Origin of the sequence: Paraglaciecola sp. 25GB23A (genome assembly GCF_040012495.1) — a bacterium.
Lineage (GTDB): Bacteria > Pseudomonadota > Gammaproteobacteria > Enterobacterales > Alteromonadaceae > Paraglaciecola.
On the sequence record NZ_JBDYKM010000025.1, the window covers coordinates 1 to 56406 of the forward strand.

General features: G+C 40.7%; 59 protein-coding genes. 30 read left to right on the forward strand and 29 right to left on the reverse strand.

All coding sequences use genetic code 11. The annotated features are described in order from the left end of the window. Positions 1-664: 664 nt before the first annotated feature. Complete coding sequence (locus ABKW31_RS19625; RefSeq protein ID WP_348618292.1) at positions 665-913, forward strand: DUF3297 family protein; 249 nt, start codon at positions 665-667, stop codon at positions 911-913. 97 nt (positions 914-1010) lie between these two features. On the opposite strand, the gene tpx is transcribed toward ABKW31_RS19625, so the two are convergent. Next, entirely contained in the window at positions 1011-1505 is a 495-nt protein-coding gene (gene tpx / locus ABKW31_RS19630) for a thiol peroxidase (protein ID WP_348618293.1), read from the reverse strand. Between the two features lie 146 nt (positions 1506-1651). Here tpx and ABKW31_RS19635 point away from each other — a divergent pair, with 146 nt between their 5' ends. Next, positions 1652-2182, forward strand: a complete 531-nt coding sequence (locus ABKW31_RS19635; RefSeq protein WP_348618294.1) for a hypothetical protein — start codon at positions 1652-1654, stop codon at positions 2180-2182. Here ABKW31_RS19635 and folA read toward each other — a convergent pair. The 4 genes from folA to rplU all read right to left on the reverse strand — a co-directional run bounded on the left by folA (position 2139) and on the right by rplU (position 4564). Then, entirely contained in the window at positions 2139-2651 is a 513-nt protein-coding gene (gene folA / locus ABKW31_RS19640) for a type 3 dihydrofolate reductase (protein WP_348618295.1), read from the reverse strand. The genes ABKW31_RS19635 and folA overlap by 44 nt on opposite strands. 34 nt (positions 2652-2685) lie before the next feature. Continuing rightward, a complete protein-coding gene (gene cgtA / locus ABKW31_RS19645) occupies positions 2686-3864 on the reverse strand; it encodes an Obg family GTPase CgtA (RefSeq protein ID WP_348618296.1) in 1179 nt (392 codons plus the stop codon). Positions 3865-3979: 115 nt separating this feature from the next. After that, positions 3980-4237 (reverse strand): 50S ribosomal protein L27, encoded by a 258-nt coding sequence (rpmA, locus tag ABKW31_RS19650; protein WP_348618297.1) that lies wholly within the window; start codon positions 4235-4237, stop codon positions 3980-3982. A 15-nt stretch (positions 4238-4252) separates the two neighbouring features. Next, entirely contained in the window at positions 4253-4564 is a 312-nt protein-coding gene (rplU, locus tag ABKW31_RS19655; protein ID WP_068372429.1) for a 50S ribosomal protein L21, read from the reverse strand. Positions 4565-4807: 243 nt separating this feature from the next. Here rplU and ispB point away from each other — a divergent pair, with 243 nt between their 5' ends. Beyond that, a complete protein-coding gene (ispB, locus tag ABKW31_RS19660) occupies positions 4808-5779 on the forward strand; it encodes an octaprenyl diphosphate synthase (protein WP_348618298.1) in 972 nt (323 codons plus the stop codon). A gap of 56 nt (positions 5780-5835) precedes the next feature. Here ispB and ABKW31_RS19665 read toward each other — a convergent pair whose 3' ends face one another. The 3 genes from ABKW31_RS19665 to ABKW31_RS19675 are packed head-to-tail and all read right to left on the reverse strand — an operon-like array spanning position 5836 to position 7856. After that, complete coding sequence (locus tag ABKW31_RS19665) at positions 5836-6786, reverse strand: hypothetical protein (RefSeq protein ID WP_348618299.1); 951 nt, start codon at positions 6784-6786, stop codon at positions 5836-5838. A gap of 19 nt (positions 6787-6805) precedes the next feature. Beyond that, a complete protein-coding gene (locus ABKW31_RS19670) occupies positions 6806-7297 on the reverse strand; it encodes a hypothetical protein (RefSeq protein ID WP_348618300.1) in 492 nt (163 codons plus the stop codon). Next, the gene (locus tag ABKW31_RS19675) at positions 7284-7856 is read right to left on the reverse strand and encodes an RNA polymerase sigma factor (protein ID WP_348618346.1); all 573 of its coding nucleotides are present in this window, start codon (positions 7854-7856) and stop codon (positions 7284-7286) included. The genes ABKW31_RS19670 and ABKW31_RS19675 overlap by 14 nt, the downstream gene beginning before the upstream one ends. Before the next feature lie 106 nt (positions 7857-7962). Between ABKW31_RS19675 and ABKW31_RS19680 the strand changes: the two genes are divergently transcribed. Next, positions 7963-8592 (forward strand): MOSC domain-containing protein, encoded by a 630-nt coding sequence (locus tag ABKW31_RS19680; protein WP_348618301.1) that lies wholly within the window; start codon positions 7963-7965, stop codon positions 8590-8592. Positions 8593-8661: 69 nt separating this feature from the next. Here ABKW31_RS19680 and rplI read toward each other — a convergent pair whose 3' ends face one another. From rplI to ABKW31_RS19700, 4 genes are all read right to left on the reverse strand, one after another. Next, entirely contained in the window at positions 8662-9114 is a 453-nt protein-coding gene (gene rplI, locus ABKW31_RS19685; protein ID WP_348618302.1) for a 50S ribosomal protein L9, read from the reverse strand. A gap of 17 nt (positions 9115-9131) precedes the next feature. Further along, positions 9132-9359, reverse strand: a complete 228-nt coding sequence (gene rpsR / locus ABKW31_RS19690) for a 30S ribosomal protein S18 (RefSeq protein ID WP_348618303.1) — start codon at positions 9357-9359, stop codon at positions 9132-9134. An 11-nt stretch (positions 9360-9370) separates the two neighbouring features. Further along, positions 9371-9766, reverse strand: a complete 396-nt coding sequence (gene rpsF / locus ABKW31_RS19695; protein ID WP_348618347.1) for a 30S ribosomal protein S6 — start codon at positions 9764-9766, stop codon at positions 9371-9373. Between the two features lie 242 nt (positions 9767-10008). Next, positions 10009-10896, reverse strand: coding sequence for a MipA/OmpV family protein (locus tag ABKW31_RS19700; protein ID WP_348618304.1), 888 nt, complete (start codon positions 10894-10896; stop codon positions 10009-10011). Positions 10897-11206: 310 nt separating this feature from the next. Between ABKW31_RS19700 and ABKW31_RS19705 the strand changes: the two genes are divergently transcribed. The 4 genes from ABKW31_RS19705 (at position 11207) to ABKW31_RS19720 (ending at position 15317) form a co-directional block, all read left to right on the forward strand. Then, the gene (locus tag ABKW31_RS19705; protein ID WP_340680979.1) at positions 11207-11500 is read left to right on the forward strand and encodes a co-chaperone GroES; all 294 of its coding nucleotides are present in this window, start codon (positions 11207-11209) and stop codon (positions 11498-11500) included. 40 nt (positions 11501-11540) lie between these two features. After that, positions 11541-13190 (forward strand): chaperonin GroEL, encoded by a 1650-nt coding sequence (groL, locus tag ABKW31_RS19710; RefSeq protein WP_348618305.1) that lies wholly within the window; start codon positions 11541-11543, stop codon positions 13188-13190. A gap of 494 nt (positions 13191-13684) precedes the next feature. Continuing rightward, positions 13685-14572 (forward strand): hypothetical protein, encoded by an 888-nt coding sequence (locus ABKW31_RS19715; protein ID WP_348618306.1) that lies wholly within the window; start codon positions 13685-13687, stop codon positions 14570-14572. A gap of 181 nt (positions 14573-14753) precedes the next feature. After that, positions 14754-15317, forward strand: a complete 564-nt coding sequence (locus tag ABKW31_RS19720) for a recombinase family protein (RefSeq protein WP_348618307.1) — start codon at positions 14754-14756, stop codon at positions 15315-15317. A 223-nt stretch (positions 15318-15540) separates the two neighbouring features. On the opposite strand, the gene ABKW31_RS19725 is transcribed toward ABKW31_RS19720, so the two are convergent. The 3 genes from ABKW31_RS19725 to ABKW31_RS19735 form a co-directional block, all read right to left on the reverse strand. Then, positions 15541-16134 (reverse strand): hypothetical protein, encoded by a 594-nt coding sequence (locus ABKW31_RS19725; protein WP_348618308.1) that lies wholly within the window; start codon positions 16132-16134, stop codon positions 15541-15543. Positions 16135-16398: 264 nt separating this feature from the next. Further along, on the reverse strand, positions 16399-17067 hold the full coding sequence (locus ABKW31_RS19730) for a hypothetical protein (RefSeq protein WP_348618309.1): 669 nt from the start codon (positions 17065-17067) through the stop codon (positions 16399-16401). An 83-nt stretch (positions 17068-17150) separates the two neighbouring features. Further along, the gene (locus ABKW31_RS19735; RefSeq protein WP_348618310.1) at positions 17151-18449 is read right to left on the reverse strand and encodes a tyrosine-type recombinase/integrase; all 1299 of its coding nucleotides are present in this window, start codon (positions 18447-18449) and stop codon (positions 17151-17153) included. Between the two features lie 564 nt (positions 18450-19013). On the opposite strand from ABKW31_RS19735, the gene ABKW31_RS19740 reads away from it, so the two are divergent. The 4 genes from ABKW31_RS19740 (at position 19014) to ABKW31_RS19755 (ending at position 23209) form a co-directional block, all read left to right on the forward strand. Further along, complete coding sequence (locus tag ABKW31_RS19740; RefSeq protein WP_348618311.1) at positions 19014-19490, forward strand: LEA type 2 family protein; 477 nt, start codon at positions 19014-19016, stop codon at positions 19488-19490. A gap of 296 nt (positions 19491-19786) precedes the next feature. After that, positions 19787-20224, forward strand: coding sequence for a cytochrome b562 (locus ABKW31_RS19745; protein WP_348618312.1), 438 nt, complete (start codon positions 19787-19789; stop codon positions 20222-20224). Positions 20225-20566: 342 nt separating this feature from the next. Next, positions 20567-20818, forward strand: a complete 252-nt coding sequence (locus ABKW31_RS19750; protein ID WP_348618313.1) for a hypothetical protein — start codon at positions 20567-20569, stop codon at positions 20816-20818. Between the two features lie 270 nt (positions 20819-21088). After that, positions 21089-23209, forward strand: a complete 2121-nt coding sequence (locus ABKW31_RS19755) for a tetratricopeptide repeat protein (RefSeq protein ID WP_348618314.1) — start codon at positions 21089-21091, stop codon at positions 23207-23209. A 175-nt stretch (positions 23210-23384) separates the two neighbouring features. Here ABKW31_RS19755 and ABKW31_RS19760 read toward each other — a convergent pair whose 3' ends face one another. Next, entirely contained in the window at positions 23385-24488 is a 1104-nt protein-coding gene (locus ABKW31_RS19760; protein WP_348618315.1) for a hypothetical protein, read from the reverse strand. 388 nt (positions 24489-24876) lie between these two features. Between ABKW31_RS19760 and ABKW31_RS19765 the strand changes: the two genes are divergently transcribed. The 3 genes from ABKW31_RS19765 to ABKW31_RS19775 all read left to right on the forward strand — a co-directional run bounded on the left by ABKW31_RS19765 (position 24877) and on the right by ABKW31_RS19775 (position 27796). After that, the gene (locus ABKW31_RS19765) at positions 24877-25527 is read left to right on the forward strand and encodes a hypothetical protein (protein ID WP_348618316.1); all 651 of its coding nucleotides are present in this window, start codon (positions 24877-24879) and stop codon (positions 25525-25527) included. A gap of 316 nt (positions 25528-25843) precedes the next feature. Next, positions 25844-27127, forward strand: coding sequence for a pectin acetylesterase-family hydrolase (locus ABKW31_RS19770; RefSeq protein ID WP_348618317.1), 1284 nt, complete (start codon positions 25844-25846; stop codon positions 27125-27127). A 183-nt stretch (positions 27128-27310) separates the two neighbouring features. After that, positions 27311-27796 carry a cupin domain-containing protein gene (locus ABKW31_RS19775; RefSeq protein WP_348618318.1) on the forward strand — a complete coding sequence of 162 codons (486 nt, stop codon included), beginning with the start codon at positions 27311-27313 and terminating at the stop codon, positions 27794-27796. Positions 27797-27956: 160 nt separating this feature from the next. Here the strand turns inward: ABKW31_RS19775 and ABKW31_RS19780 are convergent, their stop codons facing one another. Together ABKW31_RS19780 and ABKW31_RS19785 are read right to left on the reverse strand one after the other, a co-directional pair. Beyond that, complete coding sequence (locus tag ABKW31_RS19780; RefSeq protein WP_348618319.1) at positions 27957-28733, reverse strand: transporter substrate-binding domain-containing protein; 777 nt, start codon at positions 28731-28733, stop codon at positions 27957-27959. A gap of 281 nt (positions 28734-29014) precedes the next feature. Then, on the reverse strand, positions 29015-29797 hold the full coding sequence (locus ABKW31_RS19785) for a RhlG family 3-oxoacyl-ACP reductase (RefSeq protein ID WP_348618320.1): 783 nt from the start codon (positions 29795-29797) through the stop codon (positions 29015-29017). Between the two features lie 234 nt (positions 29798-30031). On the opposite strand from ABKW31_RS19785, the gene ABKW31_RS19790 reads away from it, so the two are divergent. After that, the gene (locus tag ABKW31_RS19790) at positions 30032-30865 is read left to right on the forward strand and encodes a transporter substrate-binding domain-containing protein (RefSeq protein WP_348618321.1); all 834 of its coding nucleotides are present in this window, start codon (positions 30032-30034) and stop codon (positions 30863-30865) included. 58 nt (positions 30866-30923) lie between these two features. Here the strand turns inward: ABKW31_RS19790 and ABKW31_RS19795 are convergent, their stop codons facing one another. The 5 genes from ABKW31_RS19795 to ABKW31_RS19815 form a co-directional block, all read right to left on the reverse strand. Beyond that, positions 30924-31958: an SO_0444 family Cu/Zn efflux transporter gene (locus ABKW31_RS19795; RefSeq protein WP_348618322.1), complete on the reverse strand. Its 1035-nt coding sequence runs from the start codon at positions 31956-31958 to the stop codon at positions 30924-30926. A gap of 1 nt (position 31959) precedes the next feature. Next, on the reverse strand, positions 31960-32361 hold the full coding sequence (locus ABKW31_RS19800) for a MerR family transcriptional regulator (RefSeq protein ID WP_348618323.1): 402 nt from the start codon (positions 32359-32361) through the stop codon (positions 31960-31962). A 183-nt stretch (positions 32362-32544) separates the two neighbouring features. Then, a complete protein-coding gene (locus ABKW31_RS19805; RefSeq protein ID WP_348618324.1) occupies positions 32545-32940 on the reverse strand; it encodes a DUF3718 domain-containing protein in 396 nt (131 codons plus the stop codon). Between the two features lie 206 nt (positions 32941-33146). Further along, on the reverse strand, positions 33147-33317 hold the full coding sequence (locus ABKW31_RS19810) for a hypothetical protein (RefSeq protein ID WP_348618325.1): 171 nt from the start codon (positions 33315-33317) through the stop codon (positions 33147-33149). A 168-nt stretch (positions 33318-33485) separates the two neighbouring features. After that, entirely contained in the window at positions 33486-34235 is a 750-nt protein-coding gene (locus ABKW31_RS19815) for a phosphatase (RefSeq protein WP_348618326.1), read from the reverse strand. Between the two features lie 184 nt (positions 34236-34419). On the opposite strand from ABKW31_RS19815, the gene ABKW31_RS19820 reads away from it, so the two are divergent. The 6 genes from ABKW31_RS19820 to ABKW31_RS19845 all read left to right on the forward strand — a co-directional run bounded on the left by ABKW31_RS19820 (position 34420) and on the right by ABKW31_RS19845 (position 38026). Next, positions 34420-34905 carry a helix-turn-helix domain-containing protein gene (locus ABKW31_RS19820; protein ID WP_348618327.1) on the forward strand — a complete coding sequence of 162 codons (486 nt, stop codon included), beginning with the start codon at positions 34420-34422 and terminating at the stop codon, positions 34903-34905. Then, positions 34892-35383 carry a GNAT family N-acetyltransferase gene (locus ABKW31_RS19825; RefSeq protein ID WP_348618328.1) on the forward strand — a complete coding sequence of 164 codons (492 nt, stop codon included), beginning with the start codon at positions 34892-34894 and terminating at the stop codon, positions 35381-35383. The genes ABKW31_RS19820 and ABKW31_RS19825 overlap by 14 nt, the downstream gene beginning before the upstream one ends. Before the next feature lie 216 nt (positions 35384-35599). Further along, the gene (locus ABKW31_RS19830) at positions 35600-36697 is read left to right on the forward strand and encodes an extracellular solute-binding protein (protein ID WP_348618329.1); all 1098 of its coding nucleotides are present in this window, start codon (positions 35600-35602) and stop codon (positions 36695-36697) included. A gap of 88 nt (positions 36698-36785) precedes the next feature. Further along, positions 36786-37223 (forward strand): nucleoside deaminase, encoded by a 438-nt coding sequence (locus ABKW31_RS19835; protein ID WP_348618330.1) that lies wholly within the window; start codon positions 36786-36788, stop codon positions 37221-37223. 109 nt (positions 37224-37332) lie between these two features. After that, positions 37333-37803, forward strand: a complete 471-nt coding sequence (locus tag ABKW31_RS19840; protein WP_348618331.1) for a hypothetical protein — start codon at positions 37333-37335, stop codon at positions 37801-37803. Between the two features lies 1 nt (position 37804). Beyond that, the gene (locus ABKW31_RS19845) at positions 37805-38026 is read left to right on the forward strand and encodes a helix-turn-helix transcriptional regulator (protein WP_348618332.1); all 222 of its coding nucleotides are present in this window, start codon (positions 37805-37807) and stop codon (positions 38024-38026) included. A 137-nt stretch (positions 38027-38163) separates the two neighbouring features. Here the strand turns inward: ABKW31_RS19845 and ABKW31_RS19850 are convergent, their stop codons facing one another. Genes ABKW31_RS19850 through rimK form a run of 4 tightly spaced genes read right to left on the reverse strand, consistent with a single transcriptional unit; the run spans position 38164 to position 42160 of the window. Continuing rightward, a complete protein-coding gene (locus ABKW31_RS19850) occupies positions 38164-39726 on the reverse strand; it encodes a bifunctional GNAT family N-acetyltransferase/carbon-nitrogen hydrolase family protein (protein ID WP_348618333.1) in 1563 nt (520 codons plus the stop codon). 22 nt (positions 39727-39748) lie between these two features. Continuing rightward, a complete protein-coding gene (locus tag ABKW31_RS19855; RefSeq protein WP_348618334.1) occupies positions 39749-40201 on the reverse strand; it encodes a RimK/LysX family protein in 453 nt (150 codons plus the stop codon). A gap of 18 nt (positions 40202-40219) precedes the next feature. Further along, positions 40220-41254, reverse strand: a complete 1035-nt coding sequence (locus ABKW31_RS19860; protein WP_348618335.1) for a succinylglutamate desuccinylase/aspartoacylase family protein — start codon at positions 41252-41254, stop codon at positions 40220-40222. Next, positions 41255-42160 carry a 30S ribosomal protein S6--L-glutamate ligase gene (gene rimK, locus ABKW31_RS19865; protein WP_348618336.1) on the reverse strand — a complete coding sequence of 302 codons (906 nt, stop codon included), beginning with the start codon at positions 42158-42160 and terminating at the stop codon, positions 41255-41257. Between the two features lie 123 nt (positions 42161-42283). On the opposite strand from rimK, the gene ABKW31_RS19870 reads away from it, so the two are divergent. Together ABKW31_RS19870 and speA are read left to right on the forward strand one after the other, a co-directional pair. Continuing rightward, complete coding sequence (locus ABKW31_RS19870; RefSeq protein ID WP_348618337.1) at positions 42284-43624, forward strand: magnesium transporter; 1341 nt, start codon at positions 42284-42286, stop codon at positions 43622-43624. Positions 43625-43738: 114 nt separating this feature from the next. After that, positions 43739-45664, forward strand: a complete 1926-nt coding sequence (speA, locus tag ABKW31_RS19875; protein WP_348618338.1) for a biosynthetic arginine decarboxylase — start codon at positions 43739-43741, stop codon at positions 45662-45664. A 40-nt stretch (positions 45665-45704) separates the two neighbouring features. Here the strand turns inward: speA and ABKW31_RS19880 are convergent, their stop codons facing one another. Then, complete coding sequence (locus tag ABKW31_RS19880; protein ID WP_348618348.1) at positions 45705-46808, reverse strand: serine hydrolase domain-containing protein; 1104 nt, start codon at positions 46806-46808, stop codon at positions 45705-45707. Between the two features lie 318 nt (positions 46809-47126). Between ABKW31_RS19880 and ABKW31_RS19885 the strand changes: the two genes are divergently transcribed. The 3 genes from ABKW31_RS19885 to ABKW31_RS19895 are packed head-to-tail and all read left to right on the forward strand — an operon-like array spanning position 47127 to position 49847. Further along, positions 47127-48476, forward strand: a complete 1350-nt coding sequence (locus ABKW31_RS19885) for an Ada metal-binding domain-containing protein (RefSeq protein WP_348618339.1) — start codon at positions 47127-47129, stop codon at positions 48474-48476. Further along, positions 48473-48973, forward strand: a complete 501-nt coding sequence (locus tag ABKW31_RS19890; protein WP_348618340.1) for a methylated-DNA--[protein]-cysteine S-methyltransferase — start codon at positions 48473-48475, stop codon at positions 48971-48973. Before ABKW31_RS19885 ends, ABKW31_RS19890 begins: the two co-directional genes overlap by 4 nt. After that, positions 48963-49847 (forward strand): DMT family transporter, encoded by an 885-nt coding sequence (locus tag ABKW31_RS19895; RefSeq protein ID WP_348618341.1) that lies wholly within the window; start codon positions 48963-48965, stop codon positions 49845-49847. The genes ABKW31_RS19890 and ABKW31_RS19895 overlap by 11 nt, the downstream gene beginning before the upstream one ends. 1 nt (position 49848) lies before the next feature. On the opposite strand, the gene ABKW31_RS19900 is transcribed toward ABKW31_RS19895, so the two are convergent. After that, on the reverse strand, positions 49849-51267 hold the full coding sequence (locus ABKW31_RS19900; RefSeq protein WP_348618342.1) for a sensor domain-containing diguanylate cyclase: 1419 nt from the start codon (positions 51265-51267) through the stop codon (positions 49849-49851). Positions 51268-51667: 400 nt separating this feature from the next. On the opposite strand from ABKW31_RS19900, the gene glmU reads away from it, so the two are divergent. From glmU to glmS, 3 genes are all read left to right on the forward strand, one after another. Next, on the forward strand, positions 51668-53026 hold the full coding sequence (glmU, locus tag ABKW31_RS19905) for a bifunctional UDP-N-acetylglucosamine diphosphorylase/glucosamine-1-phosphate N-acetyltransferase GlmU (RefSeq protein ID WP_348618343.1): 1359 nt from the start codon (positions 51668-51670) through the stop codon (positions 53024-53026). Between the two features lie 120 nt (positions 53027-53146). Beyond that, positions 53147-53914, forward strand: a complete 768-nt coding sequence (locus ABKW31_RS19910; RefSeq protein ID WP_348618344.1) for a DeoR family transcriptional regulator — start codon at positions 53147-53149, stop codon at positions 53912-53914. 13 nt (positions 53915-53927) lie between these two features. Then, complete coding sequence (gene glmS, locus ABKW31_RS19915; protein ID WP_348618345.1) at positions 53928-55760, forward strand: glutamine--fructose-6-phosphate transaminase (isomerizing); 1833 nt, start codon at positions 53928-53930, stop codon at positions 55758-55760. Positions 55761-56406 lie beyond the last annotated feature (646 nt).

Here is a 56406-nt window from a genome sequence, read left to right on the forward strand (position 1 = left end):
GGTAGCGAGCAGATGCTGCAACAATACAAAAATAATACCCACCATCAACGCATACGAGGCATGAGTCAGGCTAAAGCTTTATTTTTATTAAAACGCGCCTAAGCTCAACAACATCCTACCAAAACACACAGCAACACACAGTTGTTCAATAAGGCTGCCCGACGTTTGAGGTTAAGCGCCACATCTAGCCTTATTTGCAATTTTTAATAGTAAAGCCACCTTTGTTTACGCATAAACAAGCTATTTCAGCTGATCATTCTCATTTTTGGGAAATTTGTATAGCCTTTTAATTATATTGAGCGGTTGCCGCCTCTTTATTTCTCTCCTAACATGGCTGTCTTAATATCTACTAATATGGCTGTCTCAATGTTTATCGCATTACTGCTATTTTAGTCGTTGATATCAGTCGCTTCGTGCATTTGAAAAAGAGTCACTTGGAATTCGTGTCTCAGCACTCGATTCTTTGCCGTTGTTGTAAGTGCCACATGCCTATGAAGCCATTAAGCCATATCGAATATTCGATTAGTTTGAGGTCGTGGAGTCTTTAATGAAATTTCCAAACTTCAAAAGCCTCTAAACAATACATATAAACCCAATACAGTTATTGAGCGCTAATTCTATATTGTCTACAATAGCGGACTTTTATTTAATTCAGGTCATCAACATGAACGATACTACATTACCACCCGCTTTACCGGACAGACTCTCCAGTAATCCCCGTAGCCCTCATCATGTGGAAGAGATTTTCGAGCATAACATTGGTATTTTGTTGAACGGCAAAGAGCGCACTAATGTTGAGGAATATTGCATCAGTGAAGGTTGGGTTAAAATACCCTCTCCAAAAGCATTAGACCGCAGAGGACAACCGCTTCTCATTACTCTAAAAGGAAAGGTTGAAGCGTTTTACAGCTAAGATATTACCCCCTGCAGAGATTTAAGTTATAAATAATCCAGTCATTAAAAAAGCCTCTTAAGAGGCTTTTTTAATGACTGGATAAATCTTTACCTATTTATAAAACAGCCATAGCCGCTGCATAATTTGGCTCTTCTGTAGTTTCAGCGACTTGTTCAGTATAAATAACATCTCCCGACTCATCGATAACCACTACACTGCGTGACAACAAACCAGCCAATGGGCCATTTGTAAACGCAACACCATAACTTTTACCAAAATCACTTCTAAAACTAGAACCTATTGCAACATTATCTATACCCTCAGCACCACAAAAACGTGCAGCGGCAAAAGGCAAATCAGCAGACACACACAATACTTTAGTATTATTTAGTTCACTGGCACTTTTGTTAAAGGTACGAACTGATGTTGCGCAAACAGCAGTATCAACTGAAGGAAATATATTGAGTATCACTCTGGAGCCTGAATAATCTGCTAAGCTGACTTGGGAAAGATCTGTTTTTACTAATGTAAACATTGGCGCTTTGCTGCCAACAGCGGGTAAAGTACCCGCTGTTTCAAATGCGTTGCCTTTTAATGTAACTGTAGCCATTTTAATCTCCTTGATGTAATTCATTAGACAGTATGTCGATAGAAATAGTGGATAAAATCAGACAATTGCAGATGAACAGGCCGAGCTGTAAAACTGCGATGTTAACTGTAGTATGGGCATAAGAAGATAAATCAAGGTGTTTGCCAATGATGACTGCTAAAGTAAGGCTAATTGTTTCAGCTCTTATTTCATTTGTATTTTATTTTTGCTGGTCCTATTGGGCTAACCAAATGGTGTCAACGGACCAAGCTTTAGTGTTGCGATCGGCCATGGTGCAAGGCAGCCTCAGCGCTACCATCACTGTTGTATTTACTTTAGTATTAGAAAAATCAGTCGCTAGGTTCGCGGGAATAAAGATATCACTGCTATTTGTGGTACCGATAATTTGCTCTGTACACTCTAAAAGCAGAGAAAACATTGCCATTTTTAAGGCCTTCAATTCTGCATTAAATACCTCAGCAAAATTTCTCAGCGGTAATGCAATTCCAGGTACCTTACTAGCACCGCTTTTACCTATATTTTGTCAGGCCACTATTGCCATTGTGATAAACCTGCTGAATCAGACCCCAAATCTATGGTTGACGGTAGCACCCAGTATAATAATGACCGCAATTTACGGCTACATGTATACGTTTACCCTGTTGACCCAACAGCAGAAGCGATCTTCTCTAGAGTGATGAATTGGTAATCATGCGCATTTTTTTCATCTGCTAACAGTAATTGCTCAGCACTTTGTTGCCAGTGGTATGTACTTAGATAGTCTGGAAAATAAGTATCTCCACTCACTTCTAGTTCAATTTGAGTGAGATAAAGTCGATGACATAAAGGTAGAAAAGTATCGTAGATAGTACCACCACCAATAATCATTACTTCTTCGGCACCCGACACAGCCGCTAACGCAGATTCTGCGCTAGAAACCACTATCGCGTCTGCAAGTTGCAACTGCGTATCGCGAGAAATAACAATATTGGTTCTGCCCGGCAAGGCTTTCCCGATTGAATCGTAAGTCTTACGCCCCATAATGATGGGCTTGCCGATTGTAATGGCTTTAAAATGTTTTAAATCAGCGGGAAGATGCCATGGCATCTTATTACCCGCTCCTATGACACGATGTTTAGCCATCGCTGCAATCATTGAAATTATCATAGTCACTCTTTCACTAGGCTATTGAGTCAGCGCTCTATTTTTTGTAGATAACTTCCACATCATAGTCATCTTCATCAAAATCGTCGTCATCATCTAGGTCATCTTGCAGGTCATCAAAATCAGAATAAGGTTTATTCAAGGTATCTTGATGATAAGTATCCCACTTAAAGCCTACATCTTCAGTTAAGTCTTCTACTTCATCAGGTGGCAATGAGCTAATAAAATCCATCACTTTGTGACAAAGTTTTAAAGTACCATTCTTTTGAATACCCGATATTTGATAGTATTCGCCTTCCCATTCTAAGGCTTTAAGGATTTTCTCAACAAGTTCTTTAACTTCATCTTCTAACAATAAGTCGATTTTATTAAACACCAACCAACGGGGTTTTGCAGCAAGTTTAGGGTTGTAGTTCTCTAATTCGGCGACAATCGCTTTGGCATTATAAATGGGATCAGAGCCATCGGCAGGCAATAAATCGATCATATGTAATAGCACACGACAACGCTCTAGATGTTTAAGAAACTGAATCCCAAGACCCGCACCGTCTGCTGCGCCTTCAATCAAGCCAGGAATATCGGCAATGACAAAACTACGCATAGCATCTAGTCTTACTACACCTAAGTTTGGTACTAAGGTAGTAAAGGGATAATCTGCCACCTTTGGTTTAGCCGCAGAAACACTGCGAATAAGGGTAGATTTACCTGCATTGGGCATGCCCAATAATCCAACATCAGCCAATAACAATAGTTCTAATTTAAGCTGTCGGATCTCACCGGGAGTACCATTAGATTTTTGTCTGGGTGCACGGTTAGTACTGGTTTTGAAACGTGCATTACCCAAGCCATGATAGCCACCTTGTGCCACTTTCATGCGCTGTAAATTTTGCGTAAGGTCACCAAGTACCTCGCCAGTTTCAAGATCACTTGCTCGTGTGCCTACCGGAACATGAAGTTCAAGATCAACACCACCACGACCAGTACAGTTGGCACTAGCTCCGTTTTTTCCACGCTCGGCACGATGAAAACGTTCAAAACGGTAGTCAATAAGAGTATTTAAGTTTTCATCTGCCACTAAATAGACACTGCCGCCATCGCCACCGTCGCCTCCATCTGGACCACCATCGGGTACATATTTTTCACGACGGAATCCGACAACACCGTTACCGCCGTCACCAGCTTCTACACGAATAATCGCTTCATCAACAAATTTCATTACTTACTCAATACTCAATTAATGACCAAAGGTGAAACCAGTATAGATAACTTATCTGATTCCAACAAAAAGCCCCGCTACAGCGGGGCCTTTCTATACCGTTGGCGGTTGTTACTTATTCAGCAACAATGCTTACGAATTTGCGGTTGTTAGGACCTTTAACTTCAAATTGCACTTTGCCTGACGACAATGCGAATAAAGTATGATCTTTACCAATACCCATGTTACTTCCAGCATGGAACTTAGTTCCACGTTGACGAACAATGATATTACCGGCTAAAACTGACTCACCACCGAAACGCTTAACACCAAGACGTTTACTTTCCGAGTCACGGCCGTTGTTTGTACTACCACCAGCTTTTTTATGTGCCATCTCTGCGAACTCCTATTAAGCGCTAATGCCAGTGATTTTCACTTCCGTGAACCACTGACGGTGCCCCATTTGTTTACGTGAATGTTTACGACGACGGAACTTAACGATATTTACTTTATCGCCACGACCATGAGTTACAACTTCAGCAGTAACCTTGCCACCATCAACAAAAGGCATACCAATTTTAACATCGTCACCATTGCTCACCATCAAAATATCACCGAATTCTACTGACTCACCAGGAGCCACTTCGATTTTTTCAAGGCGAACGGTTTGGCCTTCAGCCACACGGTGTTGTTTACCACCACTTTGGAAAACCGCGTACATATTAAACTCCGCTCTGCGTTCATAACGCTATATTCAAAAACAGGGCGCGAATTGTACGTGATGAGGTATTTTCAAGCAAGCCCCTATTGCAATTAATTTGGTTAAATATGCGTCATTTTTTTAGATGGGCGAACTTATTGATTTATAGCGCTAAACTGGTGCTGGATACTCAGGCTAATTTCTGTAAAATCCCCCGTCAATTATACTGAAAATTTGTATTTAAGTGAGCATTGTATCTTGGGTATGGAATTAGAAGAAATACGACAATTAGCCCATTCGGACATGTTGGCCGTTAATGAATTGATTCAACAACAGGTTAATTCTGATGTTTCCCTCATCAATCAGTTGGGTTTTTATATTGTTAACAGTGGCGGTAAACGACTACGTCCGTTATTAACCGTGTTAGCTGCGCGTGCCGTTAATATTCAAAATGATCAACATCACACATTAGCCGCCATTATTGAGTTTATCCATACTGCCACCTTGTTACATGACGATGTGGTTGATGAATCGACTATGCGTCGCGGTCGAGAGACGGCTAATGCCGTGTTTGGTAATCAAGCCAGTGTGCTGGTTGGTGATTTTTTATATACCCGCTCATTTCAGATGATGGTTAGTCTAAAACGCATGCGCGTGATGGAAATTTTGTCTGATGCCACAAATGTGATTGCCGAAGGAGAGGTCTTGCAATTGATGAATTGCAATGAACCAGGCACCACTGAAGCGCAATACATGCAGGTAATCTACAGCAAAACTGCACGATTATTTGAAGCGGCCACTTTACTAGCCGCTGTTCTTACAGATCAGAATGAAATAATCGAAAAGGCAATGCAAGATTATGGTAAGTATCTTGGCACCGCTTTTCAGTTAGTCGATGACATACTTGATTATGCAGCCGACAGTGAAGACATGGGCAAGAACGTGGGCGATGATTTAGCAGAAGGCAAACCAACTTTACCACTGCTATATGCCATGTGGCATGGCAACGAAAGTCAAAGTGCTATGATAAAAGAAGCTATCGAAACCGGCAATGGTATGGATAAGTTTGAGCTTATAATGCAAGCCATGCAGCAAACAGGCGCATTAGACTATACTAAACAGCAGGCATTAGATGCAGCAGATAAGGCGATTACAGCGCTTGAGGCCCTGCCTGAGTCACCTTATAAACAGGCCCTGATAGGTTTAGCGCATATTTCGGTTGAGAGAGCTGCATAGGGTTATAGCTCGTTCCTTGTTTTTTTGAAATATTGAACAAACAAGGGACCTTTAGTCTATTTTGTATCTAGTTTGACTCTGCCACTAACGGTTGAAACATTCACACTTGCCTTACCATCATTGATACTGAACTCCAACCAACGGTTCGGACCGTACTTGTCTTTTTTCACTTCATCATCAGACAACTTATTACTAATATTTCCACCCGCGTGAGCCTGGATATCAAAACGAGCAGAGATATCTTTTTGAAAAAATAACTCCACTGAACCTCCCACAGTTGAAACATCGACTTCGCCATTTTTTTGTAGGGTCATAGACGCTTCAATACTGCCATTAACTGACTCAAGGTTAAGTTGATGCACATTGTCTAAAATAAGTTCTATGTGGCCATTTACCGTCTCTACCTGCAACTCTTGACTGCTAGAAGTCACTCTTATATTGCCATTTACGGAACTGTAGTGGTCTTCTTTACCAGATGAACTTTGGGACTCTATCTGACCATTAACGGTTTCGATTTTTACGTCTCCACGCAATTCACGAGCATTAATGTCGCCATTGACTGATTCCAATTTTACTCTATTACTTAGATTTTTAGCCTCAATGCTACCATTTACGGTTTCAATTGCGGCACCTCCTGCAATATCACTGGCTTTTACATCGGCATTAACTGCACTGTAACTAATACTGCTTTGTGCCGGCACCCAAATTTTTAGGTCATCACCATCATCAGAACTCCAGTTGCCCCAGCCTTTATTATTTTTGACTTTGACCTTAATGAGCACATCGTTACCATCCCGCTCAAAGATAAATTTATCAGTTCTATCTCCCAGCTTACCGGTCACTTTAACTTGCGCCTTATCCCAGCTAGCAATATTGGCTTTACCGTTAATGTGCTCAATTTTTATATAAGAACGCTCACTAACATCTAAGCTTTGATCGACACTTTCACTTGCTTGCACCGTGAAAACCAAGCTGACAAGTGCTGCACTTAACCACAATATTTTCATTTAACTTCTCCTGTAAAGCTTAAATTTGCGACCACTTTGGTGAATGGACTCGCTCAATCAAATTAATTTGTTGCTGATATACGTTTTGCAGCAACTTGAGTAGCGCTAAGTTATTTGGATCATTTTTTAAGGCGGCTTTAATTGCAGCCTCAGCCTCATCCAAGCCGATGAGTTGTTGCTGCCAGTTTTCAGTTAAGGCCGGCTGATCTTTAAATCTCACTAGTAAAGCCTGTTTTTGCGTAAAATGTTGCTCACTTAGTTTTGCCACTAAATCGCTACCACTGGTTGGTTGGTTAAATTGACTCATAGACAACCAGCCGAGTGCGCCAACCACTAAGATAGACGCGGCTAATAAGCGCAGTTTTTGAAAGCTCCTACCTTGTTTGTGGTCACTGATCTTTTCAACTAAGGCTAACTCTATCCCTGGCCAAAGATCGCGAGATGGTAATTTTTCTCTCTCTAAATTATCTAGTTGCTGCGACAGCTCTTGTTCAAAATTATGCTGATTCATTATTCATCCACTCCTGTAACAAGTGCTTTGCACGATGAAATTGCGCTTTGCTCGAGCCGACAGCCATCTGCGTCATTTGTGCAATTTCTTCATGGCGGTAACCCTCAATTGCGTGTAAAACAAAGACTATTCTCGCTCTTTCAGGCAATTTCAAAACGTAGTGTTCAATATCTACGTTGCTGCTGCTACCTTCATCTACCTCATTAACTGCAGGGGAATCCTCAAAATTGAGCATTCGATACAACCAGCCCCGCTGCTTACGCAAGTAGGTTATAGTGACGTTTGTTGTCACCGTATGTAGCCAAGTAGAAAACTTGCTTTGCCCTTGAAAATTCCCCATTTTTCGCCAAAGCTGGATAAACACTTCTTGTGTTGCATCTTCGGCTAACATTTTATCAGCGGTTAAACGGTAACAAAGACCATATACCTGCCCAATATACTGGTGATATAGACGTTGATATGCCTGTTTGTCTCCAGCTTGAACAGCCCGAATTAAGTCCATATCGCTCTTGGCCACAAACTTATGTTCAGCTGAAACAACATTTCCTTGTATGGTCAAATTATCGTCTTCATTATGGTAGTTAATAGATAAGTCGCGCATTAAACTACAATGGTTTAAAGGCGAAAAAAAATAAATATTATTTTTTCAGTTGATGGATATATTAATGAAAATTACAGGTTTATACAGCGGTAGTAAGGCATTTATTGGGCCTAAGTCAGATCCAACAGGTATTTTTAAACAAACTCGTACTGAAGCAAATGTCAACGCACTAGGTATCACTGATGATATTCAGGTAGATAAGCGTTTTCATGGTGGACCAGAGCGCGCCTTACATCAATTTTCATTGCGCAGTTACCAAAAAATTATTCAACGCTTTCCCTTGTTACATCAGCAAGCGTGGCCTGGCTCAATTGGTGAAAATATCTCAGTACCGCTTATGCATGAAGACAATGTATGTATTGGTGACACCTACGTAGCAGGGACTGTTATTATTCAAGTCAGCAGTCCCCGCATACCTTGCTGGAAAATAGATGAAAAATTTCGACAGCCTAAACTCCATATTTTTATACGCCAGTGTCAACTAAGTGGCTGGTATTACAGAGTCTTGCAGAATGGATGTATCCGTGTGGGAGATAAACTGAGCTTAGTTGACAGGCCGCAACCACAAATGTCTATTCATTATTTTTTAACGCAAATAGATAAAAATCCAAAAGATATGGGATTTTTAGACTTAGTGAAAAAGACCAAAGAACTGGATCCCCAGTGGCTGGATAAATTATTGGCTACGAGATAAATGAGCCGCATACAAAAACACCGCCAGTAGGCGGTGTTTTTTAATCACTTATCTATTCACTAGGCTTAATTAAGCTTCTTGAATGATAACAATTTTAATGCTTGCAGTAACGTCTGAGTGTAACTGTAAATCAACAGTGTATTCACCAGTATCACGTAAAGTACCGTTCGGTAATTTAACTTCAGCTTTAGTCGTTGCAAAACCAGCCGCAGTAATTGCGTCAGCGATGTCACGCGTACCAACTGAACCGAACAACTTACCTTCGTCACCAGCAGGAGCAGCAATAGTTACTACAGCTAATTCAGTAAGTGCAGCAGCACGAGCTTCAGCAGCAGCAAGTTGGTCAGCAATTTTTGCTTCTAACTCGGCACGACGTTGCTCAAACTTTTCTACGTTTACTTTAGTAGCAGGAACTGCTTTGCCCTTTGGGAACAAAAAGTTACGTGCATAGCCTGATTTTACAGTGACTTTGTCACCTAAGCCGCCCAGGTTGGCAACTTTGTCTAGTAGTATGATTTCCATCTTTGCTACCTCAGCGATTACTTGTGAGAATCAGTATATGGAAGCAAAGCTAGGAAGCGCGCACGCTTAATAGCAGTTGACAACTGACGCTGATATTTAGCGCTAGTTCCAGTGATACGGCTAGGTACAATTTTACCACTTTCAGTGATGTAGTTTTTCAACATTGCGATATCTTTGTAATCAATCTGAACAATACCTTCAGCTGAAAAACGGCAGAACTTACGACGTCTAAAAAAACGAGACATATTGTTTCTCCTTATTCTTCATCTTCAGAAGTATTAGCTTCTGAATGAGCAGGTTTGTCATATGACTTCTCGTCACGCTTGTCACGACGTTCTTCTTTAGCCATCGGAGATTGTTCAGTAACAACATCTTTGGTACGCATAACTAGGTTACGCAAAATAACATCATTAAAACGGAAAGCAGTCTCTAATTCTTCAATCGCTTCAGCAGTTGCTTCGGCATTGATTAAGACATAGTGCGCTTTGTGCAATTTGTCGATTGGATATGCCAATTGACGACGGCCCCAATCTTCTTGACGGCTAATAGTGCCGCCATTTTGGGTAAGAATTCCAGTATAACGCTCGATCATACCTGGAACTTGTTCACTCTGGTCAGGGTGAACCATGAATACGATTTCGTAATGACGCATCATATTGCTCCTCACGGTTGTAGCCTCGACAGCACAGCCAGACTGTATAGAGACAAGGAACTAAATTAGGTAGCTGTTTTAAGCGGCGCGGATTGTACATAAACTGGACTTTTGGCACAAGACTTATTTGGCTTAAGGCAGGTGAAAATGTTGTTTTTCAATTATTTAACAGTAGTTGGGTGATTTATTAGGCCTAGCTGCCTCTTATATTGCAGCTAAGCGCGCCTATTAGGTTTCTTGAATCAGCGCCCTGCCACTTGCTCTTCGCTCTCATACAATCGCCACACTAAGCCAACTCCAAGCGAATAAGTGCTTTTCTTCTTAAATAAGGGGCTATCGACATTAGCTGCGCCTGAATGTATTGCTACATTGCCTCCTAAAAAGATCCGAACATCGTGAGAAGCGTTAAACGATACGCCAATGGATAAGTCAGTCCCTAAATAGCCTCCCCGGGCGTTAAAAGCCTGACGTTCACTATTAACAAACTCACTATCCACTTGATAAAAATAATCATGTAAACGTTCACTGGCCCATGTCGGAGCCAAACTAATTGACAAGGCAGTTTTGTCGCTTAACCATCCTTTTTGCCGATAAGCCAATTCAGGTTGCAATACCAACCCGCGATAATCCAAACCGGAGAAATCGGTAGAGAATGCAGCGCGAGTTTGCAAATTGAGAAACAACTCCCCCTTGCCATGGCGCTTAAACTCAAAATTAGTCAAACGCAACTTAAGCTGTGGACCTAATTCAAATATAAAGTCGAGATCGGGCATACCTTGCCTAGCGATATTGTCATCAGAATTTGCATTAAATGAACCCGCCAAAGATAAATCTAACTCGTAGTTACTTTTATCGATTGCAACTGCCCGAGCTATCGAGCCATCGCCCACTCGGAATGTTTCTCCTCGATAAATAAAATAAGGCGCTGCGAGCACATTATTTTGACTCTGGTCAGCAGCCGGATATTCTGGCGAGCGAAATATAGCGGCAAAAGCGCCCGCTTCCCACAGGGGTTGAAGTTCATCCTCTAATGCAATTTCTTGTTGAGCAAAGCTTAAGCCGCTTGCTAACAGACAAGTGACAGCGATGGTTAATTGCCAAAACCGCTGAATATTATTTTTAATTAACACAGTCTCAATACTTCTTTTATAAATTTTGTTTAATCTATACCGCTAGTTTATGACAAAAGATCGATAGTCAAACCAGTATTTGCTCGAATTTGGTGAGCCGAACCTTCTCAGAAGCCCTTAAGCAAATGCAATTTTTTAATTTATTTTTAAAGTCAACCCTTGAGATACTATCTGCCAGCCCCATTTATCCCCCCAGAACAACGTTCTAATTAGAATTTTCGAGCGATTGAAGCGTCGGTCGCTCAACTCAACTCTCGGTTTGTCGAGAGTAAAATTAACTTAAACATTGGAATTTTCGGGAGATTTGAAAATGGCAATTCGTCCTTTAAACGATCGCGTTATCGTTAAGCGTCACGAACAAGAAAGTAAATCAGCAGGCGGCATCGTACTTACCGGTTCTGCAGCTGAAAAATCAACTCGCGGTGAAGTTATTGCTGTTGGCAATGGTCGTACCTTAGATAACGGCACTGTTAAAGCAGTCGACGTTAAAGTTGGTGACATCATCATATTCAACGATGGTTACGGTGTTAAAACTGAAAAGTTAGATGGCAAAGAAGTCCTTATCTTAAGTGAAAATGACATTCTTGCTGTTGTTGAAAAATAAGAACAAGACCCGTTAATCAGAATTTAGAGGAAATATAATCATGGCAGCTAAAGAAGTACGTTTTTCACAAGACGCCCGCGCTAAAATGCTGGCTGGCGTTAATATCTTAGCCAATGCAGTAAAAGTAACCCTAGGCCCTAAAGGTCGTCACGTTGTACTAGACAAGTCATTTGGTGCACCTACCATCACTAAAGATGGTGTATCTGTTGCGAAAGAAATCGAACTTGCTGACAAGTTCGAAAACATGGGCGCCCAGATGGTTAAAGAAGTGGCGTCTAAAGCAAATGACGAAGCCGGTGACGGCACCACAACAGCAACCGTATTGGCACAAGCTATCGTAACTGAAGGTTTAAAATCAGTTGCTGCTGGCATGAACCCAATGGATCTTAAACGTGGTATCGATAAAGCTGTTATCGCCGCCGTTGAAGAATTGAAAAAATTATCTGTACCTTGTGCAGACAGCAAAGCGATTGCCCAAGTAGGTACAATCTCTGCAAACTCTGATTCAGAAGTAGGCGAGCTAATTGCCGAAGCTATGGATAAAGTAGGCAAAGAAGGCGTTATCACTGTTGAAGAAGGCCAAGCCTTACAAAACGAACTTGACGTTGTTGAAGGTATGCAGTTTGACCGTGGTTATTTGTCTCCTTACTTCATGAACAATCAGGAAAACGGTACTGTAGAACTTGATTCTCCTTACATCCTGTTAGTTGACAAAAAAATCTCAAACATTCGCGAAATGTTGCCAACTCTTGAAGCCGTAGCTAAATCATCTAAGCCTTTGTTAATTATTGCTGAAGATGTTGAAGGTGAAGCATTAGCGACACTAGTAATCAACAACATGCGCGGTATCGTTAAAGTTGCAGCGGTTAAAGCACCTGGTTTTGGTGACCGCCGTAAAGCTATGTTACAAGACATCGCAATGTTAACTGGTGGAACAGTGATTTCTGAAGAAATCGGTTTAGAGCTAGAAAAAGTCACTCTTGAAGACTTAGGTACAGCTAAACGCGTTGTTATCACTAAAGATAATACGACGATCGTTGATGGTGCTGGCGAAGAAGATGCGATTAAAGGTCGTGTTGCGCAAATCCGTGCACAAATCGAAGAATCAACCTCTGACTACGACAAAGAAAAGCTGCAAGAACGTTTAGCTAAATTAGCTGGCGGCGTTGCGGTAATTAAAGTTGGCGCAGCCACTGAAGTTGAAATGAAAGAGAAAAAAGCCCGTGTTGAAGATGCATTACATGCAACTCGCGCAGCGGTTGAAGAAGGTGTAGTACCTGGTGGTGGTGTTGCTTTGGTTCGTGCAGCAGCCAAAGTAGGACACTTAGTTGGCGCCAATGAAGATCAGACTCACGGCATCAAACTATTGCTTCGTGCGATGGAAGCGCCTTTACGTCAAATCTCTACTAATGCCGGTGCTGAAGCTTCAGTTGTAACTAATGCTGTTAAAAACGGTACTGGTAACTTCGGTTTTAACGCAGCAAATGACACCTACGGTGACATGATTGAAATGGGTATATTAGACCCAACTAAAGTTGTGCGCTCAGCCTTGCAATTTGCAGCATCAATTGCCAGCTTGATGATCACTACAGAGTGTATGATTACCGACGCTCCAAAAGAAGAAGCTGCCGGTGGCATGCCTGATATGGGCGGCATGGGTGGTATGGGCGGTATGGGTGGAATGATGTAACAGCCATCCTCAATATTAAGTATTGATTTTAAAGGGTTTATTTATTCTCTGTAGAGCCATTTGTAGAGACATAGATAGACCCTTTTGTTATTCCACGACATAGTATTATCTCAGTTCGTTAAATCCCTTCAGAGCCACACACAGCTGCACAAAGTAACTACCATTCCGTTCTTTAACACATAAACTTAAGTTCATCAGCGTTTCATACAGAGAGCCATAGGGGGGAGGGTCTGGGGTGTTTGGTTTGCCTTACGACTGCATCGTGTCCTTCCCGTTAAGAAAAGCGTTGTTTTGAAATCTTTAGTTTATGCACGGTAAATAATACACTGTAGAGGGTTCCTATTTGAACAGGAAATATTTATTCGTTAATTAAATATGTACGCCATCTTCCTATTCTACAAGTAAAAGAATTAGATATAATGTGCTGACTACTTGACCAAAGAAAAATGATAGTTAAAGCTACTAGAGAATGAATAACTGACAAAGGACGTTTGATGAGACAGATTAACTTTAATAAATTGTTAGATGAGATACCCTTATACACAAAAGCCAAAGTATCTGGTTTTCTTTGTGAACACATAATTGAGGATCAATCCCATAAACTAGGAATAGGAATTACCGCTACAAATTTTAAAAGTGCTAAGATTTCAGAAAAACTACAGCCACGCCTTTATTGTGACTTTGAAAATTGCAAAAGCCACACTTACTTTGAATTCCTACATGGTGTTGATCACTGGTTAAAGCTAACAGAAATCAACGAGAAAAAAGTTTCTTTCAGGTGTTGTAACTGTAGACGCTCAACTTATACATTTTTTCTAGAAATTAATCCTCTAGTTGATAGTAAGGCTGACAACACTACTGATTTTGAAATTCAAAAAATAGGTCAAATCCCCCGTCATGGGAAGCGCATCCCTACCAAAGCGTCAAAAATTATTGGGAAAGAACGAGATTTATTTTTTAAAGGTAGTCTCAGTGAAAACCAAGGTTTAGGTATTGGTGCTTTTTCCTATTACCGCAGAGTATTGGATTTACAGAAAGATAAAATCTTTGATGAAGTTATTAAGGTGCTAAAGCTAACGTCTCGTAATGAGGCCTTAGTCCAAGAGTTAACAGATGCTAAAGCAGAAACACAGTTTACAAAAGCTGTTGATAAAATCCAGACTGCTTTACCTGATGGTTTACTAATTGGAGGACACAATCCTCTAAAACTTCTTTACTCTGCCTTAAGTCAAGCGTTGCATTCCCACACTGACGAAGAATGCTTAGAGTTGGCGCAAGATATTAAAGTTGTTTTATTTGAATTTTCAGAAAAGTTAGATTCTGCATTAAAAGAAAGTGTAGAACTTAATGAAGCGGTCAACAGATTAGCTAGAAAAAATTAAGTGGTAATACGTAATACAATTTTAGGGCTTTCCACAAGCTTTCTTTCCTCAAGTGTAGCTCTTAGACCATGCTAAATAGGAACACAGATATGAATACAAATACCGTTCCTTTTTAGATTGTTTTTTGTTAATGAATACGATAGCATCTCAAACTCTAAGAGTTAAAAAGGAACACCTAGGCATGGGTAAGTATCAAACAGTAGCTTACATTCGAGTATCATCTGTTCAGCAAAATACAGATAGACAGTTGGTTGATGTTGAGCGTGATAAAGAATTCATTGAGAAAGTCTCAGCTAAAGACACTGAGCGTCCGCAACTGAAGGCAATGTTAGAGCATGTGCGAGAGGGGGACACTGTGGTGGTTCACTCAATGGATAGATTAGCTCGCAATACTAAAGACCTACTCGAAATTGTCGAGACTCTGAAAGCTAAAGGTGTGAGTGTTAAATTCATAAAAGAGAACTTAGCGTTTACTGCTGATACTGATAACTCAATGAATAATCTATTGCTAACAATGTTAGGCGCAGTGGCACAGTTTGAGCGAGAGTTGATGTTGGAGCGTCAGCGTGAAGGCATTGAGGCAGCAAAAGCTAAGGGTAAATTCAAAGGTCGTAAAGCTACCATCGATAGTGATTTAATTATAGCAGACATTGCTGGTGGGCTGTCAGTCCGTAGGACCGCTGCCAAGCATGGCATCGCAGTAAGTTCAGTGAGTCGTATCATTAAGAAATCAAAGGCAACTTAAAGTTAGTTGCAGTCTCTCAAAGCTCATCATTAGACTTTCTCTTAATGATATCTGACCACTCAAGCAGGTGGGCTAATATGCAATCAGGTAATGTCACTAGTCTATCGTCAGATCATGCGTTGGATTCATTACTGTTTCCTCCTCTATACCCCGCCAATACTACAATATAGAAGGTATACAGGAAGTCTTTCTGTGGTAGTAATTACAGCATCCTTGATGAAAGCTAAAAGTCCTCATCAGGCTCTTCAAGAGGCTCCTCAGGGCCCTCTTTTAGTTTGCCACTACCAAGACCAATTCCATAAATAATAGCAGTAGAGAACTGATCAGAGGGATTGCCTATTGTATGTCGCCATGGGCTTGTGCTGCCTCCTTCGAATCTCTTTAATTGTTGCTCCAGCATGGTGATTGGTGGTATGCCCGTAGGTAGAACATCAGGATCAATATACCCACACTTCTTAGGTGGCTTGTACCTCTTTAATTCAAGCTCGTTCACCAGCCTAATAAGATCATATTGACCACCGCACCATTGCCTCACCTTGAGTGATGTTCCAAAAGGTTTTTTAAGTGTATAAACCCTGTGACTGTGATCTATTGGGTTAGCGTTGTAAGCTTCTTTATTTGCCTTTGCTGTAGCTATAAGTAAGTTCTCAGTGGTAAATCTACCTTGATAACCATTCCCTTTAGCAGGATCTCTATGACTGATATGGTAGTCATATTTAGGTATAACTTGACCCCATTTTGATTTATATCCTATACCGCTCTTTCGAGTTTTCCATAATTGATAAATACCACTAATATCTTCCTCATTGAAGGGCATGCTGTCAGGTGATTGCCTAGTTGTTGCCTCAGCAAACCAACGGCCAAAAGAGGACAACCAGAATAGACCACCAAAGCACTCTTTACATTTGGTACTCGTTCGTCCACCAGCTCGTCTAGCAGGGACTCTGCGTTTGCTACAGGAGCTACATTTTCTGGGTTTTGGATTACGGCTATCCGTCATTGCAGCCAATTCTTTTGAATTATCATCGTTACTTTTCTCAGTATGTTAACGGTATTATGGAATAACTCCTTCACTCTCAAGTTACAACTGAATCGTTGTTATAAGACCATTTTCAGTATAGATATAAGCTCTGTTACGAATAGTCCCAAAGACAAATTGCTTTTTAGTTAAGTCTTTTGTAATCGTCACATTGATGTCCTCTGGAGAGCCCATTACATACATCATGCAAGCCTCATTATCTCCAATCCCAAAACCATCAGCACCACAGAGTTCGACTGTTTTTATTATTCTTCCTTTTGCCACTAATTCTTCTGTGATTCTTTCTTGCTGCTTTCTATTGGATCTTTCAATCCTTTCGTTTGTTTCTCTCTCTGATTTCAGCTCAACAAATTGTGCTTTGTAAAACTTGTATTCAGTTGCTATTGTCTCTAGCGTTTCCTTAGGTAAGAATGATTTCCTTGAGCTAATTATCAATATATCCGCTAAATATTTAGCCCTGTCTTCATAGTTTAGTGCATGTCTATCCGCTAGTACTTTTATGCAGCCAAAAGCATCCTCTACCCCAAGTGCATCCATATAATCGTCAGTTATTGCATTACTATTAATACCATTACCAATGTCAAAGCAAGCGTGACTAGCGTGCTCAGGACTGATCCCCATTGAAATCTGTTGATTGATTGTATCTTTGCTGACACAAGCACTCAGGAGTAGTGATGCAAGTAAAATATAGTGTGGAGGTGAGATTTTCATTAAATAAGTTCCCTTTATTTGAATTACATCTTATCGATGCTGTTCTGTGTAATTGTTTATCTTAATGTTTTAAATATCGATGGTTAGAGCCAATCTCTCTCAATAATGATTGCAGCCGCCTCTGTAGCAGCGGCTAACTCTTTCAGTTCGTCAGCCTTTAAGTAATAGCCATATGTCATTGTTTTACTGTCCCCAGAGTGCCCTATAATGAAAGAAGCTGTCTGCTCGTTTACTCTAGCTCTGCCATATGCAGTACTCGCGTGTACTCTGAAAGAATGAAAGCACAGATCGCTCTTTTTTGATATGTTCTCAACTTTAAAGTCACTGAATACTCTGGACGCGGTCTTAGTTGGCAAGCCTATAAGCGTTTCACCTGTATAAGCTATTTTCAGCAAGCGTTCTCTAATAAGCTGGTGTAAAACCTTAGGTAATGGAACCGTGCGTTCAGCCGCAGGTGTTTTACCGTTGCGAATATACAGGGCCATCATATTACCTTCTTGGTGAACATCTTCGCTAGTGAGATTACATAACTCACCTATGCGACAGCCAGTGTATAAGCCAAGGTTTACTAATACATTTATATTATCAGTTTCACCCTTTGCCCATGCAATAATTTGACGTACTTGGTTACGGTTAAACAATTGCTTCTTAGCAGTGACGGTTTCCTTACCATAATGAGCAAACGAGTGGGATTCAAAAGGGTTCTCTTTCTTGTTTATTTTGCCCATGCTCCATGCGTATTTGTACATCGTCTTCAGTCGACTAATATAACCTGACACTGTAGAGGGAGAATAATCCTCAATAAGCTCCTCAATAAAGCCAACCACTGTTAACCTGTCTATAGTTATCAACGGAATGTCATGCTTATTACAGAACCTGAGAAAACGCTGGGTAGTCGATTTAACCTTACTTAATGTATCTCTATTCTTTCGTTGATTGTTGACCAACCAGTCGTTCATTGCTTCTCGCAACGTGTAAGAGTACTGAACAGGAATACAGCCTTCATCTACTGCTCTCTTTGCATCTCTTTGAATGTCTGGATGACACTCAGTGCCAACTAAGATAGAAGTGTCAAGCTGATTATATGGTGCAAAGAGATCAGCCCCACCATAGACGTTCTTAGCCTCAGTTAATGTATTATAAAAGCTAATAAACGTAGAGCGTCCACCATCAATTGCTTGTTCTTTCTGATGACTAATTTGAGCCAGCAACTGATCTCTGCGTAGCCGCGCTGTTTTAACACATGCTGTTTGCAGTGACTTAGTATAGACCGCTTTACCTTCATACAAGTGTTGGATTGTGCTGGGTATCCTCATGGAGAAAAGCCAGACATCACGGTTCTTACGTTTCTTTAAATACTTAGTGTCGCTTGATACTGCCATGTGGAGTCATAGGTGGAGACGAATGTAGAGACAAATGTTACCACAAAGCCTTTAGATACGGGTACTTATATCGTTGCGTGTTATTTAGGCGGCATGATGTAATCCAATTGGATTACCCTCTACTCAAAGCATCGCTTTGACATCTAAGTTGCTTGTGCAATAAAGAATAAGAAACCCGCTTCGGCGGGTTTTTTATTGCCTGCATAATCTAACATGCATTTATCGCTAACTACTCAAGTTAATTATGGCTGAATAACTTAGGCGTTCTGACTTTGCCACCCGTTACTATGGCTGTCCTATTAACTAGTTAACTATTGGTCCTGCTAACTACAGCTCTTTATTATGGCTGTCCTAATAACCCCTTATTAACTCTGCTACTAACTATTTTGAGTTTGTTGCTTGTTAAATATGGCTGTCATGTTAACTGCTCGAAGTAAATCTGCTCCCGCAGAGGCTTTTTACCTGCGAACTATGGAAATTAAGGGTATAAGGCCCTATGCTGAGCAGGTATCGCAATTTCTGCCTCCTTAAGTATGTTAAACCCCACATAATCGAGAAAAATAAATGTCAAAATTGAATCTGGTAAGGCTGCTTTTCATTACCTTTTTACTGTCATCCTGCGCCGCCCTGACACCAGATTACGAAAAACCTGACTTGCAGCTTACTGATTTACAGATTCTGCCATCACAAGGACTGGAGCAGCGCTTTCGCCTGAAATTCCGTGTTGTAAATCCGAATAACACTGCCTTTCCAGTAGATGGCATGAATTTCAAGTTAAGTTTACGTGGACTTGCAGTGGCTACTGGCGTAAGCGATAAGACATTTATCCTGCAGCCGTTAAGCGAAAATACCTTTGAAGTAGACGTCAGTGCCAGTCTGTTTAATTCAGGTCGAGTGCTGCTGGACATTCTTAATGCAAAACCCCAAGAGTTAGCTTACGAGATCAATGCCAAAATATTCACCAGTAAAGGCTTATGGGGCAGTATTCCTGTGACTAGTGCTGGCGTCATTCCATTAGGGCTTAATCAGCAGAGCAACTGATTAAACTTAGGTTGGCTGCATAAGCATATAACCATAACCATAACCAGCATACTTAGCGGCAGAACAAGCCCAAAGGATTGTGCTCGGTTATCCTAATGCGCTTTAACGCAGTGTAATAAGCTGGCTAAAACCCCCTATTTGCGGCAACTTCATAAAGTTTGGGCTATATGCATAGAAACAACGTAATCAACTAAACACGATAGTCGAGTCAGTAGGAAAATGGTGTAAAACTGACAGACAAAGCGCAGAAATATTTATGCTAAACTGCGCGTCTTTTTAAATGAATGGGTACAAAAATGACACTATTGAAAAACACAAGCCTGATTTTAGTGTTGATGTGCGGGCTTCAACAACTTGGCAGTCCGGTTTATGCACAAGAATCTACAGAACAAGTAACGGCCAGCACCGATGTGGAAGCAACCATGAAAACCATGTCTATGACCTATAGACAAGCTATGTTAGCAACCGAACCAAATGTAATGCTGGACATGATCACCAAGTTACAGCAGTTGGTCGCGTCAGTACAATTGGTGCAATTTGACCAAAAGAGACAGTCGATTTTGCAGCAGGGATTAACTGAGGTGCAATTACAACTAGATTTAGTGCATGCAAGCTTGGTTGTTAGTGATATTACAACGGCAAAACAGCAGTTAGAGAGGGTTGACGCCTTGAAAAAACAATATCATAAAAAACGCAGTCCCAGTTTATGGCAACTCCTTTTTGGCAGTGACTAAAAAGGCCAAAGGCCTTGTTCTGTTTGCTAAGAGCACAAACAAAGATCTAAAAATATACAATTGGGTTGCGCATCAGTAAAACCTGTTCAAAGCTTAGTTTTTAAGTGAGTTATGAAACTAGTCTGATGATCTTTACTGTTAGGTTTTAATGTCCTTACTTTACTACATCTGAGGTTTATAAAGTGTCTGCACTTAGCGCTACCTGACGCTATACTTTGGCTCATTGACTGCAATGGCTTGGGGTTAAAAGTAACGAACAGCACACTGCAGGTTATCCCTTAGATCGTTCCTATCTTATTGCTCGTGTTAGTATTAAACCACCAAAGCTAATTAGCAGAGACTATGGCAAAGCCGAATTCCAAAGCCCCCTCTAAAAGTGTGAGTATTTTCTGTAGCAATTGCCAACATCAGCTGTTTAGGTATAAAAAGGGCGGAAAAGGCGCGCTTATAAAATGTTTTAAAGAGCGCATTACTCAAGATTTTACAACACAAGCTGGAACATGCCCTGCATGTGAAACCGTGTTTGCCAGAGATATGCTTATACGCGGCACCCCTGCTTTTAAAATGATAGGTGGCAAAGTTTGGTTCAAATAAGCTAAAAATTAGAAACCACAAGAACAAGTATCAAAAAAGACATGCAATCCCTAAACTAAGTTGAATTTTAAAACTGTAGCGTGATGTAGGTCTACCGAAATCATCTTTCATAGAGCATAATTTAAGCCTCACAGCCAGTAACGGTAACGTTATCCAAAAAGCTTAAACAGCTAAAAAACCAGCAAAAACAAACTTCGTTGCATAAGTCTGCTGAGTCACTTACTCTTTTGTTAAAGACTACAAGGAAGCCATAATATCTTGAAGCGATTTTTGAGCGAGCTCAGACGACGCAAAGTTGTCAAATCTCTAGTAGCCTACGTGGGTATTTCTTGGCTTATTTTGCAAATAGTCAGTGTATTGGGCAGCATAATAACCATGAGCCCATTAGTTGGTCCAGGGACATTTTTGCTTTTGGCCTGCGGTTTACCTGTGGTGCTTTATTGGTCTTGGCATTTTGATTTCAGCTTTGGGGGCATCTCGCGCACACCAAGCTTGGATGAAAAAACAAACCCAAAGTTAACACCCCTCGGGTGGTTGCGCTGGACAGGCCTGATGGCAGTAGTACTAGTCAGTGGTTTTTTGAGCGTGCATTATTTCGACCTTATAAAACAAGAGCAACAAGTCAAACAGGCAAGTTTGCCCAAAGTAAGCTTAGCAGACTCCATTGCCGTGCTGCCCTTCACCGATAAAAGCCCAGCGCAAAATCAGAGCTATTTAGCCTTAGGACTCGCAGAAGAAATCACCAGCTTACTGGGCCGTTCAGATGACTTTAAAGTCTCAGCCTCACGCTCCAGTCAAATTTTAGCAGAGAAAGGCTTGGGGCCCGCAGAAATTGGCCAACGTTTGCAGGTAGCAACCGTTCTCACTGGCAGTGTTAGTGCCATCGGTGAGCGCTTAAATGTGCGTGTTGAGCTATTAGCCAGCGATACTGGCCAAACCTTATGGACTGAAAATTTTTCGCGTGAATTAAAAGATGTCTTTGCCATAGAAAGTGAAATTGGCCGTGCGGTAGTTAACTTATTACAAGATAAATACATCGCCGCAGGTAGTTTCGATACCCTATCAAATACCAGCAATACCGATGCCTACGTTATGTACCTTAAAGGTCGCGAACAATACCGCAAACAAACCACTGAATCGATGAAAGAAGCCCGTCACTTATTTGAGCAAGCGGTGGCACTCGATCCAGAATATGCCAAGGCTTATGTGGGCTTGGCTGATACCCTAATTTTACTGGCAGAGGGTGATTCACGTTTTGGCATAATAAAAACCGATATTGCGGCGACGTTAGCTACGCAATACATTGATAAGGCCCTAGCACGCCAACCAGACATGGCAGAAGCCTATGCTGCAAAAGGTTATATCTCGTTTATGTTGAATGATTTTGATAGTGCAATTTTAGACTTTGATAATGCGATTATGTTAAATCCTAATCTTGCCATCGCTTACATGTGGAAGTTTCTAGCGCTCAATTCTTTGCATCGCTTTAATGAATCAATAATTGTTCAAGAAAAATCAGTAGAGCTTGACCCGTTATTCTTAACTAATACCTATAATTGGGGGATTAGACTTACAACACTTGGTCGGCTAGATGAAGCAAAAATTATTTTTAAACAGTTGGAAATAAATTTCCCAAAATCAACTTTTTCTCATGAAGGATTGGCAAATATTTATTTTAGTCAGGGCGATTATGTCGGCGCTATTCGTGAGGCGCAAAAAGCTAAAAAGCTCTCTCCTGATAACCAAGATTTGGTATTCAAAATACTGGGGCCACTCATCCAATTAGGTTTAATAGACATTATTAAAGAACAAACATCAGATCCTTTTTATGATGCCACTATCTTAATTTTCGAACACAAATATCAACAACTGTTTGAAAAAATGGATTTCGAAGTAGCCGCCAATCCTGATGATTATTGGATCAGTTTTGAAGCCGGGTGGTATCAAGCTATGTTTGGTGATAAACATAAGGCACTTATCCTACTAACTGATAAATCAAATATTATTGACGATGTTGATAAATTTTTTATGCCTCATTGTTCTCCTGCCATTGAAATTGCCTGGGCGCAACAAGAACTGGGTGACTATGTACAAGCCCTTACACTGATAAATCAATGTACACATTTGATGGAAGAGCAGTTAGGCTCATCAGTAACTTATTTTGAACTTTATTATTTATCTGCTCGCATTTATGCCCTGAAGGGCCAAACTGACAAAGCTATACAAGCTTTGCAAACAGCTATTGATAATGGCTGGCGCGAATGGTGGACAAAATACGATCCACTGTTAAAGGGCCTTGCGGAAGAACCTGAATTTCAAACACTCGTGCAATTTATTGATAATGACCTCGCGAGACAACGCATTGAAGCTGCGGCCCTATTTGCAAAATAACAAATAGTTGATTGTAGTCGTTTTTATTGGCAATAGTTTGGGCAGAAGAGGTCTGAACTAATAAGGCAATCTACTGCCGCTGATAATCGCTTTGAGTGGTCAATAGTGCTTGGTCATAAACCAATAAAAAAAGAGGCGTTGCAACGCCTCTTCCTTTATTACCCATAAATAATTTTTATTTCTCTATCTTTGTTTGTCGTCTCAAGATAAGGCCTACCCAGCCTAGTAACAACAAACCAATTGAAGCAGGGGCACTCACATCAGTAGTCGGAGAATTAGGATCAACATTGGCTGGTAATATTCTAAGTTGTTCGTCTTCAGAATAAAAAAACATCGGCGCATTAATAACGTTATACGATGAGTCAAGACTGTCATAGCCGCATATCTCATCTGGAGGCGCGACTGAACCGGGGTCAGGTGGCACTGGGCCAGTTGGATAGGGGTAATTCACTGGATCATTATAATAATAATAATCGTCAACAGCATTTTGATATTGTTGAAATAGACTCAGTGCCGCTTGATAAACATCGAAGGCGGGGTTTAAATCGCATATACGTTGCAGATTTACCTTATCATTGGGTTTATTTCGATCGTAAAATATTTTACCGTTTGGCGTAGTGATACCAACCGATACAAAAACATCGTAATCACCCGCAGCTAAGTCGACATCAGCATTTAATGTAACCCAGCCATCCAAAATGGCACCATCTATGGTGGCTAAATCACCCAAGGTATTAACCTCACCAGGTAAAGTAGGCTGACCACTAATAGACCAATCTACGTCGTACACTACATCTGGTATGCCAAAATATAGGCTGAAAAAGCCAAACATTGACAAAGACTCACCTTCAGTGAATTCCCACACGCAGGGTTCGCCATAAATCTTAAAATTCTCCGCCGCTACCGCGGTATCATATTCTTCCTGAGTAATGCGCCCATAGCTCAACTCGGTATCCCAATAGGCAATTTCATAAGCTAAGTTATCAAGGTCATCATCGGTATAACCGTTAATACATGTATTAGGTACTGAGCCTAAACCTCTGCCACCACCCCCTACGGCACGAAGAATACTCTTGGTAAAAAATTGATCTTCATAAGCCGATTCTTTAATTCTGCCAAATTCGTTGAGGTATTGATTATCAACGTAATAGTAGCCTTCATCAAAATTACTACTATAGCCCCCTCGACCGCTCGTCCTAATTAGACCCGCCTCAACGACTTGGATGTATAAAAACTGCGTTAACAAAAGTAAGGTGAAAATAAGTAGTTTACGGGACATAGCCATTCCTTGATGTTTACTATAAATCAGATGAAGGCACTTGCCATTTGCGAAACAAAACTGCGGTAAGTGTGAATCACAACACTGAGTTTAAGACTCACTTGTGATAGGTTAAAAAATGCGCAAAATTCAAGCCATTTATTTTTTATTGTTATATTACAATCAGTTATATCTTACCGTTAAGAACCAATTTTGAAAAGTGTAAAAAAAACCGACACTTATGAGCTAAAAGTGTATTAAAAATTTCTGAACATAGTGATTTTGCGCATTATGCATGGGAAGCAAACAAACCGCGTACACCACTCAATATTAGCCAGTATCGAGAAATTGTATTTTTAATAATCAGTGCAATACTTGCTAAAACACAAAACTAGCTAAGGATAGCCTTATGGCTGAACCCATCGTTGCTAAACCTACTATTAAAGGTGATCCTGACTCACGCCATTGGCGATGGGGGCAGATTCATTTTGTACTGTCTTTATTGGTGATTCTTAGCGCTTATTATATTGGCCTAAGCTGGTTTTTAAATTTGCTAGATCAAGCCGTTGCAGCTCACTCTCTTGCTGAAAAAAATCAAAATATCATTACGATTTTATTTTTAAAGCAGTTGTTTTGTTTAGGCCTTCTGGGTGGAGCCATGCACTGTCATATTTTTATTGCTAAAGAATTCAATCAGTATCATCGCAACAAAGCCATTACTCACGCGCCCATGGCCATCGATTTTTTAGGCTATATTATGCAAATAGTGGGCGGCGGGCTGACTGGTGTTATTTTATTTTTCGCCTTAAAAACCGGGCTAGTGATCGTCACTTCTGGCTCCCTAGAAAACATAAAAGACATGCCTATTACACTCACCCCCTATGCTGAATGGCTCATCGCGTTTGCAGGCGGTTTAGGCACTCATCATGTAAAAGCCTTTTTAGATAAGTTTGGCCAATCGTCTACCGGCGCCAAAGGTAAATATGGCAATGAGCAAGCAGGACAAGACCCCTCTGCGCCTAAAGATACCCCTGAAAACCTAGGCAAAAGTGCTAAATAAAGACGCTAGAAGATAAGTATGCTGCATAGATAATTTCTGTCGCCCACTAAAGGGTAAATACAGCGCTATCGCTTATTATCCCCACTGCTAATATTTTGTACTTGAGCTTCAACCTGCCGATTACGACAAGCATAAAAATCAAGACTAGGATAAAAAAAATACCATCAACAAAAGTAACTAAGGTAGTATGCAAATAGAGTTATAAGGCGCTGTAACCTTGCTGTTATCTCAACACCAGAATCAAAACAGACGAACCTCTTAATTACCCTAGGTAATAAGAAATTCTGAGACCTTAAACTACTATATGGATATCTCAATGAATAAGATGATTTTACTGAGCACACTTATGCTCATTAACTCTCCCTACGCCTTTGCTCACTCCTCTAACAACAACACTAATTGGCAAACTATAGAGGTAGATAAGCAAATAGAGATAGTTGACGAGCAAGGATCAATCAAAACAATTAGCCCTAGCTGTGCGTTTGATACCGTCGTGAACCCGCTAACCGACGAGCTACTAGACAATTCATTTCACTTTTATTTTAAACAAGGAAAAAGTAAAAATGTGGTGGTCTATTTTAATGGCGGTGGTGCATGCTGGAATGATGCTACCTGTGTTGCATCTTTGAGTTTAGCCAGTATCCCTGGTCAACGACCAACCTATAATCCATCAATATTAGCCGAAAACTCACCTGAAAATGCAGGGGGGATTTTTGCGGAGGATGAAAAGGCCAACCCATTTAAAGACTGGAGTAAGGTGTTCATTCCCTATTGCACGGGCGACATTCATGTGGGTTCGAGCGATACCACTTATATCGATACCGACGGCTCAATTACTGGTTTTTCAGGCACGCCGGTCACCGTAAAACATCGTGGTTTTGATAATTTCATGGCAGTCAGAGAGTGGTTGAAAAATGAATATGACAATAAAAAATCGCATAAAATTAAAAAATTATTAGTCACCGGCTCAAGCGCCGGCGGTTATGGGGCGACATTAAATTTTCCATACCTGCAAGCCGCTTTTCCTAAAGCTAAAACTTATCTACTTGCTGATGCATCTGAAGCGATAGTCACTCAAGGTTTTATTGATAGCGTATTCAATTTTGAACAAGTTTGGAATGTCGAATCAACCCTTCCCTTGCTGTTTAATGACGCATTAACAACCTATACCGCATTGGGGTTTAATGCCGAGATATTTGCAAGACTCAGTGAAGCCTATCCTGCAAGTCGCTTTGCCCAATACACCACTGCATTTGATGCAGTCCAAGTGCAGTTTTTGAAAATTATGGACCAAAACGACCAAGGTAACGGTAACCCATTCACTTGGGGTTTAACTGAAGCTGACTTTTTATATTTTTATGAATGGAATGCCAGAATGTTAGGCTCGGTAGATTACTTGTCTGCGACAAGCAGCAACTATCAGTATTATATTGGTAGCGGCAATATTCATACTGTGTTGACAGATGCCTTTGCTACCGATGAGATACCTCATCCGTTTTACCAAGAACAAAGCGCTGAAGGAGTTAAGTTTACTCACTGGTTGGATCGCTTTGTCTCTTCACGTAAGTTTCGTCAACAAAGTGTAAAATATTCTGACTAAGTAAACTAAGTTCGAATTAGATTCATATGTAACAGCCCTAAGGGCTCATCGAGCACTTAGGGCTTATCAGGCACCATATGACTGCTTAATATTTGCAAATATGACGCTATTACATCTAGTAATTTACCTTAAAAATAATGTAGGTTATAACTCTATTACTGCCAATATAAAGTAGCGGTCGCAATGAAAATTTTTTATCAATTAAGTCTTTTCACCTTAGGTAGCTTGGCTCTATCAGTTGCTTGGGCTGAGCAATCACCACAGTTAATGACTCCGGTTAATACCATTCCCTTTGAAGTGGTTCATCTTGATGAACAACCTTGGTATGAAGCAGAAGATAAGGCTGTGGCTCGCGAGATTGTGAGTCCACGTAATTCGTCGGTAGAAGGAATGAGTATCGCCGAAATCAAAATTCCGATTGGCGTCGAAGTTGTGCCTCACCATCATATTATGGAAGAGGTATATCATGTTATTTCTGGCAGCGGATTGATGATGGTAGAAGACGTAAAACAACAAATAAAAGCTGGCGATACCGTGGTTATAAAGCCACATCAGTGGCACAACATTCTCAACAATGGTCAACAAAGCCTGATGTTAGTGGTGACTTGTGTACCTGCATGGGCACCTGAATTGTTAGAGTTTGAGCGCGCAACACAGCCTCAACCCTAGACAAGTTAGCTCATTTTTTGGCTAGTTTGATACCTTAATACTCGGTTTAGCCCAAATCGAAACAGTACTTACTCTGAGGTACACATTATACCAGCTCGTGTTAATCAAAAAACGTTTGTGCAAGAATCATCAACCCAACTACTTAGCACCTAGCTGCGGACTACAGGCCACTTTTCAGCTTTGGTCGCCATTTTGCTCTGATCTTACTTAAGCTTAAATCATCTTCTAAGTTTTTCATCGTCGCCCTTAATTTAGCCACAATATCCTCATCGGTATTAAGACTACAAGCCAAATGAAAATCGAGTTTTAACTCGTTGATATTATATAAATTAGTATATTTACTCAGGTCTTCTGCCCGACCTGAGCGATAGTAAATAAGGTCATCATTAATAATAACTAAATCGATATTTCGACTAGGCACTTCGAGCAATTGGAGCAGAGCAACATAATTACTGCTGGCGTACAAGTTTTGATTTTCAGTGAAACCTTTTGAGAGCAAAAATTGGTGAGTAATATCGTCCTGTATAACGGCCGTTCTGAAACGCTTGGCATCTTCAACACTTGTAATGGTTATATCTTTGCGACTCTTCAAGCCATAAAACGAACTGGTGCCACTAACAATGTGGCCTATCCATTGAAATTTTGCTTCACGTAGTGGCATTCTTACTAACGAATATATACAAGTGTTGCTCTCTTCAGTTGCCCTTTTATAGGCAATCGACCAAGGATGAACATCCAAAGTATATGGATAATCTGCTGCCTCGAGTGTTGCTTTTACAATTTCGGTAGAAAACCCACTAATAGAGTCTTTATCAACAATCTGAAATGGGGCTAAATGCTCAGTAACAATCGTTAAATGAGTATTGCTATTAGCCTTAGCAAAAAAAGCTAAACAGCTTAAAACTAAACCCAATAACACTGGAAAAACATCTTTCACGATTGTTATACCTATTCAAAGTATTTACTTGAGTTCTCAACAATTTCCCATGCTAATTGTTTGTAAATTAGCGCCTCTATTTACCGATGAGAAAATTGAAATAAGGGTTTGCATTGTGACGATTAACACCACAAAAATAAGTTATAACACAGTGATTGTTAGTTAAACATCTTCTAAAATGAAACAGCGTTTGTTGCCGCCTCATTATTTTACCAGTTTCTAAATTCTGGATATTGAAATGCAAAGCTGCAAGGCCTTGAATATAATACAATTTAATATTTTTAATTAACCAGAGTCGTACCGCCATCTACTGGGATAATTTGTCCTGTAATAAATCCTCCTGCCCTACTAGCCAACATGATTGCAACACCCGCAATATCATCAGCCTTGCCCCAACGGCGCATCGGAATCGTTTGCAATTCTTGTTGAAATGCGGCTTCATCGTCACTCAAAAACTCGGTCATTTTGGAATAAAAACGACCGGGGGCGATTGCATTAACCCGTATATGCTGCGCAGCTAATTCAGTTGCCAATATTCGAGTGGCTTGGTGGATCGCTGTTTTGGAAATGGCATAACTAAAATTATCTAAACCGTTACCTACAATACCAGCAATAGAACCAATATTTATTACACTGGCACTCTGTTCAGCAGTGGCATTTTTAGCTAACAATGGCATAAGTGCTTGAGTCAGAAAGAAGGGACTTTTTACATTTAGATCCATCACCTTATCCCAACCTTTCTCCGGAAACTGACCAAAAGGTGCGCCCCAAGCAGTACCTGCATTATTGACCAAGACATCAAGATGATTTTCCTGCTTCTGCAGGGCTTGGACTAATTGCATTAAGCCTTCGCTTGTTCCGACATCACCTGGCAAAGCAATACATTCACCGTATTTACTCAACTCAGTGGCTGCAGCGAAACAAGCTTCAGCCTTACGAGCAGTAATGTAAACACGCTTAGCCCCCGCCTCTAAAAAGCCTTGCGCAATATAAGCACCTAAACCGCGTGAACCACCGGTAACCACACATACTTTGCCTTGCATTGAAAATAGCTTGTCAAACATCTTACACTCTCCTAGTTAGGCAATCAGCCTAACAAAGAAGCGAGCGCCTGCTCTATTTATTAAAATGATATTTCGGCCCCTACGACACTTATAGAGTGCATAAATATTTATTTTACTCAATTTGCCTTTTATTTTTGGCGAAAAAAAACACATAAAATTAACAATTAATTTACTTTCTCGCAAAATTTAGAATGTGTCTTAAACTTAGAAACAATTCAACGAGGAAGCATAACAATGAAAACAATCCGCCTGATAATTGTTTGTTCTAGTATTTTAATGTTGCTTAATTGCAAACCCAACAGTAATAACAGCGTAAATGACGAGCCTATCCCTCTTACCCCTGCAGTTGCAGAAAGCCCCCAAGCACCTGATTGTAAGTTGGTATTAGGTTTTGATGCATGGGAGCCTTATCAATATATTGATGTGGGAGACAGAGTAACCGGTCTTGATGTCGAATTAGCTAATGCCGTTCTCCAAGAAATCTCATGTGTCGTTGAATTTAAAGCGGGCACTTGGGTTTCACTGCTGAATGACCTTAAAGACGGCAATGTAGATATGTTATTGGGTGCATCAAAAACTCCAGCCAGAGAAGAGTTTGCCCTATTTAGCCTGCCTTACCGCATGGAAGAGTATTCTTTATACATTCGTAAAGAAGACAAGCAACTCACTGAGATAAAAAGTGTTTCAGCCTTTATAGAGCAAGACAAAATGATAGGAGTGGTTGAAGACTACTTTTATGGGCCCGAAGTTTCGATGTTAAGAGATGGCAGTGCCACTAATAAGAACTTTGTCAGCGCTATCATAGGCGAGGTAAATGTGGCCCGCTTGCTTGACCGAGATATTGACGCCTACTTAGAAGACAGCTTTGTTGGTGCGTCTATCTTGCGGCGTAAAGCGCTTGGCAATTATATTGTGCCCCAAGGGATAACAATCAATACCGGTGATGCCCATGTGATGTTCAGTAAAAATACCGTCTCAACTGAGACTTTACAGCGCTTTGACGCAGCTCTGACTAAAGTTAAATCGAGTCCTTTTTATGCAGACTTGCTCAGCCGCTACAAACGATAAATAAACCTCTACTTAGCCCTAATATGCATAGGGCTAAGTTAATCATTATTTTCTAGACTTAATGCTCACAACAGGCTTTGGTTTTGGGCATCCATTTTTTATACATTTGAAACAGAATCAATCCTGCCAATATGACTGCACTTGCCTGATAGAGACCACTGATCAACTCGTCATGTTGGCCGTTAACCAATTGCAGTTGCCAGTCAAAGTAAGTAAACAGAAAATCTAAAAGTAAACCCGCGGCCAATGCACTTAACGTAATACTCACTAGGTACAGTACTAACTCTCTAGAGCCTAACTCTTTTTTAATAATCATTAGGGTTGCAATATTGGTTGCCGGCCCAGTTAACATAAAAACAAGGGCTGCGCCGGGTGTAATGCCCGACAACAATAAGCCAACTGCTATGGGTGTTGAAGCCGTGGCACAAACGTACATCGGGATAGAAATAAGCACCACCACTAACATGGCAACAACACCTTGACCGTATTGGGCCAACATTCCCTCAGGTACAAAGGTGGTCACTGCTGCAGCAAAAATTAATCCAATTAATAACCACACCATAAAATCACGCAACAACTGGCCATAGCCAAAAATGAAGACTGATTTAGTTTTTTCAAACCAACTTGACTCAGGCACAGTCTGCTTACTACAGCAGGACTGGCTACTTTTAGGCTCTGCTTTAAGGGCTGAACTTAGCTCAGTGCGACCAAACCACTGGATCATTAATCCGGTAGTAATAGCTGAAAAAATAGCAGCAATAGGGCGACTAATTGCCATAATAGGCCCCATTAACGCATACGTAATGCCGATAGAATCAACACCCGTTTCAGGCGTTGCTACTAAGAAACTGGCGGTGCTGGCTTTGCTTGCGCCACTGCGTCTAATCCCCATCGCCACTGGAATAACAGAACATGAGCACAATGGTAGAGGTGCACCAATAATCGCAGCACTAAAAACTGAGCCTCGCTCGCCTAACACTTTTTCAATCCATTGAGGCGGAACAAGTTGATAAATGATACCTGCAATCAACATACCTAAGAGTAAAAAAGGCGCTGATTCAGTGAAAAGTGCCACAAAGTTTTCAACAAACATGTTATTTGCCTCCCTCTAAAGCCGAAATAATGGAACAAAACTCTGCGCTTTTATTACCGCCAGAGCAATACTTTTCAAGATTTACCAAGGTGCGTTGCATATTCTTTAATTGCACTATCTGTTGTGATATTGCGGCTATTTTAAGTTGAGTGATTAATTTTGCTTCGGCGCAAGCATGCTGGTCTTTATTATCTTTTATCGCTAATAAAGACTGCGTTTCAGTCAAACTAAAACCACTGTCCTTACACGCAAGAATAAATTTAAGCGCTGATACATCGTCCTCGCTATAATCTCGATAACCATTAACATTGCGCTTTGACGGTATTAATAGGCCCACCTTTTCGTAATAGCGTAGGGTGTGACTACTGACTCCTACTTTTTTTGCCAGTTGACTAATTTTCATTGACTCAGCCTCTGCTACTATTTGCACAATGATGCCATGATAAACCTTTGACTAACATCTAAGGTCAAGCGGCTTTCAACGCAAATACGCAATACTAATAAAGCGAAAAAACTGAAAATTAGGCAAAAAAATGACCTCACAGTGGAGGCCATTTTTATTAGAATAGGTAGTTGCTTAGATTTTCTAAATCCTTGCGTTCAATTCAACCGCAATCTGAGAACTGGTTAAGCCTTTTTCACTAACCCAGTCACTCAAGGTTTTGCCATCGGCTTCGGGCGCGGTTAACTGATTCTTTGGCATTTTTTTGATCATTAAAGTGCCAGACTCTATTGCATTACTTAACATCGCAGTGCGTATTAAGCTCTCTCCACCACAAGAAATACCTGAGTAATAATCCTGTAATTTTAGCTTATGGTCACTTTCAACTTTTTTCATTTTTTTGCGTAATTCGTCTTTATCATCGGCCTTGACTATGGTGCATATATTCTGCAAATCGGCATTAATATCAGCATACACAAAACCACTAAAAGCGATAGAAATGGCACTAACTACAAATGAGGTTTTTACGAGTTTCAACATGGTATACCTATCTAATTAATTGGGGTTGATTTCAATTCGCGCATTTAACGCCTTTTCAATTGATTAGAAAATAACCACAACGATACATAGGTATTTAAATTAATAAGTGACTTAAAGTTTGACTCATTTACTAGACAAAATTCTTGGTTTTTTGTCCATGTTAGACTGTCTTCAATCTAAGACAGTCTAGTTTTTATTAAAGCCGTTTACTTAATGGATTTTCTAAAAGAACGGCTAAACGTAAGCACAATAAATAACATAACGCCCACATAACATATTGCGGTAATCAAGCCATTACCCAATTTTTTTGCTATACCCACTTGTTTTATTAGTGCCAAGACAAAAACAGTGACAATCCCACTAATTATTAAAAACATAAGTTACTCCAACTGCAATTTACTATTCTCAATGACTAATTGAGACTTAATAAGTGTATAGCCAAACTTATGCCAACTACATAACACTCTGTTTAATATACATATTTTATGAATTATTACTATTTTATAAAAATTCAAGGTTAAATATGTCGCAAATTTAAAACAGATTTAATTAGTGAGCCAATGATTCAGCTCTAACGCGACAGGTTTTTCATGCTCCGCCAAAAAGGCTAAAAAGCTTCTAGCATTTCGATTGATAATTCGCTCATACGGAAAACCGATTTTTACCGCAGTGGCAACTGATCGATCACAATTACCAACGTCATAAGCTACGTGGGCATCACTGGCAAACGTGACTTTCCAATCAAGTTGATCAACAAGTTCTAAAATTTTGGAACAATTCGGTTCGCTACCTTGTCGTGAATATGAAAATGAACTGTTATTAATTTCAATTAATACATTGTTGTCTTTTGCGGCACGAATGACTTCTTTATAATCGATGGGGAAATTAGGATTACCTGGATGACCTAATATTTGGCATTTGCCGGTCTCAAATGTTTTTATCACGGCAGCCGTGTGTACCTTTTTATCTCGAGGCGAAAATACTGGCTCATGGAAACTGGCAATGGCAAAATCCAAATAGGGATGCAGGCCACCCGGAATATCCAATCCTCCCAGTTCAGGCATAATGTTCGCTTCTATGCCGCGTAACATCGCTACCCCGTCGATGATTCTAGGCAGAACATGACGATTACCAAAGTGCCAAGGGTGAGGAGAATCTGGCATTTCCGGTCCATGATCCGTAATCGAAAACATTTCTAAACCCTTTAGTTTTGCCTGTTGGAAATATTCTGCAACCGTACTATAAGCGTGGGTGCTCGCCACTGTGTGGGCATGGGTATCAACTAAAATTTTCATATTGTTCTCTTACTTTTCAAAATTAACCAAGCTAGTAATGCCTATACTTTAGCAAGGTTTTACCCACTAAGTTAAATTAAGATTTTATTATGTATCTGCTCAAACTTTCAGTTTATTGGTTAAAGACTTGCCAATTAACATAAGCAGTTATATAAATACTTATACAGTTATTTATGGATCATCCATGGACTTTTTTGACGAGCTCACTGAGTTAGCCTTAGGCAGCAGACTGAAGCGTTTGAGTGAAAAGTTTAGCTCAGAGGCATCTGAGATATACCAACATTTTGGTTTAGATATACAACCGAAATGGTTCACCTTATTGGCGTTATTGCATAAACAAAAACAATTAAGCGTGGTAGAAGCCGCAGACTCTTTAGGTTTATCGCAACCTGCCGTTACACAATTTTGCCAGCAACTCACTCAACGTAAACTGATAGATTTTGTTGTTTGCCCTAAAGACGCCAGACGCAGACTTATCACGCTGACTAAAACCGGACAGCAAAGTGTGGTTACCATGTTACCAATTTGGCAAGCGGTGCAGCAAGCCGCCGAAGAGGTCAGCCGTGAAGAGCAGAGTGATTTATACGCGGCCATTATAAAGTGCGAAAATGCCTTAAAACGCAAATCATTAAAACAAAGAACTCTCGAGGCCTTTCATGAGCAAGCATAACTCAATTGTATTTCACAGCTTTACGCCAGAATTAGCTCACCACTTTAAATCCATTAATCAACAATGGATTGAGGCCATGTTTGTGATGGAAGATATTGATATGCAAGTATTAAGTGAGCCACAAAAGTATATTATTTCTACAGGAGGACACATTTGGTTTGCCCAACATCCTGAACTTGGAGTAATTGGAACTGGCGCACTCTATAAAAAGGCAGAAGGCATTTTTGAGTTGACAAAAATGGGGGTGCTAGACCAGGCAAGAGGGCTAAAGATAGGTGAGTTATTACTACAGCATATACTTCTGCAAGCCAAAGACATTGCCACCAAAGAGTTGTTTTTGTTAACCAACAGTCGCTGCGAAGCGGCCATTCACTTATACCAAAAAAATGGCTTTGTGCATGATAAAAGTATCATGCACAAATATGGAAAAGCTTACGATAGATGCAATGTAGCCATGAAGTATTTACCCTCGTTATAGGCGCCAACAATGAATAAGCAAGCTTAGCGAGTAAACAATGTTTTGACAGTTTCGACGACGGTATATAATGTGAAGCGTTGTTGTAAACGAAGGTAATACGTTATTCGTTATTTTGTTGCTGTACTTATTCTTCTTTTTAATACGGTTAGTATTGCTAAAGAATTGAAAATTGGACTATCCATTTCAAATAGTGCCCAGAGGATTGCGTACTACTCTTTGATCGCAGATTTTGAAGCGGCTCATCCCGATGTTAGTGTGTCAGTCACTGCCTTTACCAGTGAGATTTATAAAGAAAAATTCCCTACTTTATTAGCCAAAGGCCATTACGATGTTCTCTATTGGCATGCCGGTGAACGCTTGTACGAATATATTCAGCAAGGACAAGTTGCTGACCTTAGTGGGTTCTACCACCAACATAAACTGCTTGAAACCTTTGAACCTGCGGTTATTTCAAGCATTTCTAGACAAAACAAAATCTATGCCCTACCCACTTCGTATTATCAAATTGGTTTTTATTACAACATTCCAGTTTTTGAGCGACTTGGTTTAGTCAAACCCACTACTTGGGAAGATTTTCTGGCGGTTTGTGCCAAACTCAAAGCCAATAACATTCCGCCTATTTTTATAGGGACAAAAAGTAATTGGTCGGCAACCGCTTGGTTTGATTACCTAAATTTACGTATTAATGGCCTCAGCTATCACCAGCAGCTCTTAGCTGGCAAACAATCTTTTTTAGATCCCCAAGTCAGACAGGTTTTTGCCCAACTGCAAACAATCGTGCAAGCAGACTATTTTATTGCAGAGCATCAGCAATATGACTGGAAACAAGGTATTGCCCCTCTATTTAGAGGTCGAATAGGGATGGTCATGTTTGGCAATTACGCAATCCAAGATTTTCCTCAAGCCCAGTCAGTGCAAATAGGCTATTTTAAATTCCCTACTTTTGGCCCGCAAAACCTTTATTATGAAGAAGCGCCGCTAGATATACTGCTTATTCCAAGTAAAAATGAAGACCAAAAGCTTGCAGAAATATTTTTAAACTTTGCGGCACAAAGTGAAAACCAACAACGCTTTAATCAAACCTTAGGCATAATATCACCCAACAAATATGCACAAATTAATAACTCAGTTTTAGTTCAGCAAGCCTCTGATGTTATTTCTAATGCTGCTGACATTACTCAATTTTTTGATCGAGATGCTCAAAGTGAATTTGCACAAAAAGTGATGCCCGTTATCGATGCTTTTTTAATCGAGCCCGATATTAATAAGACCTTATTAGCGCTAGAAAAAATCAGACTAGAAGTATTTAAGTAGGCTTAAGGAACTCTATTAAGGCTTGGGCTGTTAAGCTAAAATCCTAGCAGTTTTTGACAGTTACCTATAAAAATCAAGGAAAAAACCAATGGATAAATTTATGCAGGCAGCGATTGATGAAGCTGTTTTGGGTTTAGCGGAGGGCGGTATTCCGATTGGCTCGGTTCTGGTTCACGATGGCAAAATAATCGGTCGTGGCCACAATCGTCGCATTCAACAAGGTAGTCCCATATTGCATGGTGAAATGGACGCCCTTGAGAATGCCGGTAGACAAAGCGCTGCGGTGTACAGAGAATCAGTGCTATATACAACACTCTCACCCTGTTCAATGTGCTCTGGAGCCATCCTGCTATACGGCATTCCGAAGGTTATTATTGGTGAAAACACAAGCTTCTTAGGTGAGGAGGTTTTGCTAAAATCTCGAGGAGTAGAAGTCCAGGTAGTAGACAGTCATCTTTGTGTCGAACTCATGCAAGAATTTATTAAAGCTAAACCGCAACTATGGAATGAAGACATCGGCGAATAATCAGCAAAGCTAACTCAAAGAATACCAAAGCAGACACAATGTTAATTATATTTGACACTTAGTTAAGATTAAAATACATTGCTCTCAGTTTAATTAATGAGGGTTAGCTATGGATATGTCGTTAAAAGAGAAAAGTACTTGGCTATCTTTACTGAGTACAGTGAGTGTATTTGGCTATTACTTTTATAATATTATTGGTTTAGCTGAACTGCCTGAGAATGAATCCTTAGATATTGCATTGGCATTATCGATTAAAACAATTACCGCCGTTGTCATGATCGAGATTCTATTTCAATCTTTGCTAGCGATATCTAATCATCGTGAAGCAACACTGGGTAATGACGAGCGAGATAAGTTGTTTAATTATAGAAGTACTAGCATTGCATACTCTGTTTTAGTGTGTGGCGTGTTTTTAACGCTAGGCAGAATAGTTATATTGGAATACAACCCGTCATTTGAAGAAGGTCAAAGTTCTTGGCGAATTCCATTGCTAACAGCCCATATATTGTTACTCAGTTTTATTCTTGCTGAGGTAAGTCGTTTTGCTGCATTAATTTTCTTTTATCGAAGAGCTTATTAAGATGGCAACTGAATTACCTATAACGAATAAAATTCGTGAACTGCGTTTTTTTGCTGATGAAATGACCCAGCAAGAACTGGCAGAATTGGTCGGTGTGACCCGCCAAACGATCATGTCTATCGAAAAAAGTAAGTATTCACCAACTTTAGAACTTGCCTTTAAAATAGCTGAAGTTTTTGGACAGTCGCTAGAAGAAGTTTTTCAATACAAGGGCAGAGTGTAGTTTAAAAACTATGTTAGTAGTGACTAACACTTAATTTTTAACTATGTCACTTAACACGCTTGTAAATGAGTAATAAAAAAGCCCATCTTCAGATGGGCTTTAATTTTATTGATATATATAATAAGTAAGTATTTACTTTACTTATCACCTATCCATTCGACACGATATAAATCACGACGTCTGTCTAGGTAGTTTCGTACTGATCCTTCTTTTTCAAGTTGAGTTAATTTATCAAAATCTAAATCAACTATCAGGGTCATTTCAGTGTTCGGTGTAGTTTCAGAGACGATAGCATCATGTGAGAAAGCAAAGTCTGAAGGTGAAAATACCGCTGATTGACCATACTGAATATCAACATTATCTACCTGCGGTAAATTACCCACACTACCGGCAATCGCCACATAACATTCGTTTTCGATTGCTCGCGCTTGTGCACAACGACGAACCCGTAAATAGCCATTTTTAGTGTCAGTCCAGAACGGTACAAAAAGTACTTTAATATCTTGCTCTGATAACAACCTTCCTAATTCAGGAAATTCAACGTCATAACAAATCAATATGCCAATTTTGCCAAAGTCGGTGTCAAAGGCTTGCAATTTATTACCACCACGCATAATCCAATCACGTTTCTCATGTGGAGTTGGATGCAGCTTATATTGACTCTCTATTGCGCCACTTCGATGACACAAATAGCTCACATTAAATAATTCATCATCTTCGATCACTGGCATTGAACCGGCAATAATATTGATGTTGTACGATACCGCTAAACGTGACATTTCAGTCAGTATTTCATCGGTGTAAGTCGCCAAATTCCATATCGCATCAATCGATGAATCAGCCGGCTTAATGCCCATCAAAGGTGCATTGAAGAATTCCGGAAATAAGGCTACGTCACATTTATAATCAGACAAGGCATCAACAAAATATTCAGCCTGTTGCAACAATGCAGGCACATCTTCAAAGTAACGCATTTGCCATTGTACGCAACCAATACGGGCCGTATTTCTATGACCGCCAAAAAGCTTTTGCTCTTCTGGATCATAATAAATATTGTGCCATTGCAGTAAGGTCGCATAACCCATTGAATCTTTATCTTCAGGCAAGTAAGCCTTGAGGATTTGTTTAACTTCGAAGCCGTTTGATAACTGGAAGGTCAAAATTGGATCAAATAAATCTTTTGATTTCACCGCTTCAATATATTCATAAGGGGTCATATCTTTGGCGTGTTGACGGTAATTTGGAATACGTCCACCAGCCATAATCGACTTAAGGTTTAAGTTTTTACACAACTCTCGCCTTCCCTCGTATAAACGACGACCTACACGTAAGCCTCGATACTCAGGAGATACAAATACATCAACCCCATACAACACATCCCCTTTGGGATCATGTGTAGATAAATAAGCATCACCGGTGATTTCATCATAGGTGTGTTTATCACCGAACTTGTCATAATCAACGATCACAGAAAATGCACATGCGATGACTTTACCTTTATCTTCAATGCATATTTGCCCAGTAGGAAACATATTCAACATGGCCTGATATTTTTTTTGTGGCCATGCGCCACCTACTTTTTTGTAGACATCATCCATCAACTCTTTGACATCAGGATAATCGGCTATTTGTAAATATCTGAGTTCAAAACTATGTTGTGACTCTTCTTTTGGAGAAGCCTGTTCACTCTCTTTTTCCATTACAATTTTTCCTCAGAATTTTTTAAGAATTGGTTTTATTTTTGGTTAATAGGTATTCGAATTCAGGGTCCACCACTAAGCGACCTTGCATGGCTTCTCGGCCGAGCAACATCAGATAATTCATTTCCGATCGGTCAGTTAAAGTAAGTTGAATGGGCCATTGCATATCCGCCATAACAATTGTAGTGGTAATGACATAGCGCTTCTCGCGGGTAGCTGTTGAACTCTTTACGTTGCGCATTGCTTCTACTTTAATTTCTCTACGTACAATTTTACTGACTTGATGGATATCAGGATGAATATCAAAACTCACCCAAGACTCTCCTTCTCGCTCAAACTCATCAATATTGTCAACATGTAAGGAGGAGGTTGTTGCCCCTGTATCAACTCTTACATTCAAATCATTGATGCTCAGTTCGGGTAGATCACATAACTCTAACGAGCCTACTATGTGTTTATTTCCGAGTACGTTCATTACTTACCTCTCTGATTTTTACAATACTATTGTCTGTTCCGCTAGGTCCAGATTATCTTGTAACAACTCAAGGCCTACTGCCACAGAATCGGGCTGCTTAAAATAAGCGACGTGGTACATCGCTTCGCCTGTTTGGGTGAGTGGAATATTTTGTTTTCCAACAATCACGCCTTGTGCTGGGGCTAAAATCCTGCTCAATTCATTGCCATAAGGATCTGATATTAACGCCAGTACATCACCTTTTTGAACGTGATCACCCAACTGGGCAACATGGTTTACAAAGCCACTTTCTGTTGCACGAACCCAGCCACTTTGCCGTGCTATAAATGGCTGGATATCATGTTCTTTGCCTATTTTTCGTTTATTGAGCATGCCGACTTCACGCATAACATTAATCACGCCCTTCAAACCTGCACGGATTGACATCTCATCGTAACGCAAGGCTTCACCGGCTTCATACAATATCACTTTAACACCGAGATCAGCCGCACATTGGCGCAACGACCCTTCACGTATGTCAGTATTAAGTAACACCGGTAAACCAAAAGATTTGGCCATTGCTAAGGTGGCTTCATCGGCAAAATCACCTCGAATTTGCGGAAGATTACTGCGGTGGATTGCGCCCGTGTGCAAGTCAATTCCATAGTCACACTTAACCACAATTTCATTTAAAAACAAATGAGCAATACGCCCCGCTAATGAGCCTTTGGCTGAACCGGGAAAAGAGCGATTAAGGTCGCGACGGTCTGGCAAATAACGACTTTGATTTAATACACCGTATACGTTGACCATTGGTACAGCAATCAGTGTACCGCGTAAACGCTGAATGGCCTTACTTTTTAGTAGTCTTGCTACTATTTCAATACCGTTTAATTCATCACCATGAATAGCGGCACTAACAAATAAAGTAGGGCCAGAGCGTTTACCTCGAATAACATGAACAGGAATGGGGATCTTGGTATCCGTAAACAAACGCGGCGTGGGTAATTGAATTTGTTTCGTTTCGCCTGGTTTAATTTCAACACCGGCAATCTCTAATTTAGTCGAAGCCATTTATCCTTTCCCTACCGTTTTATTTTTATGTGGTTGTGCCTTATTTTCGATGAACTCGATGATCATCGCCGCAACATCTTTGCCCGTGGCTTTTTCGATCCCTTCAAGGCCTGGTGATGAATTTACTTCCATCACTACTGGACCATTATTGGAGCGCAATATATCCACTCCACTCATGTTTAAGCCCATGGTCTTTGCTGCGTCAACTGCCGTCTTGCGCTCAGCTGGCGATAAACGAACTAAGCTGGCCGTGCCGCCGCGATGAAGGTTTGAGCGAAACTCGCCTTCATTGGCTTGACGCTTCATCGCGGCCACAACTTTGCCACCAACCACAAAACATCGAATGTCAGCACCACCAGCCTCTTTAATATATTCTTGTACTAGGATATTAGCCTTTAGACCCATAAAAGCTTCAATAATGGCTTCGGCGGTTTTTTGCGTTTCAGCCAAAACCACACCGATACCTTGTGTGCCCTCGAGTAATTTAATTACTACGGGCGCCCCACCGACATTTTTAATTAAGTCATCAATTCTGTCAGGATGGTTTGCAAAACCAGTTCTAGGCAAACCAATGCCTTTACGCGACAACAACTGCAATGAGCGCAGTTTGTCACGAGAACGGCTGATAGCAACCGATTCATTAATTGAAAAAGTGCCCATCATTTCAAATTGGCGTACCACCGACGTACCGTAAAACGTCACTGCAGAACCAATTCTAGGAATAACCGCATCGTATTTAGGCAGAGGTTCACCCTTATACCGCACCGATGGATGGTTACTCGTAATATCCATGTAACAATGCATTGTATCAATAATATCAACGGTGTGCCCCCTAAGCTCCCCAGCTTCTTTGAGACGCTGCGTTGAGTACAACTTAGCATTGCGAGACAAAATGGCGATACGCATAAAATTTCTCCGTCGAATAACTGCTATATTCGATAAATATTCAAAAATTGCCGGCATTATATAGATAAATGTTGCTTAAATACCGTAATATCAAAAATTAAGACGCAGCAGTGGAGGCCCTTTATGGTTAGTCAAGAGCAACGCGAAAATGCCTTTTTGTGGACATTAGACGCACTAAAAAATGGCGACATAGCCGTGCCCATTATTGCTCGTGAATTTAGCCCAGAAGACTGGGCTTTTATGTTCGAAGGTTTACCTAAGGCCTTGCGCTTTGAATTATGGCAAACCTTAACGGAAGATAAAAAACCCTCCATTTTAGCCGCGATGCGCGATGACTCACGTGAACAGCTCATATCGCTACTAAGTGCCGAAGAACTCGAAGAAGTCGTTAGTGAAAGTAGCGCCGAACAGTTAGTAGAAATTCTCGATGTATTGCCGCATAAAGTCGCAAGAGGCTTAATTAAGAAACTTAATTCTGAAGAATCTGGCTTGGTGACCGCAGCACTAAACTATGATGATACTCAGCTCGGGCGTTACATTAGCCATGAAGTTTATACGGTTAACAAACGGACCAATGTTAGTGAACTATTAGTTGAGTTAAAAACCCAAGTACTGCCCGCTTATACCGATAGCATATTGGTAGTTGACGAGGCCAATCATTACTTAGGTCAAATTGACTTAAGTGATTTATTCAGTAGCACCACAGATATGAACGTCATGCAACTTGCGGAATTTTCAGATCGCGTATTATCAGCTGATCTTGACTTGTATGACGCTGCGGATGCAGTTAAAAGTAGTGGTTGTTCAATGTTACCAGTATTGGGCAAAGACGGGCGACTTATAGGCCGTTTTACCCTTAAAGATGCCATAGATGTTTTTCAGGAATATTACGAAGCCCAGATGTCGCATATGGGTAAAGTGAATGACGAAGATTTATTTGCCCCCGTATTTACTAGCTCAAGACGTCGCGCCGTGTGGTTAGGAATTAACCTAGTTACCGCTTTTGCCGCATCTATAGTTATAGGCGCATTTGATGCCGTTGTTGCCCAAGTAGTGGCACTAGCGGTACTAATGCCAATTGTAGCAAGTATGGGCGGCATTACGGGCAGTCAAACCCTGACCCTAACAATACGTGGTTTAGCCACCGGCCAATTGGCAAGCTCTAACCTGCGGGCCTTAGGCAATAAAGAAGTATTAGTCGCTTTTTTTAACGGTCTCTTGTGGGCTACCGTGGTGTGTATAATTACGTCCTTATGGTTTGAAAACCCTTGGCTTTCGGCCATCATTGCCGTTTCAATAGTGATTAATATGATCGTGGCCGCATTTGCTGGTATCGCTATACCGGTGTTTTTAGATAAAATCGGTATTGATCCTGCGCTCGCCGGCTCCGTAATTTTAACTACAGTGACTGACGTTGTAGGTTTTTTTATCTTTCTTGGTTCAGCCTCACTATTACTTATTTAATGGTTTATAGAATGAATCAATACAGATAAAGGCACTATGGTCATAGCGTTGTCATCTTTTGTTCTCTATAATTCCTCACTTTGTACGCGATAAACTCAGGGTAAAACGACATTAATGGCTAATAAAAAGAAGTGGACAATCGAAGATTCTGAAAACTTGTACCGTGTAAATCGGTGGGGTGCAGGTTATTTTGAAATTGGTCAAAATGGTAATTTAAACATTACTCCAGACCCTTCGAATAAAGATATTCGCATTGATTTCAAAGCCGTTCTGGATGAAATCAAAGGTGAAGGGATCCAATTCCCCGTTGTGGTTCGTTTCCATGACATCCTTCGTTCACAAGTTTCGATGCTTAATGAGATTTTTATTAAGACCGTGCGAGAAGCCGAGTACCAAGGTAAATACATGGGTGTTTACCCGATTAAAGTGAACCAAATGCGTGAAGTGGTTGAAGAAATCGTCGATGCCGGTGCACCTTTTAATTATGGCTTAGAAGCAGGATCAAAAGCAGAACTGCTGACCGTTATGGCCTACAACACTAATGAAGATTCTTTGACCGTATTAAACGGCTATAAAGACAAAGAATTTATGCGTTTAGCTTTGTTAGGTAACAAACTAGGTCGTAAATTTATTATTGTTATCGAAAAATACTCTGAACTGTTGTTATTAGTAAAAACATCTAAAGAATTGGGTATTTTACCCATGATTGGGGTGCGCTCTAAAATGACGGTAAAAGGCCGCGGTAAGTGGGAAGGCTCTGGCGGCGACCGGGCAAAGTTTGGCTTAACCATCAGCGAAATTATTAGAGCTGCGCGCTATTTACAAGAAAACGATATGACAGAGTGCTTAACCCTATTGCATTTCCATATCGGTAGCCAACTTACTGATATTAGAGCAGTAAAAGAAGCTATTACTGAAGGGGCGATGATTTATGCTGACCTTTATAATATGGGCTTCAAACTCAACTACGTAGACGTAGGTGGGGGTTTGGGCATTGACTACGACGGCAGCAAATCCACCAGCGACTCCTCAAGAAACTATAGTATGGAAGAGTACGTAGCAGACATCGTGTTTGGCATGAAACAAGTTTGTGATCTTGAAAACGTGCCCCATCCCACATTAGTCAGTGAAAGTGGCCGAGCAATTACGGCCCATCACAGTTGCGTAGTCACCCAAGTAGTTGGCGAGATTAAAGCCAACGGTATGGAAATAGACACTTCTCCCTTAGAAGATGACCATATTTTGTTAACCAATATGCGCGAATTATCCATTGATATTGAAAAGCAAAATAATTTGCAAGAGATTTTCAATGACGCATCTCAGTGGAAAGAGCAAGCACTTACCGCGTTCAAATTGCGAGTTATTTCGCTAGAAGAATTAGGTAAAATCGAAACTTTATATTGGCAAACCATGGTGATTTTGCAACAACGTCTTAAAGAAGTCGACTTTGTGCCAGAAGAGATGAAAGAGCTCGACTACAATTTGTCCTCACAATATTTGTGTAACTTTTCAGTCTTTCAATCAGCAGCAGATACTTGGGCAATTGATCAAGTACTACCCGTTATCCCATTAACAAGAATGGATGAAAAGCCAACAGTTAATTGTTCATTGGTTGATATAACCTGTGACAGTGATGGCAAATTAGACCAGTTTGTTAGTGCCAATGGTATTGCTGACATCATTCCTATGCACACCCTGAAAAAAGATGAAGATTATTATCTTGGTCTGTTTTTAACCGGTGCCTATCAAGATGTAATGGGAGATATGCATAACTTATTTGGCCGACTAAATGAAGTTCACATCTTTAGCTATGACGATGACCCAGAAGACTTCTACATTGAAGAAGTGGTAAAAGGCTCTTCAGTAGAAGATGTATTGTCAATTATGCAATATAACCCTGGCGCCATGGCGCAAAGTGTTAAAAAGATGATAGACGGACATGTTGCCAAAGGGCAACTGAACCCCAGAGAAGGGGTTAAATGGACTGACTTTTATGAAGCCTGTTTAAAAGGTTACACCTACCTAAAAACCACTGATTAAAATCGTTTTACATCTGGCTAGAGGGTGCTTTAGCCAGATGTTACTTTGCAGTAATTAATGGAGAATCAAGGTCGATAGCTTGCTGCTCAAGAGCATCAAAACACGCCGCCCAAAAATCCGCACTGAATTGGTTAATTAAGTTAGACTCTGCATTCATTAACATTACATAGCCCACTTGATAGTCGGGTGTAAACGCCACGTCAGCTCGATATCCTTGCACCCAACCACCATGATAGTTCAATTTATGTCCGTTAAAATCATAGATACGCCAACCTAATCCATAGTGTGCATCATTTAAATACTGACGCCATTCGCGGCGGTGAGTTTCACGTTTACTCTCTGTTATCGGAGTAGTGACGGTCTCAACCAGTTTACTACTTAGTACTTGAGGAAATTCACCTAGTAAGGCCCTAACCCATAACACCATATCCCGCATACTTGCATTCACACCTGCCGCAGGTGAGTATTGGTAATAGTCGTCTCTAACACTTACCGCACGCCAGCTTTTTTTCCCGATCGCAACATGGGGCTTAGCCCAATGTTCTGACGCGAGTAAGTTGTTTTTTCCTACGCTGGCATTAGGCAATTGCAATGGTTTAATGAGCTCTTGATTAAGCGCTTGTCCATAGGAACTATGATGCTGTATAAAATATTCTTCAATTACGCCAAACAAGGTATTTTGGTAGGTATAACATTTTCCCGGTGCACATAAGGGTTTAAGTTCTGACAGCATCGCTAACACCTTTGGCAAGGGATAGTTAGCTTCAATTAGATTGTCATAGGCATTGGGCATAAAACCGCTAGACTGGCCAATAATATGCTTGAGTTGCAAGGTATTCTCACCAAACGCCGAGAAGCTATAATTAGGTACAAGTTGCGCTACAGGTTGCTGCCACTGCAAGCGATGTTGCTCAACATATTTGGCCATCAACATTGAGGTAAAAGTTTTGGACACCGAGGCAAGTCTAAAAACACTATCGACACTGATATTTGCGCCATTTCTACTTTCTTTACCATAGACAAATATTTTTGCCGGTTGGCCTTTTTCAATATAAGCAAACACGTAACCTGGAATATTCTTGGCACTCGCCTTTTGTTGAATTTGTTGCGAGTAATGCTCTAACCATGGGGGAATTTCTGACATATCGGCGGCTATTGCAGCATTAAAGCTCAATAGACAAAAAGAACACCAATATAAAATTTGTTTAAACATTACTACCCTACTAAACGTTATTTTAATCAACGGCATCGATTTTTTTCATACCATTTTGAAGACTGCCAACAAGGCCTTATCTGCCTAGAGTCCCCCGCCCGTCTGTCACTGTCAACCTTGTCCGTTGTAACAGTATGAGCTACCTCGCGCTTTAATGGAAACTTGCTTGTATTCAACTCCGTTTTTGTCGCACTTTATCTCATAAAACCCGATAGTATTACCCCATGATTGGTTTACTAAAACAACTTAATGTCTGACCTGCAAATATTTCAACAAGCCCGCTTAAGTCGCGACCCGCGATTTGATGGGCACTTTTTTATCGCGGTGAAAACGACTAAAATATTCTGTCGTTCGATTTGCCCAGCTAATCTGCCCTTAGAAAAGAATGTTGAATATTTTGTCTTCGCTCAGCAAGCCATGCAAAAAGGTTATCGTCCTTGTTTACGCTGTCGGCCAGACAGTGCGCCAAAATCCTACGCTTGGCAAGGCACGACGACCACAGTGATGCGCGCAAGTCAGTTGTTACATACCCATCTCGATTTGAGCATCAGTGAAGTTGCTGAAAAACTGGGGATTGGTGAGCGTTATTTCCGCCAGTTATTTAAGGCGCATGTGGGCCTCAGTCCCAAACAATTTCAATTGTACGATCAAATATTACTGGCTAAACAACTGCTGCATCACAGCAACCTCAGCATTGAACAGGTTGCCCAGTCTTGTGGATTCAACAGTGCGAGACGCTTACAAATACAAATGAAACAACTGTGTAGTTTATCACCGTCACAAATTCGCCATCAAAAAAAGACACTTGAACAGGATATTCGTCTATCAGTCGCTTTTCGAGCACCCTATGATTGGCCACAAGTCAGAGATTTTCTTGCGTTGCGAGCCATTGCCGGGATAGAACAAGTTACGCCAAGCAGCTATGCCCGCTTTTTCTGCCTTGAAAATGAACAAGCTTGGTTCAAAGCAGAATATGATGAATTGCACCAGCACTTCAAACTGCACATTAAACTGAATAATATAAGTCTTTTGCCAAAAGTCATCGCCAACATAGAAAGAATGCTTGATGTAAACGCCGATGTGCATGCCATTGCGCAGAGACTGGTATTAAGTGGGGTTCCGCCAGAATGCCTGACTGTTGGTCTGCGTTTACCCGGTGTTTGGAGTATCTTTGAAGCAGGATGTCGCGCAATTTTAGGTCAGCAAATTTCCGTCAAAGCCGCCATCAACTTACTAACATTACTCAGTGCAACATTAGGTGATAAACAAGTAGATGCCCTTTATTTCCCTAGTCCGTCAATGGTAGCGAGTAGCGACTTGAGTTTTTTAAAAATACCAGCTAGTCGGCGTAATACCTTGCGGGCATTTGCTCAATGGTATGAGCAACATCCACAGGGTGATATTAACGAGTGGATCAATATAAAAGGGATAGGTCCGTGGACCATTGCTTATGCTCATCTGCGCGGAGCTTCATTACCTGATATATGGTTAATGACCGATCTGGTGGTCAAAAATCAATTAAAGAAATACGCAATAAAACCTGATGTTGCTCGCCCTTGGCGCAGTTACTTAACCTTACAACTTTGGACGCTAGCATGAGCGATGGCACGATCTTTTATAACTATATGTCTAGTCCTTTTGGTCAGCTTGAGCTCGGTGCAACAAATGATCATTTATACTCTATTCGATTTGAAAGTGAGCATTTACATATGGTTAGAGTTAATAAAATTCTAGAAAATACTCAACAACAGCTTACAGAATATTTCGACGGCAGCAGACTGGATTTTGATCTGCCACTTTATAGCGCCGGCACATGCTTTCAAAAACAAGTATGGCAGCAGTTGTGCTGTATTCCTTACGGGACAACGTGTAGCTACGGTGATATTGCTCAAAAAATTGGTCGACCAAAGGCAGTCAGAGCCGTGGGTGCAGCGAATGGTCGTAATCGGATTGCTATTATCGTGCCCTGTCATCGAGTGATAGGTGCTAATGGCAGCTTAACCGGTTATGCATGGGGTATTGCAGTCAAAACCGCTCTGCTTAATCACGAACAACAGATTCAACACTTATTAGAAGGAAATACCTTTGCCAACTAAATATGCTGCCGAGTTGGTCCTCTTAGCCGCCATTTGGGGCGCGTCATTTTTATTTATGCGCTCGACTTCAGCAGAATTCGGTCCGATTATGCTGATCACTCTGCGTACTGGTATTGCAGCCCTAGTGTTACTGCCTTGGTTAATTTTACAACAGCACACAGGGCTTATGTTCAGACATTGGCGCACAATAACAATTATAGGCTTAACCAATACGGCCATTCCATTCTGCCTGTTTAGTTATAGTACCCTCTATTTAGGTGCGGGCTATGCTTCTGTATTAAACGCCACAGCACCTATGTTTGGCGCATTAATCGGATTTTATTGGTTAAAAGACAAATTATTACCTGTGGCGATTGTTGGTTTAGTTATTGGGTTTGTTGGCGTGTTGGTACTTAGTTTATCTCGACAACACACAGAAATTGCCACTAATTGGCTACCTATAATGGCAGCACTTGCAGCGACTTTTTTATATGGTCTTGCCGCTTGTTACTCTAAACGCTATTTGCAAGGGGTAAATGCCTTAGCGATTGCCACAGGTAGCCAACTTGTAGCAACACTTACTCTAGCCCCAATCAGTCTGTTTTTTTGGCCTGCGACTATGCCGGGTATTGAAAGTTGGTGGCAAGTGATTATTTTGGGTGTTGTATGTACCGCATTCGCCTATATTTTGTATTTTCGTCTGATTGCCAATATAGGCTCAGCCAAGGCTATTACTGTGGCCTATTTGGTGCCGGTATTTGGCGTACTGTGGGGCATGATTTTCTTGGCTGAGCAATTAAGCTTGGGCATGTGGATAGGGGCAGGCTTAGTATTATTCGGTGTTGCACTCACTTCAGGCTTAGTCAACCGATATCAAACTAAGCCTGCTGTTTAGCTTAAGCCTCTATCAATTGCATTCTTACGACGTTACGACCATCACGCTTAGCAGAAAATAAGGCATCATCGGCAGCAGATACTACTTCTGACATCGTGCGGGCGATGGCGGTAAATGAGATACCAAAACTACCGGTAATTTGAATAGAAGTAGTACCCGTTGTAATTGTCATGGCGGCCAGTTTATTACATAGTCTTTGGCAAATGTCAGCCGCTTCATGGGGACCGGTATCTGGCATCAAAATGATAAACTCTGCACCCGACCAACGTCCTAAAACGTCTTTATCGCGAATTTCAGCCATCAACATTTTGGTTACTTGACGTAAAACAATATCGCCCGCTTTACGCCCATGTGTTTCATTAATAGGCGTAAAATTATCGAGGTCAACTAATACCAAACTGACCGACTGCTTTTGATACATTAGTTCTTCAAACTTGAGTGTGATATTACTGCGATTAGGTAACTCGGTGAGAATATCGATTTGTTTAATTTTCTGAATATCTCTTTTGAAGTAGTACAATAAATTATAAATAAGCAAAAACAACCCAAAAATAACAGCAAGCAGAGTCACGATACTAATAATGAAACCGCGACTAATATCAATTTGCCGAGACTGCAAAGGAGTAAGTAAATATAATGTCCAGTCAAAGGCCTTAATATTTAGTTCTGCAATCAATGACTCGACCCCATCAATTGGCAATAAAAGATTGTTCAGTGATGTTTGTTCGCTTTCACTTAAGGCCGCATACCAAGGCAAATCATTCAAATTTTTAAATGTGGCGCCTTGAACCAATAATTCAGGGTCTGATGTGAGGGTAATGTCATTATTCTGATCGACAAAAATAAAGTCATAACCATAGGCTTTTTTGTACTGATTAAATATTTCGGTAAATCCCTGCAAGCTTTTGCCCACACCAAAAACACCTAAAAATTGCATGTCGTCATCGTATACTTTTAGATCAATATAAAACTGCGGGTTTTGCCACTGTCCTATATCAGCCATTGCATCCACTGGCTGTGCCTTGTACCTGAAATACCAATCTACTGTTGATTCATCCAAAACTATTTTAGTGCCGTCAGAATTGTATTGAATACGGCTCGTTTCACTCGCGATAAAAAAGTTAAGGTCAAACTCATTGTGCATGCGAGCAAGCGTTGCAAAAACTTGCTCTTCATCAATGCTTGGCGCTCCCATAATATTATTCAGTTCACGGGCCTTAACCAAGGTTTGTGAAATATGTAAGGGCTTCATCAACTCTTCGACAATGAGTTGTAAGGCGGGGGAATGAGATTGCTGTTGCGCGCGACTTTGCTCAGCCACAATTTTCGAAACACTAAAATGTACTAACGTCACAATTGATATTACTACGATGACAAATAACATCAGGATACTTCGATGTAACGTTCTAAAAATATTCACAGGCAGCCTTGCTTATGTTGAGTTATTTTTTAAACCAAAAGTCTTTTTGGCTAAGTGATATTCCACAGTAGCGCACAATTAAAATCAAGTTTCATTCGCTACTTATACAAAATTAATTGTGCATTAGTTCATCTTTTTAACCAAAGTATAAAAAGATGTAAGCAGTCAAATGCCTAAAAAAATTAAAAAACTGCAAAAAAATCAACTTTTAAGTGACCTAGACTGACTAAGTATCATAGCATTGTCAGGCCTTAAATGTGGCGGGCTAAGTCCAAAGTAATAGCTTTTACCTTTTAGCTTAAGACTTAGAAATAAATAGAAATCAATACGGTTTTATCAAAAGACAATCCGCTTTGATGTAGTATCTGCAAATAATAATGCTGAATATAAAGGATACAATATGACATGTTCTGTAGTCATTCTGGCTGCTGGTAAAGGTACCAGAATGAAATCTACCTTACCCAAGGTTTTACATCCAATCGGTGGTAAACCTATGGTGCAGCACATCATTGATACCGTGCGTCAAGTAGGTGCCACCAATATCAATCTTGTTTATGGGCACGGAGCCGACCAGTTGCAACAAACCTTGATACACAATGAATTGAACTGGTGTTTGCAGGCAGAACAACTTGGCACGGGACACGCGGTGCAGCAGGCGTTGCCCTATTTGGCTGATAATGAGGATGTACTGATTTTGGTAGGTGATGCGCCCCTAATTAAAGCAGCGACCCTCGAGCAGCTACTTAAAATTAAACAACAAGCAGATTTAGCCCTGCTCACAGTGCATCTGGATGATCCCACTGGCATGGGCCGTATTGTTCGCAACGGCGAACAAGTAAGCGCCATTGTCGAACATAAAGACGCAACAGACGCACAGCGCCTAATTACTGAAATTAATACCGGTATGATGGTGATGGGTGGCAAAGATCTAAAAAGGTGGTTAAGCCAATTAAACAGTAACAACGCACAAGGTGAATTTTACCTGACTGACGTTATAGAAATGGCAGCCAAGGAAGGAAAAGTCATTAAGGCCTCTCATCCCACTTCAGCAACCGAAGTAGAAGGGATCAACAACCGTATGCAATTGGCCAAAATAGAGCGGGCCTTTCAAACCGAACAAGCTAACGATTTAATGAGTAAAGGCGTTACCTTGCTTGATCCACAGCGCTTTGATTTGCGTGGTGATTTAGTGGTTGGTCAAGACATAGTGATTGATGTAAATGTAGTTATTGAAGGCACAGTCAGTATTGGTTCTAACGTTAAAATTGGGCCCAACTGTTTACTGATAGATTGCACTATTGCTGACGGTACTGTGGTAGAGGCTAATTCTATCATCGAGCAAGCCCAGGTTGCTGAAAACTGCACAATAGGGCCATTTGCACGCTTGCGACCCGGCACCCAAATTCTCGAAGGTGCTAAAGTGGGTAACTTTGTTGAATTGAAAAAGACCATTTTAGGTTTAGGCTCCAAGGCTAATCACTTTACTTATTTAGGTGACACAACAGTAGGTAGCAAAGTTAATATTGGCGCGGGCACCATCACCTGTAATTATGATGGTGTGAATAAAGCGCGTACTGAAATTGGTGACGGTGCTTTTATTGGCTCAAACAGCTCAATTGTGGCCCCCGTATCCATCGGCAAAAATGCCACCGTCGGAGCGGGTTCTACCATCACCAAATCCGTTGCCGATGAAGAATTAGCGATTGCACGAGCCAAACAACGTAATATTACCGGCTGGCAAAGACCGACTAAAAAATAAGCTTATGTAAAAATATACTTACGAATGCAACGTTATAACTTTCATTTCGAAAGATAATATTGCATTTAGTAATTTATTTATTAAACTACGTAACATTATATCTGTCGAGCAGGCTGTCTTTTGCAAAAACGTAATACTCAACAACGCCGCCGAGCTATTATTGAATGCCTAAACGCCAATGGTGAAGTCGTCGTTGACGAATTAGCACGACAATTTTCAACTTCTGAAGTCACAATTCGCAAAGATTTGACTGAACTAGAAAATAATGGCTTGTTACTGCGCAAGTTTGGTGGTGCTGTATTGCTGCCCAAAGACTCTTCAGAGCTGTCGAATGAACTTTTGTCTAGCCGCAAAATGGCTATTGCCAAGGCTGCGGCAGAATTAATTAAAGATCATAATCGTATAATTATCGATAGTGGCAGCACCACGTCTGCCCTTTTACCCTTATTAAAAAGTAAAATTGGCCTGGTTGTTATGACCAATTCTCTGCAAGTAAGTAATTACTTACTTGAACAAGAAAATGAGCCTAAAGTACTGATGACCGGCGGTAGCTGGGATACGCAATCTCATTCATTTCAAGGTAAAATGGCCGAGTTAGTGCTGCGTTCATATAATTTTGATCAGGCATTTTTAGGTGCGGCAGGCTTAGACCTCGCTCAAGGTACCACTACATTTAACGAGTTAACTCAGCTCAGTAAGGTTATGGCTGAAGTATCAAATCAAGTAATTGTGATGGCCGAATCAGAAAAGTTACAACGAAAAATACCCAATGTGGAATTACCGTGGCAATCTATCTCGATCTTAGTGACAGACGACCTGATAAGTATTGAAGCAAAACAAAGTATTGAAAAACATGGTGTCGCAGTGATCTGCGCTAAACCCCTTTAATTGGAGTCATTGTATGTGTGGAATTGTTGGAGCAATTGCGGAAAGAAACGTAGTAGAAATCCTGTTAGAAGGTTTAAAACGTCTTGAATACCGAGGATATGATTCTGCTGGTGTGGCTTTATTAGACGCAGATGGACACCTCTCTCGAACACGACGCATTGGCAAAGTCAAAGAATTAGCCGATGCTATTCATCAGTTTCCCGTTAAAGGTGCGACAGGCATAGCCCATACTCGTTGGGCAACCCATGGTGGCGTAACTGAAGCTAACGCCCATCCCCACTTTTCCAGTGAACGTATCGCGGTAGTGCACAATGGCATTATTGAAAACTATCAACAACTACGCCAAGACTTAACAGCTAAGGGCTATGGCTTTACCTCTGATACCGATACCGAAACTATTGCCCATCAAGTGCATTGGGAAGTTGATCAATGTAAGGACTTACTTACTGCAGTACAAAGAGCAGTAGCTAAGTTTCATGGCGCCTATGGAACAGTTATTATGGATAAACTTGATCCTGAACGCTTAATAGTGGCTCGCTCTGGTAGTCCTTTAGTCATAGGTTTAGGCATAGGTGAAAACTTTATTGCCTCTGATCAAATGGCACTCTTACCAGTAACACGCCGATTTATGTATTTAGAAGAAGGCGACGTTGCGGAAATTACCCGTACCACCATCAAAGTATATGATTGCCAGGGCGAGTTAGTAGAGCGCGAAGTCAATGAATCTGACATTGAACATGATGCCGGTGATAAAGCCGGTTATCGCCACTACATGCTCAAAGAAATACATGAACAACCCAGTGTAGTGCGCAATACCTTATCAGGGCGTTTACATGAAACAGGTATCAGTGCCAATATTTTTGGCCAAGGCGCCGATGAATTATTAGCCAAAATAAAACACGTACAAATTATTGCCTGTGGCACTAGTTATCACTCAGGTATGACCGCTCGCTATTGGTTAGAGCAATACGCCAACGTCTCATGTAACGTAGAAATTGCCTCAGAGTTTCGCTATCGCAAATCTTTTGTGCATGCCAATAGTTTGATTGTAACCATTTCACAATCCGGCGAAACAGCCGATACGCTAGCTGCTTTGCGTTTGGCCAAAGAACAGGGCTACGCCGCCAGCTTAACCATTTGTAATGTACCTGGTTCATCATTAGTTCGAGAGTCTGACTTAGCCTTTATGACCCTCGCTGGCGCTGAAATCGGTGTGGCCTCAACCAAAGCCTTCACTACCCAATTGACTGGTTTGTTGATGCTAACCTTAGCACTTGGCCAGCACAATGGCATGAGTCAACTTGACCATACCAACATCGTCAAGGCACTTCATAGCTTGCCGGCAAAGTTAGAAGAGACTCTCGAACTGACCAAAGGCATCAAAGAACTAGCCGAAGAGTTTGCCGACAAACAGCATAGTTTATTTTTAGGCCGTGGTGACCAATATCCAATAGCAATGGAAGGCGCACTAAAACTAAAAGAAATTTCGTATATTCATGCTGAAGCCTATGCATCGGGTGAATTGAAACATGGTCCGTTGGCCTTAATCGATGACGAAATGCCTGTTATCGTGGTAGCACCTAACAATGAATTGTTAGAAAAGCTAAAGTCGAACGTAGAAGAAGTGCGCGCGCGCGGCGGTATTATGTACGTATTCGCCGACAAACAAGCCAATTTCAAAAGTGATAAGACCATGCGGGTCATCAATGTACCCCATTGTGAACCAGCTATCGCCCCGATCATTTACACCATTCCACTGCAGTTGCTGTCTTATTACGTTGCCATTATTAAGGGCACGGATGTCGACCAACCAAGAAATTTAGCCAAATCCGTAACGGTAGAATAACAAAAGGGGCTTAGGCCCCTTTTTTGTGCTTGCACATTAATGTTTGAAACTGAGACTCCATGAAACCCGTGATTTTGTGTACTTGGTTTTTGACCAAATTACTTAATGTTTGTAACTAGGGACAGCCAAAAGTTAAAACGCTATATAAACTCGACGAATTAAAGTTTGAAACTCAGTCTTACTTAATATGCTGACAGGCGGGTTTGAGCGAAAAGCGGAAGTTCGGCTGAGCTGCTATGAAGATCGCCTATCCAAAGTAAAGCAGACATTCAACTTTAAATTTCCTTTCAAATCGCTGTTTTGTGCGGTTTATATCCATTAAACATATCGGGTGTATTACTTAGAAGTCTCACTAATATCCTTTAATAACTCGGTGTTTGTCATAGGTTATTGATTTAGCAATGTTTTTCTAAAAATGAATAGGAAATTACTGAGACTTCTCAGTAATTTCCTATTTGAAAGGTAAGTTTAGTGCTCAAAATGCTTTCTAACTTATTGATTATTGGTAAACTTAGGATTATTAATTCACGTAGGTGTCTGGAATTTACTGAGACGTCTACATAATAAGCTGTTGAACTAAGCCGCTGCGCGGAGCCTGCGTTTTTCCTGATGATGTTCCACACTTCTGAGTGGGTAATGTTGCCCA

Bases quoted from the DNA above. Each gene is read 5' to 3' on its own strand.
- ABKW31_RS19625 (WP_348618292.1), top strand. From the start codon at position 665: ATGAACGATACTACATTACCACCCGCTTTACCGGACAGACTCTCCAGT.
- tpx (WP_348618293.1), bottom strand. From the start codon at position 1,505: ATGGCTACAGTTACATTAAAAGGCAACGCATTTGAAACAGCGGGTACT.
- ABKW31_RS19635 (WP_348618294.1), top strand. From the start codon at position 1,652: ATGATGACTGCTAAAGTAAGGCTAATTGTTTCAGCTCTTATTTCATTT.
- folA (WP_348618295.1), bottom strand. From the start codon at position 2,651: ATGATAATTTCAATGATTGCAGCGATGGCTAAACATCGTGTCATAGGA.
- cgtA (WP_348618296.1), bottom strand. From the start codon at position 3,864: ATGAAATTTGTTGATGAAGCGATTATTCGTGTAGAAGCTGGTGACGGC.
- rpmA (WP_348618297.1), bottom strand. From the start codon at position 4,237: ATGGCACATAAAAAAGCTGGTGGTAGTACAAACAACGGCCGTGACTCG.
- rplU (WP_068372429.1), bottom strand. From the start codon at position 4,564: ATGTACGCGGTTTTCCAAAGTGGTGGTAAACAACACCGTGTGGCTGAA.
- ispB (WP_348618298.1), top strand. From the start codon at position 4,808: ATGGAATTAGAAGAAATACGACAATTAGCCCATTCGGACATGTTGGCC.
- ABKW31_RS19665 (WP_348618299.1), bottom strand. From the start codon at position 6,786: ATGAAAATATTGTGGTTAAGTGCAGCACTTGTCAGCTTGGTTTTCACG.
- ABKW31_RS19670 (WP_348618300.1), bottom strand. From the start codon at position 7,297: ATGAATCAGCATAATTTTGAACAAGAGCTGTCGCAGCAACTAGATAAT.
- ABKW31_RS19680 (WP_348618301.1), top strand. From the start codon at position 7,963: ATGAAAATTACAGGTTTATACAGCGGTAGTAAGGCATTTATTGGGCCT.
- rplI (WP_348618302.1), bottom strand. From the start codon at position 9,114: ATGGAAATCATACTACTAGACAAAGTTGCCAACCTGGGCGGCTTAGGT.
- rpsR (WP_348618303.1), bottom strand. From the start codon at position 9,359: ATGTCTCGTTTTTTTAGACGTCGTAAGTTCTGCCGTTTTTCAGCTGAA.
- rpsF (WP_348618347.1), bottom strand. From the start codon at position 9,766: ATGCGTCATTACGAAATCGTATTCATGGTTCACCCTGACCAGAGTGAA.
- ABKW31_RS19705 (WP_340680979.1), top strand. From the start codon at position 11,207: ATGGCAATTCGTCCTTTAAACGATCGCGTTATCGTTAAGCGTCACGAA.
- groL (WP_348618305.1), top strand. From the start codon at position 11,541: ATGGCAGCTAAAGAAGTACGTTTTTCACAAGACGCCCGCGCTAAAATG.
- ABKW31_RS19715 (WP_348618306.1), top strand. From the start codon at position 13,685: ATGAGACAGATTAACTTTAATAAATTGTTAGATGAGATACCCTTATAC.
- ABKW31_RS19720 (WP_348618307.1), top strand. From the start codon at position 14,754: ATGGGTAAGTATCAAACAGTAGCTTACATTCGAGTATCATCTGTTCAG.
- ABKW31_RS19725 (WP_348618308.1), bottom strand. From the start codon at position 16,134: ATGCCCTTCAATGAGGAAGATATTAGTGGTATTTATCAATTATGGAAA.
- ABKW31_RS19730 (WP_348618309.1), bottom strand. From the start codon at position 17,067: ATGAAAATCTCACCTCCACACTATATTTTACTTGCATCACTACTCCTG.
- ABKW31_RS19735 (WP_348618310.1), bottom strand. From the start codon at position 18,449: ATGGCAGTATCAAGCGACACTAAGTATTTAAAGAAACGTAAGAACCGT.
- ABKW31_RS19740 (WP_348618311.1), top strand. From the start codon at position 19,014: ATGTCAAAATTGAATCTGGTAAGGCTGCTTTTCATTACCTTTTTACTG.
- ABKW31_RS19745 (WP_348618312.1), top strand. From the start codon at position 19,787: ATGACACTATTGAAAAACACAAGCCTGATTTTAGTGTTGATGTGCGGG.
- ABKW31_RS19750 (WP_348618313.1), top strand. From the start codon at position 20,567: ATGGCAAAGCCGAATTCCAAAGCCCCCTCTAAAAGTGTGAGTATTTTC.
- ABKW31_RS19760 (WP_348618315.1), bottom strand. From the start codon at position 24,488: ATGTCCCGTAAACTACTTATTTTCACCTTACTTTTGTTAACGCAGTTT.
- ABKW31_RS19765 (WP_348618316.1), top strand. From the start codon at position 24,877: ATGGCTGAACCCATCGTTGCTAAACCTACTATTAAAGGTGATCCTGAC.
- ABKW31_RS19770 (WP_348618317.1), top strand. From the start codon at position 25,844: ATGAATAAGATGATTTTACTGAGCACACTTATGCTCATTAACTCTCCC.
- ABKW31_RS19775 (WP_348618318.1), top strand. From the start codon at position 27,311: ATGAAAATTTTTTATCAATTAAGTCTTTTCACCTTAGGTAGCTTGGCT.
- ABKW31_RS19785 (WP_348618320.1), bottom strand. From the start codon at position 29,797: ATGTTTGACAAGCTATTTTCAATGCAAGGCAAAGTATGTGTGGTTACC.
- ABKW31_RS19790 (WP_348618321.1), top strand. From the start codon at position 30,032: ATGAAAACAATCCGCCTGATAATTGTTTGTTCTAGTATTTTAATGTTG.
- ABKW31_RS19795 (WP_348618322.1), bottom strand. From the start codon at position 31,958: ATGTTTGTTGAAAACTTTGTGGCACTTTTCACTGAATCAGCGCCTTTT.
- ABKW31_RS19800 (WP_348618323.1), bottom strand. From the start codon at position 32,361: ATGAAAATTAGTCAACTGGCAAAAAAAGTAGGAGTCAGTAGTCACACC.
- ABKW31_RS19805 (WP_348618324.1), bottom strand. From the start codon at position 32,940: ATGTTGAAACTCGTAAAAACCTCATTTGTAGTTAGTGCCATTTCTATC.
- ABKW31_RS19810 (WP_348618325.1), bottom strand. From the start codon at position 33,317: ATGTTTTTAATAATTAGTGGGATTGTCACTGTTTTTGTCTTGGCACTA.
- ABKW31_RS19815 (WP_348618326.1), bottom strand. From the start codon at position 34,235: ATGAAAATTTTAGTTGATACCCATGCCCACACAGTGGCGAGCACCCAC.
- ABKW31_RS19820 (WP_348618327.1), top strand. From the start codon at position 34,420: ATGGACTTTTTTGACGAGCTCACTGAGTTAGCCTTAGGCAGCAGACTG.
- ABKW31_RS19825 (WP_348618328.1), top strand. From the start codon at position 34,892: ATGAGCAAGCATAACTCAATTGTATTTCACAGCTTTACGCCAGAATTA.
- ABKW31_RS19835 (WP_348618330.1), top strand. From the start codon at position 36,786: ATGGATAAATTTATGCAGGCAGCGATTGATGAAGCTGTTTTGGGTTTA.
- ABKW31_RS19840 (WP_348618331.1), top strand. From the start codon at position 37,333: ATGGATATGTCGTTAAAAGAGAAAAGTACTTGGCTATCTTTACTGAGT.
- ABKW31_RS19845 (WP_348618332.1), top strand. From the start codon at position 37,805: ATGGCAACTGAATTACCTATAACGAATAAAATTCGTGAACTGCGTTTT.
- ABKW31_RS19850 (WP_348618333.1), bottom strand. From the start codon at position 39,726: ATGGAAAAAGAGAGTGAACAGGCTTCTCCAAAAGAAGAGTCACAACAT.
- ABKW31_RS19855 (WP_348618334.1), bottom strand. From the start codon at position 40,201: ATGAACGTACTCGGAAATAAACACATAGTAGGCTCGTTAGAGTTATGT.
- ABKW31_RS19860 (WP_348618335.1), bottom strand. From the start codon at position 41,254: ATGGCTTCGACTAAATTAGAGATTGCCGGTGTTGAAATTAAACCAGGC.
- rimK (WP_348618336.1), bottom strand. From the start codon at position 42,160: ATGCGTATCGCCATTTTGTCTCGCAATGCTAAGTTGTACTCAACGCAG.
- ABKW31_RS19870 (WP_348618337.1), top strand. From the start codon at position 42,284: ATGGTTAGTCAAGAGCAACGCGAAAATGCCTTTTTGTGGACATTAGAC.
- speA (WP_348618338.1), top strand. From the start codon at position 43,739: ATGGCTAATAAAAAGAAGTGGACAATCGAAGATTCTGAAAACTTGTAC.
- ABKW31_RS19880 (WP_348618348.1), bottom strand. From the start codon at position 46,808: ATGTCAGAAATTCCCCCATGGTTAGAGCATTACTCGCAACAAATTCAA.
- ABKW31_RS19885 (WP_348618339.1), top strand. From the start codon at position 47,127: ATGTCTGACCTGCAAATATTTCAACAAGCCCGCTTAAGTCGCGACCCG.
- ABKW31_RS19890 (WP_348618340.1), top strand. From the start codon at position 48,473: ATGAGCGATGGCACGATCTTTTATAACTATATGTCTAGTCCTTTTGGT.
- glmU (WP_348618343.1), top strand. From the start codon at position 51,668: ATGACATGTTCTGTAGTCATTCTGGCTGCTGGTAAAGGTACCAGAATG.
- glmS (WP_348618345.1), top strand. From the start codon at position 53,928: ATGTGTGGAATTGTTGGAGCAATTGCGGAAAGAAACGTAGTAGAAATC.